Below are 42,303 nucleotides of genomic sequence, written 5' to 3'. Positions count from 1 at the left end.
CCACCCTTGCCGCCCATGCAACGCTGGCCGCGCGGACCAGTGCCACGGCATCGGCTTTTTCGGCCTGTGCAGGGGCTATGGCCGCAACAACGCTACCTTTGCCCTCGGCGGTGGAAATCAGCACCACCACATCGGCTTCGCCCTGCTTGAGAATGGTTTCAGCCAGTCCCTTGAGTTCGCGCGCGGGGGTTTCACCCACATTGCGGGTTGCGAGGCGGAATGCCCCAACCTGCTCCACACCAGCGGCGGCCACGCTGCCCGTGGCAAGCTGGCGTTGCAGATGCGCAATCTGGCGTTCCATCGCGCGGCGCTCTTCCAGCAGGCTGGCAAGGCGTTCGGGCGCTTCGTTCACGCCAACTTTCATCATGGCGGCCATCTGGCTCAGGCGCTGCTCATTGGCAACGGCAAGGCTTTCGGCCGCTTTGCCAGCAACGGCCTCAATACGGCGCACGCCAGCGGACACACCGCTTTCGGTTACGATCTTGAACTGGCCGATATCGCCCGTGCGTTCAACATGCGTGCCGCCGCAGAGTTCCATGGACCAGGCATTACGGTTTTCGTCGCCCGCACCCATGGAAACGACACGGACTTCATCACCGTATTTTTCGCCGAACAGGGCGGTTGCCCCTTCTTCTACGGCTTCATCCGGGGTCATGGAGCGGGTTACAACGCGCGCATTTTCGCGGATACGCTCATTCACCTCGGCTTCCACAAGGGCCAGTTCCTCGGCCGTAATCGGGCGCGGCTGGCTGATGTCGAACCGCAGGCGGTCAGGCGTGTTCAGGCTGCCTTTCTGCGCCACATGCGCGCCAAGGTGGCGGCGCAGGGCTTCGTGCAGAAGATGGGTAGCCGAGTGATGCGCCCGAATGGCCGAGCGCCGCGCATGATTGACATCGGCTGTTACCGCCATGCCGGGGCGGAGTGTGCCCTGTATGATGGTACCGTAATGCACGATCAGGTCACCCGCTTTCTTCTGGGTGTCCGTTACCGCGATTTCCAGCCCGGCGGCGCGCAGGGTGCCGGTATCGCCAGCCTGCCCACCGCTTTCGCCATAGAAGGGGGTCTGGTTGAGCAGAATGGCGACTTCCGCACCTACCGTGGCTTCAGGCAGGAAGGCATTGCCCGCAATGATGGCCTGCACCTCACCATCCGCCAGTTCGGTCGAATAGCCAAGGAATTCAGACGCGCTAAAACGGTCGCGGGCTTCAAACCAGATGGTTTCAACTGCCGCATCGCCCGAGCCAGACCACGCCGCACGGGCGCGCTGGCGCTGGATGGCCATGGCGTCTTCAAAACCGCTTACATCCACATCATGGCCGCTGCCGCGCAGGGCATCCTGTGTCAGATCGAGCGGGAAGCCAAACGTATCGTACAGGCGGAAGGCGACATCACCGGGCAGGGCGGCGCCGGGTGTCAGGCGGGCTTTTTCTTCGTCCAGCAGGTGCAGGCCGCGTTCGAGCATGGCCTTGAAGCGCTCTTCCTCACCGCGCATGGTTTCGCGGATCAGCGCCTCACCATGCACCAGTTCAGGATAGGCATTGCCCATCTGCTGGATAAGGGCGGGCAGCAGTTTGTAGAAAACCGGGTCTTTGGTGCCCATCATGTGCAGGTGGCGCATGGCGCGGCGCATGATGCGGCGCAGCACATAACCACGACCGTCCTTGGAGGGCAGCACGCCATCAGCAATCAGGAACGCGGTTGAACGCAGGTGGTCGGCCACAACGCGGTGGCTGGACTTGAACGCGCCGTCCACTGCCTGATGGCTGACATCGGCCGAAGCCTGCGTGAGTGCCACGAACGTATCGGTGTCGTAGTTGTCGCGCTTGCCCTGCAGGATAGCGGCAAAGCGTTCCAGACCCAGCCCGGTATCGATCGACGGACGGGGCAGGGGCGAGCGCACGCCCGGCGGGTCTTCGAAATACTGCATGAACACGAGGTTCCAGATTTCTACAAACCTGTCGCCGTCTTCATCCGGTGATCCGGGCGGGCCACCGGGAACATCCGGGCCGTGATCGTAAAAGATTTCCGAGCAGGGACCGCACGGCCCCGTATCGCCCATGCGCCAGAAATTGTCAGACGTGGCAATGCGGATGATCCGGCTATCGTCCAGCCCGGCAATGCTGCGCCACAGGCCTGCGGCTTCTTCATCCTCGGCATAAACGGTGACCAGCAGCTTGTCCTTGGGCAGGCCAAAACCCTTGGTTACCAGTGTCCAGGCCAGCTCAATGGCTTCGGCCTTGAAGTAGTCCCCGAAGGAGAAATTCCCCATCATTTCAAAGAACGTGTGGTGCCGGGCAGTGTAGCCGACATTGTCCAGATCGTTATGCTTGCCGCCGGCGCGCACCACTTTCTGCGCTGTTGTGGCGCGAGAATAGGGGCGGGTTTCCTGGCCGGTGAAAACGTTCTTGAACTGCACCATGCCCGCATTGGTGAACAGCAGGGTCGGGTCGTTCCGCGGAACAAGGGAAGACGAGGCGACGATCTGGTGTTCTTTGCTGGCGAAATATTCCAGGAAAGAGGCGCGGATTTCGTTTGTTGTCAGCATGGCGTGGGGCTGGAAGTCCTGAACGGGTTGGTGCAAGGCGGAATGCCAAAAACGGAACGGTAGGCCTCCGTGCCCTGACGGAACCTGTGATGGTGGTCGAATATCTGGCCTAGCTGTAGCGCAGCCGCGCCTTCTCCGAAAGAGGCAGCATTATGACCGGCCGGATGCACCGCTTGTGGGGGGCACTGGTTTGCGGTCGTGAAAAACCAGTTTCTGGCTGAGTTTGAAATTGGACAAAAGCCCCGCCAGCGTGCCAGCCGCCAGTGCGACAACCGGATGGTGTACGCAGAAGGGGAACAGATAGAACAGGGTAAAAACCACACCCCGGTTCAGGCAGAATCCAAGACTGTTGGCCCACAGAAAGCGCAGCCACTGCACGAGCGGGTGGTGGTGTAGGCCCCGGCCCCGGAATGTCCAGAGGCGGTTAAGCAACCAGTTGAAGGTTGCCGCGATGAAATAAGCCGCGAGGGTTGCGGCTGTCAGCCCGATGAGCGGGCGCATCGTATAGACGACCGTGTTGTCGCAGACGAATCCGAGTGAGCCGATAACCCCGAATTTGAACAGCGGTGCGAGGCGGCCCTGACCTGTCAGGCTGGAAAAAAGAGAGCGCATGGTAAAGCCAAGTATGGCGTGAAAGCCGGTGCCAGAAAAGACGGATAAAAAAAGAGGCGCCCGAAGGCGCCTCTTTCCGCGATTTCCGGTCAGACCGGAAAGCGAACCAATCAGTGGAGGATGATTTCCACGCGACGGTTCTGGGGTTCGCGGGTGTTGGGGCCGGTCGGCACCAGCGGGTGGCTTCGCCGTACCCGTGGATGTCGATCGCGGTTGCCGGAACGCCATCGCGCACCAGTTCGGCCTTCACGCTGTTAGCACGACGCAGGGACAGGCCCAGGTTGTACTTTTCGCCGCGGGGGCCGGGGTGAGCAGAGGAGTTATCGGTGTAGCCGTTAACTTCGATACGGGTCGTCTGCACGTGGGTGGAAGCCTGAGCAGCTTCTGCCACGATCTGGCGCGCACGAGCGGTCAGGTCAGCCTTATCCCAATCGAAGAACACCAGGTAGGAGCGTGCGGGCAGCGGAGCCGGAGCGGCAACCACAGCCGGAGCCGGCGGCGGCGGCGGGGGAGCCGTGTCGAAGGCGTAGCGCAGGCCAACCATGAACAGGTGTTGAAGCGGTGATCGAAGTTGACGTTGCCGTTCGTGGCGCTGTCGTTGAATGCACCGTTACGGAACGTGCCGGGCTGGCCGATCATGCGGTACTGAGCCGTGACCTGGAAGCCGGGGATGCCCGTGTCGAATGCCGCACCGACAATGCCCTGATAGGCGAAGCCGCCGGTCGTGCCGCGGATGCTGCCGCTATGGCCAGCATAGGAGTAGTTAACCTGTTCATCCGTCCACAGGTAACCGGCGCCAACACCGACGAACGGCGTGACAGGCGCGTCGATACCGAACTGCTTCAGGTCAATGTCATACAGGACATTGACGAAGCCGCCGTAGGAGGAGTCCTTGCCATTGCCGGCCGTGGGGTTGCCGGTGGAACCACCAACCGTACCGCCACCAACGTTGGAGCGCAGGTAGGTGCCTTCAACTTCAGCGCGCAGGCCGTTGCCGAAGCCCCAGCCGAAGGAGGCATAACCCGTCCAGCCCGTCTTGTGGCTGATGGACTGATGGGTCCCGTCGGGGCCGACATGAGCATGCTGGGTCTGGGTCAGGTCATAACCGCCGCCAGATCGACATACGGACCGGTGATGGTGGTGGCCGAGGCAACAGCCGGAACCGCTGCCATCAGTGTCGTTGCAAGTAACGCCGTGCGGAGACGCATTATTTTCGTCCTCAATGTATCATCTGTTTCGACTTGCCCGCCAACCATTCGGCGGACAGGCCCAGCTAGATGCCTTAAAACGGTATAGAACCATTGGTTCCAAAAGAGGAACCCGGCGGCCCCTACTGTTTGACACTACAAGTCATCAGCGTGGTTTATCTGCAACAGTTCATTTCGTTGGCTGAATATGTCCCTGCTGCATAGCCGTGCGGCATCAATATCGTGGGTATTGGTTAACATATTGCAAACGCAACTGTTCCGCCTCTCTCTCCTGTTCCATTAAGGCAGAATTGCGGCACGGTGACTTTTTTGCCGCGCCGCCTAAAAAGCCCGGCGGATTCAGACTGTTTTTAGGGTGTCGCCCCATCCGCCAGCAGCACCTCGCGCACGGCTTCTGCGGGCACGTCGCGCGTGGTGAAAGCCTTGCCGATTCCGTGCGCGAGCACGAAGGAAAGCCTGCCATCCTGCATTTTTTTGTCACGCTGCATGTGGGCCATCAGATCCGTTATGCGGAAACGATGGGGCAGGTCACTGATATGCGCGGGCATATGCAGGCTTTCCAAATGGTTGGTAACGCGAATCAGGTCTTCTTGCGGGCAGAATCCAAGCTTTACGGACAGAGAAAACGCCAGTGTCAGGCCGATGGATACGGCCTCGCCATGCAGCAGGCGGCCATCATATCCCAGTTCGGCTTCCAGTGCGTGGCCAAAGGTATGCCCCAGATTGAGCAGGGCGCGGCCATCGGTTTTCTGCTCCTCGCGCTCATCGGCGGCGACAACGCCTGCCTTGAAGGCGCAGGCCTGACGCACGGCTTCGGCCAGAGCTTCGGGGTCGCGCGAGAGCACGGCGGCACCGTGTTTTTCGCACCAGGCAAAGAGCGATTCCTGCCCGATCAGCCCTGACTTCACAATTTCGGCATAACCCGCCACCACCTCACGCGGGGGGAGGGTGGCGAGCGAGGAAACATCCGCCAGCACGCATAGAGCTGATGGAAAGCGCCGATCAGATTCTTGCCCCAGCGCGAGTTGATGCCCGTTTTGCCGCCAACGGAGGAATCGACCTGCGAGAGTAGTGTGGTGGGAATCTGAATGAAGGGCAGGCCACGCAGCGTGGTGGCGGCCACAAAGCCAGCCAGATCGCCCACCACGCCACCGCCGAGGGCTATGATGGCGGTGCGGCGTTCCACCCCACCTTCCAGAATGGTGTCCACCACGTTTTGATAGGTGGCCCAGCATTTGGTGTGCTCACCGGGGGCAACGATTATGGATCGTGCTCGATTCCGGTTTCCTGAAAGGAGGCGAGCAGTCTGGCAGGTAGAGCGGGCGCACGGTTTCATCGGTAATGACGATAACATTGCGGCGCGGCAGAACCGGCGCCAGCAGCGCACCAGCGCGGCTGATCAGGTCGGTGCCGATCACCACATCGTAGCGGCTTTTTTCCAGTTCAACGGGCAGGCGCAACGGGCGGCGCGAAAGGGCCAGCGCTTCCATGACGCGCGTTGTTGTATGCTCCACGTTATTGTCTCCACAATCCACCGTCACATCGGCCTCGGCATAGACCGGGTGGCGGATGGCAATCAGTTTTTCCAGTACATCCCGTGGGGATGCGGTGTTCAGCAGGGGGCGGTGCGTGCGCCCCGCAACCCGGCGCAGAAGAACGGGCAACGGGCAGCGCAGCCAAACCGAAATGGCCTGATCGCGCACCAGCCTGCGCGTGTCGGCTGCCATGAAAGCGCCACCGCCCGTGGCCAGCACCATGGGGGGGCCTTCAAGCAGGCGGCGGATAACGCGGCGTTCGCCATCGCGGAAGGCGGCCTCGCCATACAGGCGGAACACATCGGCAATGGAGCAGCCCGCGGCGCGTTCTATTTCTGTATCGGCATCCACGAAGGGCAGGCCGAGCCGCGCTGCCAGCATGCGGCCTATGGTGGTTTTGCCTGCACCCATCAGCCCTACGAGCACGATGCTGCGGCCCGTTTGCAGTAGGCCGGGGCCATGGGCGCGGACAATGCGCTCAAGATTGAGCGGAACGGGAGGCGGGTCCGTTGTTTCAGGTTGGGGAATGGAGATACGTGATGACATGGGGCTTAGCTTAACATAGAGCAGGGGGAACACACCTACGGTATCTGTCGTGACGCTGTCTGTCATGATGTCTGTTTTCTGGGAGCGGGTAATGGGGCGCGGTATCCTTGCTATTGTCGCGGTTGTTTTTCTCGGCGCGCTGGGTGGGCTGGTGGTGCTGGGGCTCAAGGCCCATGCTCCCGAGCCGCAGGCTGTGCACCGGGTACTGCCGCTCCCCCAGCAGGAGGCAGCGGCCCCTGCGGCAGCAGCTCTTGTGCCGGTCGTGCCCACCGGGCCTGTGGTGGCTCCGGGTGTGTCCACACCAGCAGCGCCCCAGCCGGCTGATTCTGCTCCCGAGTAAGCATGTCGGTCCATGCTGGTCCCGCCGCGCCGCTTTTGCCTAAGGAGGCGGCGGGATGAGGGCTGACCTGTCCGGCATGGACATGTTTTTGGAAATGCTGGCCGCCGAGCGTGCGGCCGCCCCCAATACGCTGGCGGCGTATGAAGCGGATTTGTCCTCTTGTGCGCAGAGCCTCGCCGGGCAGGGGCAGACCCTCAGGGATGCTACGCCGGAAGGCCTGCGGGGCTGGATGGCGGATATGGCGGCGGAAGGGCAGGCCCGGCGCAGCGTTGCGCGGCGGCTGTCGTGTATTCGCCAGTTCTATCTGTTTCTCCTGCGTGAAGGACTGCGGACGGATAACCCCGCCGCTAATCTGGATACCCCCCGGCCCGAGCGCTCCTTGCCCGGTTTTTTATCCGAATCGGAAGTGCTGGCCCTGCTGGAGGCCTGCCCGGCTCCCGAGGGGGCGTCTGCTGCGCGGATACGGCGCGGGCAGGTGGCACTGGCGGCGCTGGAACTGCTTTATGCCTCGGGGCTGCGTATTTCTGAACTGCTGTCACTGACACGCGTGGCGCTGGCGGGCGAGGCCCACACACTCATGGTGCGCGGCAAGGGCGGGCGGGAGCGGCTGGTGCCCTTGTCCGACAGCGCGCGCGAGGCGGTTAAGGCCTTGATGGAAACAGATAAGGCGCTGGGCAGCTTGTTCCTGTTTCCCGGACGTAACCCAACCCAGCCCATGACGCGGCAGGCCTTTGACCGGATTCTGCATGATGTGGGCCTTAGGGCAGGGTTGGACCCCGCCCGGCTTTCTCCCCACGTGTTGCGGCATTCGTTTGCAACGCATCTTCTGGCGCATGGTGCAGACCTGCGGGCGTTGCAGATGCTGCTGGGCCATGCCGATATCGCCACCACCCAGATTTACACCCATGTGCAGATCGAGCAGCTCAGGCAGGCGGTAGTGGCATCTCACCCGCTGGCGCAGGTGGGGGGCGAAGATGCGCCCGAGGGCGGAAAACCGCCATCTAATGGATAGCGTGTGCAGTAAAAGGCGTTAAAAACGCGTGCCTGTGCATGATAGAGGCTTGGTTTTCAGCGGCAGTGTGCTATCGGCTGTGGCATGCGTCAGTTCCTGGATTTTGAAAAGCCCGTCGCCGAACTTGAGAACAAGATCGACGAACTGCGGCAGATGGCTGACCCCGAAGGTCAACATTGAAGAAGAAACGGCCCGCCTTTCAGAAAAGGCGGAAAAACACCTGCGCGCCATCTACGCCAAGCTTACGCCATGGCAGAAAGTGCAGGTTGCCCGTCATGCACAGCGTCCGCACACGCAGGACTATATCAACGCGCTGGTGAGCGACTTCACCCCGCTGGCAGGTGACCGGCTCTATGCCGATGACAAGGCCATTATCGGGGGTATGGGTCGTTTTGACGGCACGCCTGTGATGGTGATCGGCACCGAGCGCGGCTCGGACCTTGAGACGCGGCTACAGCATAATTTCGGCATGGCCCGCCCCGAAGGCTACCGCAAGGCCCAGCGGCTGATGCAGCTTGCCGGGCGTTTCGGCCTGCCGATTCTCACCTTTATCGATACGGCGGGCGCATGGCCCGGTATCGATGCGGAGCAGCGCGGTCAGGCTGAGGCCATCGCCAGTTCTATCGCCACCTGTTTTGACGCGCCCGTGCCGCTGATCGCGACTGTTATTGGCGAAGGCGGCTCTGGCGGGGCTGTGGCGCTGGGGGCCGGGGACAAGGTGTTCATGCTCGAGAACGCCATTTACTCGGTTATTTCGCCCGAGGCCTGTGCCTCCATCCTGTGGCGTGATCCCAAGCAGGCCAGCACGGCGGCAGAAACGCTGCGCCTGACCGCACAGGACCTTAAGCGCCTTGGCTGATCGACCAGATCGTGCCCGAACCGATTGGCGGTGCCCAGCGTGACCCCGCAGTGGCCATGGCTTCGGTTGGCAAGGTGCTGGGTGAAGCGCTGAAGGAACTGCAGCCGCTCGCCCCCGAACGTCTGCGTGAACTGCGCCGCGAGAAGTTTCTCGCCATGGGCCGCGAAGCCCTTCACTGACAGCATAATCCCTGCTGGGCGCGTGTTACGCGTTCAGCAGGGATTGTTTTAGGCCCGGACGTTCTTGCCTGCGGCCGTAAGCCCCCCTTAGCGCTGGGGCTCACCTTCGATGGGTGTAGCGCCTTTGGCGCTGATCAGATCGTGGATTTCCTGCGCCGCGCGGCTGACATCTTCTTCATCCTGTCCTTTGGCCACAAGGGCCACGCCCCGGTAGCCGTCTTCGCGGTGGAAGGGGTATGAGCCGATATCCAGATCAGGATGGCGGGCCTGTATGGCTTCCAGCTCCGCGGCCAGCGTGCCTTCATAAAGCGATGTGCAGTGCCATGTGCGCGAGAAAACCGGCGCGCCGCGTTGCAGGGTCGGGGCCAGTTCATCAAACATGGCGCGCATGATGCGCGGCACGCCTGCGAGCACATGCACGTTGCCGATAGTAAAGCCCGGCGCATGCGAAATGGGGTTGGCGATTGGCACCGCCCCGCGCGGCAGGTGCGCCATGCGCTGGCGGGCGGCGTTGAATTCGGTATGGCGGAAATATTCGCTGAGCAGCGCAAAGGTGGGGGCGTGGATTTCCCACGGCACGCCAAAGGCTTCGGCCACGCAGGGGGCAGTTATGTCGTCATGCGTGGGGCCTATGCCGCCGGTCGTGAATACTTCGTCATAGGCACCGCGCAGTTCGCTTACGGTGCGGATGATGGTCTCGCGGATGTCGGGAATAACCCGGATTTCGCGCAGCGGGATGCCCAGCTCGCCCAGCCGCAGAGCCAGAAACTGGATATTGTCGTCGCGCGTGCGGCCGGACAGGATTTCATTGCCGATCAGGATCAGGGCGGATGTACGGCGCATGGGCAGACGGGATCCTTCAGTGGTGGCTGTCCGGGGTGGAGGGAGGATAAACGGCTGGCGCGGGGGGTCAATGGGGAGGAAAAAATGCACCATGCCCCATAGGGGGCGTGTTTTTGCATTGACCGGGCGCGGAGCAGTTCATAGCTTCCGCCCATGTCAGACAGTCGCACAGCCCCCCTCTCCGATATTCCGCGCGCATGGCCCTTTGAGGAAGCGCGTAAACTGGCCGAACATGTGTCCACACGCGGCAATGCCAGTGGTGGGGATGATGCGCGTCCCGCCCTGCTGGAAACCGGCTATGGCCCGTCGGGCCTGCCGCATATCGGTACATTTGGCGAGGTGGCGCGCACATCGTGGGTGCGGCAGGCCTATACGGCGCTGACCGGACGCCCCTCGCGCCTGCTGGCGTTCTCGGATGACATGGACGCCCTGCGCAAAGTGCCCGACAACGTGCCCCAGCGCGAAATGCTGGAAAAATATATTGGCCAGCCGCTTTCGCGCGTGCCGGACCCGTTTGGCACGCACGAGTCGTTTGCCGCGCATAACAATGCCCGGCTGTGCGCGTTTCTGGACAGTTTTGGATTCGAATACGAGTTCGCGTCCTCCACCGCCTATTACACATCGGGCCGGTTCGATGCGGCTCTGAAGCGCGTGCTGGAAGTGCACGAGGAAATTCTCGAGGTTATCCTGCCTACGCTCGGGGCCGAACGCCGGGCCACCTATTCGCCCGTGCTGCCGCTGCACCCGCGTACGGGTGAGGTCATGCAGGTGAAAATGGACGCCATGGACCCCGTTGCGGGCACCGTGCGCTGGACTGACCCTGCCTCCGGCGAGGTGTTTGAAACCCCCGTGACTGGCGGCCATGCCAAAATGCAGTGGAAGGCCGACTGGGCCATGCGCTGGTATGCGCTGGGCGTTGATTACGAAATGTCCGGCAAGGATTTGATCGATAGCGTGCGGCTGTCGGGCCGTATCTGCAAAATTCTTGGCGGCACCCCGCCAGCCGGGCTTACCTATGAGCTGTTTCTGGATGAACAGGGGCAGAAAATTTCCAAGTCCAAGGGCAACGGCCTGTCGGTTGAGGAATGGCTGCGTTATGCCCCGCCGGAAAGTCTGGGCCAGTTCATGTTCAACCAGCCGCAACGCGCCAAGCGGCTGTATTTCGATGTCATTCCCAAAACGGCGGATGAATATCTGGCCCATGTGGACAAGGCCCTGAGCCTGCAGGCCGATAACCCCGCCGGTGCCGAACTGCGGGCCAACCCGGCATGGTTCATCCTGCGTGGGCAGGTGGGGGCCGAGGCCGCAAGCCCGGTGCCGTTTGGTATGCTGCTCAACCTCGCCAGCGTGGCCAATGCAGAAACGCCCGAAGTGCTGTGGGGCTTTATCCGCCGGTATGATGCGGCTGTCTCGCCCGAAACGCACCCCATGCTGGCCGCCATGGTGCGCTATGCAGTGGCCTATTACGCGGACTTTGTCAGACCGGCCAAAACATTCCGCGCACCCAGCGAACAGGAGCGCGGCGCTCTTGTCGATCTGGCGGACGTGCTGCGTGGCTACGAGGCAGAAGCCCCGGACGCCACGACCTTGCAGAATGCGGTGTTCGAGGTTGGCAAGCGCCATGGTTTCGAACCCCTGCGTAGTTGGTTTGGCTGCCTGTACGAAGTGCTGCTGGGGCAGAAGGAAGGGCCACGGTTCGGGGGTTTTGTCGCCCTGTATGGGGTGCGTGAAACCATCGCCCTGATCGAGGCGGCCCTCCTGCGAGACCGGCAGGACTGAACGGGGCCGCCCTCGCATGATCCAGCGCGCGCCATTGCCACCCGAGCAGCAGGATACGGACGGTAATACCCCGCCCGACCTGCACTGCGAGCAGGAGGGCTGCGCCGTTGGCTCAGGCACCTGCCCGCCCTGCTGGGGATGGTGCTGATGGTAGCGGCTATCGGGGTGGTGTGGCATGAACTGCGCCATCTGCACATGGCCGATATCCGGCAGGCCATGACGGGTATTCCGGGCTGGCAAATGGCACTGGCGGCGGCTTGCACGCTGCTTTCCTATTTTGTGCTGTCTTTTTACGACAGGCTGGCCCTTATTCAGGTGGGCTATGGGCATCTGCCCTTCCGCCGTGCGGCTTTTGCGGCCTTCTGCTCTTATGTCCTGTCCCATAACCTTGGCTTTTCGGCTGTATCCGGTGCTGCGGTGCGCTACCGGCTGTATCGCAACTGGGGGGTGGATTCCTTTGCCATAACCCAGATTATTGCGTTCTGTTCGGCCACGTATCTGCTGGGGGCGGCAGCCCTTATCGGTGCGGTGCTGATCTGGGAGCCGGCCATGCTGCCCGGTATTGGCGGGCGCGTGCCGCCGGGGTTTCTGGCGGTTGTCGGGGCGGGGCTATGGTCATGGTGGCGCTCTATATCGGGCTGTCCTTCCGCCTGCCCAGTGTGTGCGTGCGGCAATGGCGGGTTAACCTGCCTTCGCCACGTATGGCGCTGCTGCAAACGCTTGTGGCCACGGCGGAAGTGGCCGCCACGGCCAGTATCGCCTATGCTGCTGCCTGCGGGTGCTGGGGTGGATTTCGGGTCTTTCCTTGCGATTTATATCGCGGCCTACACGGCGGGGCTGGTGGCCAGCGTGCCGGGGGGGCTTGGTGTTTTTGACGGCGTTATGCTGCTGGCACTCGGGCCATATATGCTGCGCCGCGCATTCTGGGCGTCATTCTTATTTTCCGGCTGTTCTATTACATCATCCCGCTGTTTGTGGCGGGGCTCATGTTCGCCGGGCACGAGCTTTTCCTGCGTGGCGATGCCGCCCTTGCGCGCAAGAAAAATACCGACCTGTCCGGCACGGCAGCGGTTGTGCGCAGGCCCAGTCAGGTCGTGCGCGAGAGTGAGGCTACGTTTTCCGTGGCCGTGGCTACCGGCACGGTCTCGCTCTGCGGTGTGCTGCTGATCGGGCTTGTGCTGTTTGATCATACGCCCGGTCAGTCCATGCTGCCCGATAGCTTGGCCGGCGTGCTGCATCTTGGCGGCACATATCTGCTCTCTTTGCTGGGTGTTGCCCTTATCAGCATGGCCATAGGGCTTTCGCAGCGGGTTACGCTGGCGTGGCGGGGCGCGCTGGCCCTGTTGCTGCTGGCCACGGTGCTGACATTCCTGCGCGGCAATATGGTGTTCGTGCCTGTGGTGCTGGGTCTGTCCACCTTGTTTATCGCGCCGTATCGGGCCTGCTACTACAGGCATGCACGCCTGCTGAGCGAGCCGTTATCTACCAGCACGCTGCTTTCGCTCTTGCTGCTTCTGGGCTGTGTGGTGGCGCTGGCCACGCGAGACGACCTTTCGGCAAGCTGGTGCAGGTGGTTTTTGCTTCTTCCATGCGTGGTGCCACCCGGTGGACGGTGGCACTGGCGGTGCTGTTGGCACTGGCGGTGGTGGGGCGGCTGCTCTGGCCCGCCCGTGTCGCCGTTTCACCATGGGTGAAGACGCCCTGCAACGCTATCATGCCCTGCCGCACGCACTGGAGGACATGACTGGTTTCCACCCCGAAGGTTATGTGATGGGCGAAGCCGGAGAGGCTATGATTCCACTGCGGGTGCTGGGTGGTTTTCTGGTTGGGCTGGGCGACCTGCGGGGGATGAGGCGGATAGCATTTCCGCCATATGGCGGATGCGTGATCTGGCGCTGCAACAGGGACTGAAACCCGCCTTCTGGTGTGTGGGAGAGCCGTTCCTGCGGATTTATGACGATATCGGCCTGAGCATCTGGCCTGTGGGGGATGAAAGCGGGTTGAGTTTCTGTTACCCTCCTGCGGATATTGGTCTGGCGTCGCAGCATGCCCGGCTATACAGGGAACAGGCTTCCTGATTTTTGCATAACGGGCAGGCGGCATTCGGCATGGGAGGCCGCAGCGGTCAATGAGCGTTTTGGGCGGTTTCTTTTCTTCCGGGGCGGTTCATACGACCACAGCGGCTTTTCTGCTTGCGTTTCCGGCCCTGTTTTCCATCGTCAATCCGTTTGGGGCCGCGCTGATTTTCGCGCAGGCCACCGAAGGGCGCTCGAAAACGGAAATTCAGGCGCTGGCGCGTCTGGTTTCGTTCTATTCCTTTATGCTCATGATCGTCTCGCTATGGTTTGGCGGTGCGGTTCTGGCGTTTTTTGGCATTACGGTCAGTGCCCTGCGGGTGGCAGGCGGGCTGGTTGTGGCGGTCAGTGCATGGGAACTGCTGCAAAAGCCGGAAAACACCGAGGCCCGCAAGGAGCGTCAGGCCTTGCAGGATGGCCGCACGGTTCAGAACCCCAACTGGTCTGAAAGCGCGTTTTTTCCGCTGGCCATGCCGTTTACGGTCGGGCCGGGCACCATTGCCGTGGCTATTGCTCTGGCTCGACCAGTCCGGCTGAGGCCTCGCCATGGGCCTATGGTGTGGGGATCAGTCTTGGGGCCGTGGGTGTGGTGCTGCTGGTCTGGATTGCCTATTCCAGTGCTGAAAAACTGGTGACCATGCTGGGGGTGACAGGCACGCGCATTGTCAGCCGTCTGGCAGCGTTGGTGCTGCTCTGTATTGGCGTGCAGATCATGGCGGCGGGCATACAGGGCTTTGCCCTTGATATCTGGCAGCATATGAGCCGCACCGTTCCCGCCGCACGGGGCTGATCCCGAGGTTGCGGCAGGGCTTGGGGCAGGCCCGAAAACAGGGCCAGTGCTTATTCGGGAATAAGCGTGGTGACGGTGCTTTCAAATGCACCCAGCGTAGTGCGCAGCCGGTCAAGCAGCACTTGGGCTTCCTGTGCAAAACCATAGGGTGGTTTGATCACCATCAGCCTGCGCCATTCAGCTGGTCGGGGTCGTGGGGGGCGCATCAGCAGTTCCGCGGTCAGTACATCGCGCGTTCCGGCATCCATCAGGGCGTGCTCAAAGGTGCGTACGGGGGTGCGGTGTTTGATGGGGTACCACAGCGCCACTACGGCAGGGGCAAAGCGCTGCTGAATGGTGTGCAGCCCCTGAGCCATGCGGTCGAACTCGTTAGGTTCCTCAAAAGGTGGGTCCATCAGCACAAGTCCCCGGCGGGCCTGTGCGGGGGGCAGCAGGGCACGCAGGCTTTCATAGGCATCGCGCTCATGCACCTGCACGTTGGGGGTGCGGGCGAACAGGCTGTATAGTGTGCGCTTGTCTTCGGGATGTTTTTCGCAGCAGATCAGTTGATCCTGCTCGCGCAGCATGAGCGAGGCTAGCAGGGGAGAGCCGGGGTAAAAACGTGGCCCGCCTGCTTTGCGAACCAGATCAAGCCAGGGTGCCAGCGGGCTGTCAGGGCCTTCGTGTTCAAGGCGGCCTATGCCTTCTTTCCATTCCGCGGTTTTTTCAGCCTCGGGGCTGTGCAGGTCATAACGGCCAATGCCCGCATGGGTATCCAGCACCATGAAAGGGGTTGGCTTGCGCAGGAAAGAGCCAATCAGGCTGACAAGCAGGGCGTGCTTCATGCAGTCGGCAAAATTGCCTGCATGGTAGGCGTGGCGATAATTCATGAAAAAGACCCGGCCTCTGGCTGGTTATCGGTGGGGGTAAAGCGGCTGGCCATTTCTTCCAGCGGCCAGCGTGGGCGGGGGCGCAGGGCTATATCGGTGAAAGGTGTCTGCCCGCGCCGGGCGGCTTCGGCCCATGTTTCCAGCGCGGCCCAGCCGACCATGACAGCATTATCCGTGCACAGGCGTAGCGGCGGGGCAGCAAAGCGGCAGCCCCGGCTCTGGGCGGTTTCCTCCAGCCGGGCGCGCAGCACCGTATTGGCGGCCACGCCACCGGCAGCCACCAGCAGGCGCGCTGAGGGCATCATATCCAGTGCGTGGTTGATCCTGTCGGCCACGACATCGGCCACGGCCTGCTGAAAAGATGCGGCCAGATCCGCCGCAAAAGACCGGGGCAGGGGTGTTTGCCCATAGGGGGCGAGCTTCTGGGCGATGGCGGTTTTCAGACCGGAGAAAGAAAAATCGCAACCAGCGCGGCGGATCAGCGGACGGGGCAGGGCGATGGCATCCGGGTTGCCCTCTCGCGCCAGTTTTTCCAGTGCGGGGCCACCCGGCCAGCCCAGCCCCAGCATTTTGGCCACCTTGTCGAAGGCCTCACCCGCCGCATCGTCTATCGTGCCGCCCAGTTTGCGGTAACGCCCGATTCCCTCAACGGCGATACACTGGCAATGCCCGCCCGAAACCAGCAGCAGCAGGTAAGGGAAAGGGGCGCCGCTTCCACCAGACCGGGCAGGCGGGCGGTTAGCGCGTGGGCCTCGACATGGTTGACCGCCACAAAAGGCCGGTTAAGCGCGAGGGCGAGCCCCTTGGCGAAGCCGCTGCCCACAATCAGCCCGCCAATCAGCCCCGGCCCGGTGCTGGCGGCCACCAGCCCTAGCCCGGAAGGGGGCAGGCCTGCGTCTTTCAGGGTTGCGTGTACCAGTTCGGGCAGCAGGCTCAGATGCGCGCGTGCGGCGATTTCAGGCACCACACCACCGAAATCCGCATGGCCGTCCTGCGAAATGACCCGTTGCGCCAGAATGGTTCCCTCTGGTGCAAGAATGGCACAGGCTGTTTCGTCACAGGAAGACTCGATCGCCAGCACGGGGCCGGGTGCCATGGCGCATGCGGTGGAGACGTTCATGGACGCTCCTCCAAAAAGCCTGTATTGTGCCACCCATGCAACAGGTTGAGAGGGGCGGAATGCTTTTCTGGTCGCGCAGGCGTTACAAACCAGCCGGGCTTCATTGCGTCTTGTCCTTTCGTTCGTCCCGGTAAATAGACACATCTTATGGATTCAGCCACCCCTCTCCCGCCGTCCTTTCTCCCGCCTTGCAGGAGATCGCGGCAGAAGCCGCCGCCCGCCAGAAAAAGGCAGGTGGTCATTCCGGCCGTCACTCGCTGCCCCTTAGGGTCGGTACGCGCGGTTCTCCGCTCGCGCTGGTGCAGACACGCGCCTTCCTGACAACGCTGACAAAGTTCTGCCCTGTCCTGCGCGATATGGGCGCTTTTCAGGAGCACCAGATCAACACCACGGGTGATCAGGTGCAGAACCGCAGGCTGGCGGAAATTGGCGGCAAGGGTCTTTTCGCCAAGGAAATCCACGAAGCGCTGGCCGATGGCCGGATCGATTTTGCGGTGCACAGCCTCAAGGATCTTGAAACCACGCTGCCGCCCGGCCTTGTGCTGGCCTGCACGCTCAAGCGTGAGGATGCGCGTGACGCGCTGATTCTCGGCCCCAGCCTTACGCCCACCGACCCGGATGATCCCTATTCCGCCCTGCCTCAGGGGGCCATGGTTGGCTGTGCCTCTGTGCGCAGGCAGGCACAGATGCTCCATGTCCGGCCTGACCTGAAATTCGGCCTGCTGCGCGGCAATGTGCAGACCCGTCTGGACAAGCTGGCTGGCCGCCAGTGCGATGCAACGCTGCTGGCTCTTGCGGGGCTCAAGCGTCTGGGTATGGCCGAGCGCGCCAGCGTGGTGCTGGCTCCGACCATGATGGTGCCAGCCGCCGGGCAGGGTATTGTGGGTGTGACCGTGCGTGAGGACGATATCGAACTGCGCGAACTGCTGTCTGCTATCGAGGATTACGAGGCCCGCGCCGTCGCCACGGCCGAGCGCGCCCTGCTGGCCGAGCTTGATGGGTCGTGCCGAACACCTATTGGTGGGTATGCCCAGCTTATTCCGGTTGTGGCTGGTGGTGCGCCCGAACTGCACCTGACCGGGCTTGTCGCGCGCGAGGATGGCTCGTTCCTTCTGAAACGCGCCATCAGCGGCGCGCCGGAAGATGCGGCCCGGCTCGGGCATGAACTGGGCCGTAGCCTGCGGCGCGACAGCCCGGATGATATTTTCGAGGAAACGCTCTCGGCATGAGTGGCTGTCCGGTTTTTTCCTGCCGGGTAGGGTGAGCCGGGGCATAGTCATTACCCGGCCGGAGCCCGGTCTGGGGGAAACGCTGGCAGCGGTGGAACAGGCTGGGTGGCGCGCTTACGCATCGCCCGCCCTTGTTGTTCGCCCGCGCAGCATGGTTTCACGCGGCGTAGAAGGGGCGGGGCGGGGCGTAGCGGCCCTGTTGCTTACAAGCGGGCAAGCCGTAGCCGCGGTGGCGCAGGCTCTCCCTATGGGGATCAGCCTTGCGGTACCCGTCTTTGCCGTAGGAGCCCGCACGGCCGAGCGTGCCCGCGCTGTCGGGTTTACACAGGTTTACAGTGCGGATGGTGATGCTGTGGCTCTGGCGATGCTGCTGCGCCAAAGCCTTGCCCCTGAGACGGGGCCGTTATTGCTGGCCTGTGGCGCAGGGCAGGGTGGTGCGCTGGCCACGGCTTTACGGGCAGATGGATTTCGGGTTCTGCGCCGCATTGCCTATGAGACCCACCCTGTGCGTAGCCCGCCCCCTGATGTTGCCGGGGCCTTGCTGGCGGGCAGTATTGAAGTTGTTGCGTTTTTTTCAGCCCAAAGTGCCAGAAGCTGGCTTGCTGGCCTGCGAGGTGGCGCGTTGCGCGCAGCAGCGCTCAGGACTGTGGCGCTTGTGCTCTCTCCCGCGATTGAACAGGGCGTGCGGGCGCTGGGCTGGCAGGGGCCGATTATTGTTGCAGCCCGGCCCGATGCGCACTCCATGCTGGCAGCACTGGAACAGGTCCGGCGTTAACGGTTTGAGAGAAGCGGCGGGTAATAAAAAACCCCTCCCCGGCAAGGGGGAGGGGTTTTTTCGGTTCGTATGACCCGTGCGGGATCAGGCGTTACCGGCAGCCTGCGGGAATTCCGCACGGCGGGCCTGCCAGAGTGCGACAAAGTCGATCGGCTGCAGCACGATGGGCGGGAAGCCGCCATCGCGCGTGACATCGCTGATGATGTTGCGCGCGTAGGGGAAGATCAGGCGCGGCACTTCCACCAGCAGGATCGGCTCGATGAGTTCCTGCGGCGGGTTGGTCAGGGTGACAACGGCGGCATAGACCAGTTCTGCAATGAAAACGGTCCGGCCGGGCGCGCCGCCTTCGGTCTCGGGGCTTTCCTTGGCTTCGGTCTTGATGGTCAGGACAACCTCGTAAATCATCTGGTCGTCCTGCAGGCGGTTGGCCTGCACGTCGATGTTCACGCCAATCTGGGGCTGGTTGCGCAGGGTGGCGAAAATTTCAGCGCCTGCGGGAACCTCGAACGACAGGTCGCGCGTGTACTGCAGGTTGACGGAAAGCGGCAGTGCGGGCGGCGTGGGCTGTGCTGTTTCAGACATGGTCTATCGATTTTCCTGCTGTCGGCTTTAGACCTTTCTGCGGTAGCACGCCTGCGCGCCTTCGCCAACCGGCAGGCCGGGCCATGGCGCGCCTGTTACGTCCTTACGGAGCATGCAGCGGTTTATCATGGCGGATATGAACGGCCGGGCTGCCCTTGGTTGGCCCGTATCACTGGTTGCGTGGTATGGCTTGTCAGGTATGGTGGAACCATGCTGGCGGCACGGCGGCATTGTGTCAGCCCGGTAGTGTGACTATGTGTTAGGGACGGGTTGCGGCCATACCGCCAGGCTATGGCGGTGCGCCGTTCCAGAGATGATGGTGGACACAAGAGAGATGTTTTTTACTTCCGGTCATTTCCCGGTGGATCTGGTGCTTCTGGCGCTGGTGGCGGCTTTTCTGGTGCTGCGCCTGCGGAGTGTGCTGGGCAAGAAGGTAGGCCTGCAGGCTCCCCCTCTGCCAATTGTACCCCGGCCGGATATGCTGGCCCGCGTGTGGATGCCCCGGTTGAAACCCCAGAACCCTCGACGGTGGCCTATGATATTCCCACCCCCGGCACGCGGGTTGGGCAGTTGTTGCAAAGCCTGACCCAGCAGGACGCCACTTTTGCGGCCCAGCCGTTTCTGGCCAATGTACGCACGGTTTTCCCGCAGGTTGTCATGGCCTATGCGGAAGGAAACCGTACCGTGCTGCAGACCTATCTGGTGCCTGCCGTGTACGAGACCTTTGATGCCGCCATCAAGGCACGTGATGAGGCGGGTGAAAAGCAGCGCACGGAAATCAAGGCCCTGCGCTCCCTCGCCATTGAAGATGTGCGGCTGAACACGCGTGACGGGGTCAATACCGCCGCCATTGATGTGCGTATTGTTTCCGACCAGATCAGCCTTGTGCTTGACCGTGAAGGCCAGCCCGCCACCGGCACGGATGCTGTGACCGAATTTTCTGACCTGTGGACCTTTGAGCGTGTAATGGGCGGGAGCGGCAATGGCTGGCGTCTTGCGGCGGCACGCAGTGCGTGAAGGCTGATACCGAGGCCCGTGGTGCTCCGGCGGAGGCTCCCGCGCGTGTCAGGCGTTATCGGGTTGGGCAGCAGCAGATAGTGCTTGGTGACTGTCTGCGCGTGCTCCGCCGTATGGCGGCAGGCTCGGTCGATGTTATCGTTACCTCACCCCCCTATAATATCGGACTGTCCTACCGCAGTTATGAAGACCAGCGGGGCGAGGAAGACTATCTGGACTGGATGGTGGCTGTGGCAGCGCAGCTTCGCCGTGTTCTGAAGCCGGACGGGTCGTTTTTTCTCAATATCTCGGGGTCTTCCACCCAGCCATGGCTGCCGTTCGAGCTGGCTGTGCGCCTGCGTGAACTGTTTGCCCTGCAAAACCATATTTCATGGGTGAAATCCATTTCCGTGGGGCAGGACAGCTTCGGGCATTTCAAGCCTATGAACAGCCAGCGCTACCTGCATCGTGGGCATGAGCATGTCTTTCATTTCACGCGCGATGGAGAGGTCATGCTCGACAGGCTGGCCGCAGGCGTGCCGTACAAGGACAAGTCCAACATCACCCGGCGTGGGCATAGTCAGGACCGCCGCTGCCGGGGTGATGCGTGGTTTATTCCGTATGAAACGGTAAGGGGCCGGGCGGAAAAATTCGACCATCCCGGCACATTCCCCGTCGCCTTGCCCGAGCAGTGCATTTTGCTGCACGGTCAGCCGCATGCCGTTGTGCTCGACCCGTTCATGGGTACAGGCACGACCCTGCTGGCAGCCCAGAAGCTGGGCTGTCAGGGAACGGGGATCGAGCTTGACCCCCAGTATGTGGACGTGGCCCGCGCCCGGCTGCGCGAAAGCCGCAAAGCCGGGTAGAAAGGTCTGCTGCTTACGAAGCCAGCACGCGCTGCTGCGTCATGAGAGTGGGGGCGAGGGTAGATAGTTTATCGCTCCCGGTATGGAACTGGCTGATCAGATCCATAAGGTTTTTGGCTTCTGCCCCCAGACTATTGGCCGAGGCCGTGGCCTGCTCGACCATGGCGGCATTCTGCTGGGTAACCTGATCAAGCTGGCTTACGGCCTCATTGATCTGCCCCAGACCTGTGGCCTGCTCGTTCGCACCACTGGCGATTTCCGAAACAGCGTATCGATCTGGACCATCTGCCCCGCAATGGCATGCAGGGCGTCCCCTGCTGAACCCACCAGTGTCGCACCCCGGTCGATCTGGGTGGCGGAGTTGGAAATCAGGTTGCGGATGTCTTTTGAGGCGGTTTCCGAACGCTGTGCCAGTGTGCGCACTTCCGCTGCCACAACAGCAAAGCCCTTGCCTGCCTCACCCGCACGCGCGGCTTCTACCCCAGCATTGAGGGCGAGCAGGTTGGTCTGAAAAGCGATCTGCTCGATCATGCCGGTGATCTGAGAAATTTTTCTGGATGTTTCCTTGATCTGCTCCATGGCGCGAATGGCGTCATTGACCACGTTTCCGGCCTGTGCGGCATCGGCCCGCACGGTGGACGCGGCCTGGGCTGCATGCCGAGCGCCTTCGGCAGTGTGGCCAACGGTTGTTGTGATCTGGTTCAGGGTGGAGGCGGTTTCTTCCAGATTGGCGGCCTGCCTTTCCGTGCGGCGGGCCAGATCGTTCGAAGCGGCGGCAATTTCATGCGCCCCGTTGCCCACGATATCGACCGAATCGGATAACGTGGTGATTGTCTGTTCCAGATTTTCAATGGCGGAATTGAAATCGGTGCAGAGGGTCTGGTAGGCGGGATCAACCGCGTTATCCAGCCGGTGCGCCAGAGAGCAGTGCGCCAGTTTGTCCAGACCACTGCCAATATCGGCGATGGTGCGCACACGGTTGGTGACATCGTTGGCGAATTTGACAACTTTTATGACCCGGTTCTTGTGGTCAAAAATCGGGTTGTAAGAGGCCTGAAGCCAGACAACCTTGCCGTTCTTGCCAATCCGCTTGAACTCGTCGGATACGAACTCACCCGCCTGAATCTTTTTCCAGAAGAGCGCATAGTCCGCGCTGTCCGCAAAGCCGGGTTCAACAAACATACTGTGGTGTTTGCCTACGATTTCGCTGCGGTCGTAGGACATGGTTTGCAGAAACTTGTCATTGGCGTCGAGAATACGGCCATCTGGCGTGAACTCGATCATGGCCTGCGCGCGGGAAATGGCCGCGAGTTTGCCCTGTGTATCCGCTGCCCTGATGGCGGCATCCGTGGTGACAGCGGCGACCTTGACCACCTTGTACACCTTGCCAGAGATGTCACTCACCGGGTTGTAAGACGCCTGAAGCCAGACTTCCTGCCCATCCTTGCCAATACGGACATATTCCTGCGCATCGAACATGCCGCCTGCCAGCTTGTTCCAGAACGCCGCGTATTCGGGCGTTTTGGCATAATCCGGTTCGACAAACATGCTGTGGTGGTGTCCGCGGATTTCCTCAAGCCGGTAACCGGTAGCGGTGCAGAAATTTTCGTTGGCGGTCAGGATTTTTCCCTGCGGATCAAATTCAATGATCGCAAACGAGCGTTCAATGGCAGACAGGGTCGATTTTGCGTCTGCCCATCCGCCCGGCAATGATTTCAGCATTGAGTGTGGCTCCTTGGTTGAGGCATGTGCGGCGGATACGAGGAATGGTTTCCCGTCAGGATGATGGGGTTGCAGCGGTTCGTAACTGGGTGGAGGGAGCAACGCCTGTGTATTTAGGCAGTCCCTAGATGGTGCTGGGGCTTTTTAATCAAATATCCCTGGCTGTCTAGTGCAGATGCTATGAATTTATTTTTTATATACAGGGGGTCTGTAGAAAAAAAAATTCACATGTTTTTTTACGGACAGTTTTTCTCGCTGCAAAAGGCTTTGATTTGAATGGTTTGTGTGCTGCGCATTGTCAGCAACACGATCGAATACTTTTATGTCAGCCCTGTGTTAATATTATGCGCAATGGGTTGAGATGGTGTCAGGAATAAGGAGGCTGGTTTGTTATCGAATTGTTCAATGATTATGACCAAGATAATCGTTTTGACATTTCATTCCGCGACCAGCAGAGTCCTCCATGCAAGCACATGGCGGCATCAGGCACGCCGGGGGGAGCGCTCTGACAGGGCGCTCAAATAGACGAGGGAGCGCGGGTTTTGAAACGGATAATTGTTGGTCTGGTCGGAGCGGGAGTTGTTGCATATGGCGGGGTTGTCGCCTTTTTGCAGCATTTCGATCATGAGACAGCCCCGCGTCTCACGGCGGTTTCGCCCACGAACAAGAACCCTGTGGCGCTGGCCGCTTTCAATGTGCTGAGCGATGCACGGTGCGATTACTGTCATGCCACAGGGCGTGAACTGCCGTTCTATTTCCATGTGCCGGTTGCCAACCAGTTGATGGAAAAGGATCTGGTGCAGGGCCGCAGGCATTTCCGTATCGAGCCGGTTCTGGAGGCTTTTGAAAAAGGCGTGCCGCCGAGCGAGGAGCAGTTGTCCCGCATTGAGGAAGTCATTGTCCAGAACCGCATGCCGCCCACGCTGTATCTGCTGATGCACTGGCACGCCCATCTGTCCAATGCCGACAGGCAGGCCGTGCTGACCTGGGTGCGCGACACCCGTGAGCGCTACTATGCCGATACAGGGGCAGCCCCTGCCTTTGCTGGTGAGCCTGTCCGGCCCGTGCCGGAGCAGATTGCCGTCAACAACGCGCAGGTCGTGCTGGGTCGCAAGCTGTTTTTCGATACCAAACTGTCTGGTGATAACGGTCTGAGCTGCGCAGGCTGCCATGACCTGAACCGTGGCGGGGTGGATCATCTGAAAACCGCAACCGGCATTGGCGGGCAGAAAGGGCCGATCAACGTTCCCAGCGTTTATGACGCTTATTTCAAGATCGCCCAGTTCTGGAACGGTCGTGCGCCTGATCTGGCAGCACAGGCTGCGGGGCCTGTCATGAACCCGGTGGAAATGGGCTCGCATGACTGGGGCGCGGTTGCTGACAAGCTGAACGGCGACCCCGAATACGCAGGTCTGTTCAAGGCGGCGTTTGGCCCTGCGGTAGCGATCGACCAGCAGAGCATTACGACGGCGATTGCGGAATTTGAAAAAACCCTGATCACCCCTGACAGCCCGTTTGATGACTACCTGAAGGGTAAGAAGGATGCGATCAGCCCGCAGGCGATCCGTGGCTATGAGCGCTTCAAGGCTATTGGCTGCTCCGGTTGCCATAGCGGCATTGGTCTGGGCGGTGGTGCTTATGAAGCCATGGGTCTGGAAGGGGATTACTTCAAGGATCGTGGTGGCCCGGTAACCGATGCGGATGAAGGGCGCTACACCGTAACCCATGCGGATGGTGACCGTTATCGCTTCGTGGTGCCCAACCTGCGCAATATCGACCAGACCGCGCCGTATTTCCACGATGGCAGCGCGAACACGCTGGAAGAAGCCGTGCGCAAGATGGCGCATTACCAGACGCCCGATGCCAACCCGTCGGAGCAGGATGTTACGGATATCGTGGCGTTCCTCAAAACCTGACGGGGCGTTATGATGGGCATTCTCTGGCGGATATGAAGCCCTGATAAGGTGGTGTTGAGGGGCCGGAACACATTGTTCCGGCCCTTTGGCCTTGAAAAACGGTTCGACGGCGGGTGATACACTAGCTGTTCGGGCCGTTTTTTGTTTGTGTCGCGCCCGGATCATTTGGCACACGAACCGGCCCAATGCCGGGGTGGAGACAACGTGGCGGGACGACGCAGAAGCTTGAGAGAGGATGAGCGCGCGCTCTGGGCGCTGGTGGCGCGCGATGTAGCACCCCTGCGCTCTGCCCTGCGTCTGCCGCCCGGCGCGGATACACGGCAGGCGGAAACCGGGCGCGAACGCCAGCCTTTACCGGATATGGCGCCTCCAGCGCGCCGCCGAGGTGTTCTGCCGGAGCAATCTGAGGCCACCATGCCGGGCGGGCAGGCCGTAGGCGCTAGCGTATCCATGGAGGAGCTTCTGGCTACGGGGTTTGCCGGAGTGCCGGGCCCTGCCGTGCGGGTGGCGCTGGTGCCTGCCCCAGCAGACAGGATCGGCAAGCGCCAGCCCGGTGTGGATGACTATAACTGGCGGCGTTTTTCTCAGGGCGGCATGCGTGCGGATCTGCGGCTGGATCTGCACGGTATGGTGGCGCAGGATGCTTTCCGCCGGTTGATGGAGTTTCTGGACGTAGCCACCCGGCGCGATGCGCGCTGTGTTGAAATCATTACCGGGCTTGGCTCGGGGCAGGAGGGTGGTGTCCTGCGGCGCGAATTGCCCATGTGGCTTGAACGACCGGAAATCCGCTCCAGAATTCTGGGGCTGGCTTACCCGCATGTTGGCAATAAAGGGTCTGTCCGGGTTCTGCTCCGGCGCAGGAAAAACGGCCCCAAAGCCTGAAGCGTCAGGGGGCTTCAGGCGTTATCTGTTCAGCCGGTATGCGTGGTGTCGCGCCAGCGGGGCAGGTTGAGTGCCAGCCAGCGCCGAATGGCCATGATCAGGCTGACATCGGGCATGGTGTCGTTATAGAGCGCCATGCAGGTCGCGCCGGTTTTCATGCTTTCGCGGTTTTCTGCCGCAGCGTTGACAAGCACAGGGCGTGTTGCGCTGATTTCTGCCGCATGTCGCCACCGGGCAACGGCGGCGGGCGGGGTCAGCAGGGGCAGTAGCAGTACGGCCTTGATACTGCTGGCGGTTGCCAGTGCCTGCCACGCACTGGCCAGAGGTGCCAGCGCCATTTTCCGGCGTTCACGTTGCAGCACGGTCATGAAGCCGGGGGGCAGCGTGGGTTCGGAAACCGGCAGGGCGTTTGGCGTGTTGATGAACAATGGCACAAAACCCTGCTTGGCCAGTGTGGCAATGCGGGCTTCGTATTCTCTGTCCAGCGGGATCTGTATTGCATCCACCGTGCCGGCATAGAGCGCGTCCATGGCGCTTTCGGGCGTTGCATAGCCGCTTATGGGCTGGGGGCGTAGGCCAAGCAGGTCGAATGCCAGCAGTGTGGGGAGTTCCGGCCCGGTAGGGCGCGAGACCGCCACCCGTGTCTTGCGGTTACCTAAAAGGGCCCCGAAGGAAAGATGCAGCGACACATGGCCGATGGTGACACTGGGCTGGCAGGTCATGAAGACGGGCAGCCAGCGTTCATAATCATAATGGACCCGCGTATCGCCCATCATGGAGGCCAGCATGACCGTACCCGGTGCCATGAGGGCGGTTGGGGCATCGGGGGCCTGTTGCTGGGCATCAAACAGGTTGGCCCCGGTTACACCATCCCACCCCAGAGCGTGGCTGAGGGTGAAGGGGCTCGGGCGCTGGAGGCTTTCCTCCAGCAGCGGGGTAAGCAGGGAGGCCCAGCGGCCACTGGGTGTTTCGGGGGTGCCCGCCACAATCAGTTGTGTCTGTGATCTGGCCTGCGCTGGCAGGGAGTCGTTCAGGCTGTTATCAGCCCGGGCCGCATTACCCGTAAAAGCGGGTGCAAGCAGGCCAGCTCCCGCGCCACTTGCCAGCCCGCCAAGAAAAAACCGGCGCGACATATCTGTGGCCATCTTCGTGGCATGAGAGAAAAAGCAGCGGGTTCCGTCGGGGGCAGGCAAGCGTTTACGATCCTTTTCTGACATTCTGACGCAGTGTAGGCCAGATTGGCGGCAGAATCACGGCAGATTTATCCACCATGATTCTGCGCGGCCTGTCAGGGCAGGGCGATGCAGCCTGCGCGGGGTATCAATGAAGGCCTCAGGCAGACAGGCTCAGGGCCATTTGACCTCGGGGGGCATGCTCATGAGAATGGCTTCGGTATTGCCGCCGGTTTTCAGTCCGAACAGCGTGCCCCGGTCATGCAGGAGGTTGAACTCCACATACCGGCCCCGGCGGATAAGCTGGGCCTCGCGCTGTTCGGGCGTCCAGGGTTCCATCATGCGTGAACGGATGATGCGCGGATAGGAATCCAGAAAGGCCAGCCCCACATCGCGGGTGAAGGCAAAGTCCATATCGGCCTTGCCGGTGTCCAGACGGTCGTAGAAAATCCCGCCCAGTCCGCGCGGTTCATCACGGTGGGGGAGGTAGAAATACTTGTCGCACCAGGCCTTGAAGCGCGGATAATATTCCGGGTCATGCGCCGCACAGGCCTTGGCGAAAGCTGCATGGAACTGGGCTGCATCGTCCTGTGCGGCTTCGCTCGCGGGGAACATGGGCGTAATATCGCCGCCACCGCCAAACCAGCCTGCGTGGTAATGATCATACGGGTGTTGAAATGGGCCGCAGGCACCAGCGGGCTGCACATATGCGCCACAAGGCTGATCCCTGTTGCAAAGAAATGCGGATTGTCTGACGCACCGGGGATGGTGCCGGCAAATTCAGGGGAAAACGTGCCCTGCACGGTGGAAACATTCACCCCCACCTTTTCAAACACCCGGCCGCGCATGACGCTCATGACGCCACCACCGCCCGGCGTGCCGTCTTCAGTCGGGCGCTGCCATGCCTGCCGCTCGAAACGGCCTGCGGCCTCATGGCCCGGCAGGGTAGGGCTGGACTGCGCCATTGCTTCGTCCTCAATCTGTTCAAATGCGGCGCAGATTTGGTCACGCAGGGTTTCAAACCACGCGCGTGCTGAGTCTCTCAGCAGATCATGCGACGGCACGGAGGCGGGTTGGACGGCTGTCATGGCGTGTCATTCTTCCGTTGTGTGTCCTGTGGGCCGGTGCGGACTCGCGCTCCGGCAGAGTGTGTGTAGGGGTGCCCTTCCCGGCGGGTCATTGCAAGACCGCTCAATTCGCCGTTAATACCCAAAGCCCGCCAGCCATGGTGCGGCGGATGCAGGGAGTAGAGCCGCATGGCCGATGAAACGCCATCTCGCCAGCAGGGGAACGCGGGTGCACAGCAGGCCGATGCTGGGCCTCTGGCCTTTGCGCGGGCCTATGCCGACCTGCCTTTGCCCGCTGATCTGAACTGGCTGTGGACATTCGGCGCGGTGCTTGTAGCCATACTGGGGCTCATGCTGGCCAGCGGTCTTTTTCTGGCGCTCACCTACACGCCAGATGCAGGGCTGGCATTCTCCAGTGTCGAGAGTATCGAGCGGCGCATCCCCTATGGCTGGCTGCTGCGGGCCATGCACATGACCGGGGCCTCGTTCTGCATGGCGGCATTGTATGTCCACATCCTGCGCGGCCTGTATTACCGGGCTTACCTGCCTCCGCGCCGCGCGGTGTGGGGGAGTGGCTGCGCTCTTATGGCCATGCTGATGATCACTGCTTTTGCTGGCTACGTGCTGCCATGGGGGCAGATGTCCTACTGGGGGGCGGATGTAGCTGGGCGCGCCGTGGCCACCCTGCCGCTGGTTGGGGGCTGGCTGGGGCGGGTGGTGCTGGGGGGCGATAGCCCCGGCACGGCCACGCTGCACCGTATGTTTGTGCTGCATTTCGCGCTGGCATTTGTGATTGTGGGCGCAATCGCACTGCATGTGGCGGTGCTGCATAAACGTGGGAGTTCCAGCCCGTCTGGCCATCAACCCACGGCGCGGGGCGGTATGCTGCCGTTCCATCCTTATTTTACCGCGCGGGATATGCTGGCCGTAGTGCTGGTGGCGCTGGCTTTTGTACTGGTGATGGGCCTGTGGCCGGAACTGATTGCCGAACCCGCCAATTATCGCCCCGCCAACCCGCTGCACACGCCTACCGATATCGAGCCTGAATGGTATTTCCTGCCTTTTTACGGAATGATGCAGGTTGTGCCCGACCAGCTTGGCGGCGTGCTGCTAGCCGGAGGGGCCGTGGCCATGCTGTTTGCCGTGCCATGGCTGGACAGGGGCGGGCGTGTTGGAGAGCGTGCGCCTGTACGTCTGCTGGCTCTGGCGCTGCTGGTTGGGGCGGCTGTTGTGGCCGCCTGTGCCGGGCGGCACCATGCGCAGGGTGCGTGGCTTCTGGCTGGGCGTGTGGCTATTGGCGTGTATTACGCCTATTTTCTACTGTTTCTACCATGGCTGGGCGGGCAGGGCCTGCCCTTGACGCAGGATGATGGGGAAAAGGAGACCAGCGCATGATCCGCTTTGTGGTGGCGCGGGTGTCTTCCAGCCTGCTGCGTCGGAAGTGGCTGGCCCTTGTAGGCGTGTTGCTGCTGGGGGTGCCCGGTATGGCGGCGGCGGAAGGTGGTAAGCCGGGGGCAGCTCCTGCATGGTCGTTCAGTGGTCCGCTAGGGCATTTCGATCTGGCCTCCGTCCAGCGTGGCTATGCTGTGTATGCTTCTGTCTGCTCTGCCTGCCACGGCATGGAGCAGGTGCATTTTTCCGACCTTGCGGGTATAGGGCTGAAAGCAGAGGATATTCAGGCTTTGGCCGCCACGCGCCAGATAGCAGATGGGCTGGATGCGCAAGGCCGCGTGCAGCGCCGTCCGGCCCGGCCCGATGACAGGATTCTGTCTCCCTATGTCAGCCCGGCAGCAGCACGGGCAGCGCATGGTGGAGTAGTGCCGCCTGATCTTTCCCGTATTGTTATGGTGCGACCCGGCGGGGCCTCGCGCATTTACGGCCTGCTGACAGGCTATGCCCCTGATGCCCAGTGGCAGGAGGGCAAGGGGTTCAGAAACCCTTACGGCATCGCTAATTTTACCGCCATGCCACCTCCTTTGCATGAAGGCGCGGTGAAGTATGCAGATGGCACACCGGCAACCGTTGCCCAGCAAGCGCGTGATGTAACCACCTTTCTGGCGTGGGTTTCAGCCCCCCATCAGGACGAGCGACGCAGGCTGGGAGTGGGCGCGGGGCTGTATCTGTGCTTTCTTGCGGCCCTGTTTATGATCCTTACCCGGAGAATCTGGTCACATGTCAGAAAATGAAACCGTGGAACCCGTCATCGGCCTGATCGGTGGTTCGGGTCTGTATGATATTGACGGCCTGCAGGACAAGGAATGGCGCACGGTTGAAACCCCGTGGGGCAGCCCTTCGGATCAGTTGCTGTTCGGGCGGCTTGATGGCGTGCGCTGCGTGTTTCTGCCCCGCCATGGCCGGGGCCACCCTATTCCGCCCACAAAGCTGAACTACAAAGCCAATATTGCCGCGATGAAGATTTCCGGCGTGACGGATATTGTCTCGCTGTCTGCCGTGGGCTCCCTCAAGGAAGAGTTGCCGCCGGGCACTTTTGTTGTGATCGACCAGTTTATCGACCGTACGATCGCGCGTGAGAAAAGCTTTTTCGATACAGGCTGCGTAGCCCATGTTTCCATGGCTGACCCGCTGTGCAACCGCGTGGGTGACACGCTGGAAGCTCAGGCCCGCGCATTGGGTATCGATGTGGCGCGGGGCGGCACGTATCTGGTTATGGAAGGCCCGCAGTTCTCGACCCGTGCGGAAAGCGAACTCTACCGTACATGGGGTTGCTCCGTTATCGGCATGACCAATATGCCCGAAGCAAGCCTCGCCCGCGAAGCTGAGATCTGCTACGCAACCGTGGCCATGGTGACGGATTACGACTGCTGGCACACCGAGCATGATAATGTGAGCGTGGATAGCGTGGTTAAAATCATGCAGGCGAATTCGGCCAAGGCCAAGGCGCTGGTCAAGGCGGTTATCCCGGCCCTTGGCTGCAGTGCCCGTCCCCATTGCCATGCAGGCTGCGACCGCTCACTGGAATACGCAGTGATTACTGCACCCGAAAAGCGTGACCCGGAACTGATTGCAAAACTCAAAACCATTGCAGGTCGGGTTCTGTAAATCTGATTATATAATGGTTGGAAAACATAAATGGCGGCGGTTTAAACTGCCGCCATTTATGTATTACCCCAGAAGGAATGATGTTCACTGAGGGGGAGGGGAGTTATAAAATTAATACTTTAATAAAATTAAGTATTAATTTTACAATGAGAGGCGGGAAATGAGGTTTATTTCAATTAATTTCAATAAATTTTTTATTTTTATTGTAGCGGTTATTGTAACGTTGCTGTCGTTTTTTTCTATTAATCGTATATTTCTTTTGGATTCTGATGTCGTTAATTGTTATTTTGAGGCATTGGATATGGCTGAAGGTAATATATTTTTACAAGGATGGCATTTACCCCCTGACAGTTTTTGGCTGATAGATGTTGCGGGTATGAGTGCTTTGGTAAGGCTCTTGGGGCCTGACGCTAATATTCCCTTTATTCTATCCGCGTTTTGGTTCGCTGCAACCGTAGGCTTTTCAGTATTACTGTCTATTAAGAGTTCTGAACAGTGGGATTGGCGACGAGCGTTGCCTGTTATTCTTTTTATGGGTTTTATTCCACTGTTTCTGCGCACATCTGTTAGTTATGTTGTTTATGCACCGTATCACATTGGTACTATCGCTATAAGTCTTTTGGGTCTTATATTTGCGCAAAATATATTTTCTGGAAAAAGATATATATTAAGTAGTTTTGTTTTATTTATTGTATCATTATTTATTTTTTCTAGTGATTTTTTTGGATTTGCTGTTTTCTTATGCCCGCTTCTTTTTGTGGGACTGTTGTGCTTTTTTAAAGGTGAGTTGGGGAGGAAATCTTTTTATTTTATATTTGTGTCGGTGTTTTGTGCTTGGTTGTTTGATGGAATATTAAAGTATTGCATTGTCCAGCATGGAGGCTTTACCTCTGCAAAACTATCTACATCGTTTGTTCCGCTCGAAAAAATTCCTGAAAAAGCACTATATACGGTGAAATCACTGCTTGATTTTTATGGTGCTGATTTTTTTGGCTCATGGGGGCAGGTTTTTGTTTTTGGTTTAAGACTTATTCCGCTGTTAATAATTATTGGGTTTTATAAAGTAAAAATTTCGACATATGCAGAAGCGAAGAAGTTTTTCTTTGAGTGTGACCCAGTTTCTCAAGTCGTGATTATTGGTGCTGTTATTGATTTTTGTGCTGGATTTTTCTCGAATTTTGGTGTCGAAAAAAAGTGATATTGTTAGATATTTTTTCCCGTTTTTTGTTTATTCGATTATTTTGTATGCACGTAATGCTCCCAAAATTCATACGTTAGCTTTTTTGGTTCCTTGCATTGTTAGTGGATTTATTGTTTTCGGAATATGGAGAGTATGGGGTAATCAGGAAATACGTTTTGTAGATATTTTCCATCTTGGGCATCAGATTGATACGAGGGAAGTAAATTATGTTCTTTTGCAGCATAATTTACAATATGGTTATGCTGGATATTGGGATGCGTCTGTTACAACGGTTAACAGTGCAGGTCATCAGACCGTCAGGGCTCTGAAAAATCTCAAATTATTTGACGAAAAACATAATGAAAAACCTGCAAATGAGTGCACTTTCGCTCCCTATTTGTGGCTGAGTAAGGAAAGTTGGTATCATCGTTCCGAATTTTCAGGAGGGAAGAGCATTTTTTTCATCACGCATGATGGCGAGGATCCTAACCATGCTTGGATAAGGCACGGTGATCTTGTCGCATCATTGGGTGAACCAAATCAGCATTATGTTCTTCATGATGGTGTTGGTATAGATGTTTACTCAAGAGATAAACTTGATGGATGTAATGGGCTGTTTTTAGAAGATTGACCGATTTGGCCAAGCATTTATCAAAATATAATGCGTTCGGGAGTTTATGTGGTGCTGTTTACGATCTGTTTGAATGGGTGTGCTGTAACGCACTACACCACATGCTGAAAAATAAACCTAAATTTGGTTTAATTTCAGGGGGAGCTGCACTTGTCCTGACAACCGTTTTTGCATTGTGTGTTCAGGTTTATGCGGGCGTCATGTTGCGCGGTTTGTATGCGGATGGAGCATTTTTTGTTACCCATATCGCGGAAAAGCAGGGGCTATGTATTATGCAGCCTGCAAGGCCATTTAGCCAAATATTAACGCAGTGGCCTATTGTTGTCGGTATGTGGCTCGGAAGGCGTTCGTTGTATGATGTGGCGCTCGGTTTTAGTCTTTCTACCAATATCATGCCCGGTCTTTTTATTCTGGCTTCTTGTCTGGTAATGTCAGCGAAAGACCGGGTGCTGGCGGTGTTTCCTGTTTTTATTTATTTTTCGACTATTTTGAGTTCGCAATTCGCTAGTGTAACAGAAGGCTTGGTTGCTACAGCATATTTCTGGTTTTTGCTTACATTAATTGTTTATGGAAACTTTGGACTAATACATAAAATTATTGTTTCTTTTCTTGCGTTGGGTTGCCTGCGCTTGCAAGAAGGAATGATATTCCTAGGGCCACTTCTTGTGTTTGTCTGTGTGCTGCGCTTTAGGCGTGAAACACGCCTTTGGAATAAGGTGATATTGGCGTTTGTTGCGGTTTGCGGGCTGGTGAGTGCTGCTATTGCAGTGGGATATGCTCTTTATCCAGTCGATGCCGGAGAGCGAAGCTCCTTCTTGGGTAGCTTTTTGGCGTTTAAATGGGTGTATAATCGAGGGTGGCTCTCTGGTTATTGGGGGGTAAATTTATGCGCTATTCTGGGTGTTGTTGCTGCAATTAGTATTTTATTGGTAATTGTCAGGCCTTTATATGGGTGGCTGGTTTTTTATATATTTTTACTTTTTTTTGTGCGTAGCTTCGGTTTCAGCATTTTATTTCCCATTTCTTGTTATGCCGCTGACCCAGTTTGATGCCCGGCATAATCCAACTCTATTAACTGTGCCGTTGGGTATTTTTTATGCGGTGACGAAGGATAGTTTTCGCCTCAGAAAAGCAATTACAGCAAGGCCGGTTGCTGGTTTGGTATGTGCTCTTGGTGTGAGTGTCAGTATCTGGCATCTCGCCGCAACGCGTGAATGGGTGGAATTCAGGCATTATATTGTGCATGTATTGGAAACCCGGCAGGGACTGGTATCGTGGGAAAGTGTTTTGCAGACAGCAGATAACCGACAGCGGCGACTGCTATGGAGTATGAGTTTTCCATGGACTAATCCTGATTTTAGTCTGGAAATTTTGCCGCGTCAGAATATAGGTTCGATTATTGTAGCCCCCCAAAACTATTATGGCTGGCAACCTTATGATGTGATGAATATAAAAACTATGCCTAATATTCCGGGTATTATATATAAATACAATGATCCATAAGTATTTTATAATATAAACATAAGGGAGTAAATTTATAGGTTTTATTATCTAAATTTTTGAGGGTTTATGGTCTTCTGTGGTGTTTTTATTTTCGGAATCATAGATTCGACGAATAATATAAGTAGGTCTGCATTTTGTTTCCATATAAATGCGACCGATATATTCTCCAAGAAGGCCAATAGAGATCAACTGCACTGATCCGAAAAAAGTTACAGCGACGAATAGGGATGTGTAGCCCGGCACCGGGTTGCCGATGATCAGGGTTCGGGTCAGGATCAGGCCGCCATAGAGCAGGGCCAGAACAGCTCCGATCCCGCCGATATAGGTCCAGATACGCAACGGAACCGTGGAAAAGCTCGTCACGCCTTCCATGGCTAGATTCCACAGCGATAGTGCCGAAAATTTTGAATCACCCGCGCAACGGACAGGGCGAACGTAATCGATTGTGACTGTACGGAAGCCTACCCATGAAAACAGACCTTTCATGAAACGTTGGCGTTCCGGAAACTGCTTCAGGGCTTCGACAACGCTTCGGTCGATAAGACGGAAATCGCCCACGTTTTCAGGAATTTTTATTTTCGAGATTGCGTTGTGGAATTTGTAGAAAGCGTTGGCTGACAGACGTTTAAGGAATGAATCTGCAGTGCGGTCAATGCGTCGGGCTACGACGACCTCCGCTCCCTTTCGCCATGCCTCTACCATTTCGGCAAGCAGTTCTGGAGGGTCTTGCAAATCTACGTCGATAGGAATGACGGCATCCCCTCGAGAAGCGTCCAGTCCTGCTGTCAGCGCAGCTTCCTTGCCAAAATTTCTTGAAAGTTCAATGGCTCTGAATATGGGAGATTGTTTTGTCAGTGCAGTGATTTTTTGTAACGTATCATCCTGACTGCCATCATCGATACAGATAATTTCCCATCGTGTGTCAGGGATAGATTCAAGAAAAGGCATTATAGTTGCGGTAAAAACATCGATTGACCTGCTTTCATTGTAGCAAGGCACGATAAGAGAAATAAGCTGGGTCATCGATGTGTCTTTTTACATAGCAGAGAAAAATACAGCTCTGGCGGCTAAGGCCATGCGCATTTTACATATAAGAACCAAACGCGTAGAGCGATTTGAATATAGCCCTATACCGCGTTACTCTACCATTGTGCAGGTACAGCAGCGTGAAATGCAGTTACTTTATAATATGTTTTTTGGAGAAACATGGTGGAGGGGGTTGGATTCGAACCAACGTAGGCGTACGCCAGCGGATTTACAGTCCGCCCCCTTTAGCCACTCGGGCACCCCTCCATCGTGTGGAGACTGACCTAAAGCCTGAGCGTGGCCTTGTCAATGCCGTATGACGGATTGTTTTTATTTCCTGCGATTTAAGGGGCTTGGCTGGGGCCGTATGGCCCGTTCACACGGTTTTTTGGTCATACCGGGGTGGACAGGGGGAGTGCTTCGGGCAAAAGCTGCGGCTGGTTGTTGATGGATGATATAACAAGGGATGATGGAGCGATGAGCAAACAGCAGATAGTCAGGCGGCACACACCGCGCTCCATCGCAGCGCTGGACGCGCCCATTGTGATGCTGACAGCCTATACCGCCCCCATGGCCCGCCTGCTTGACCCCCATTGTGACATGCTTCTGGTGGGCGATTCACTGGGGATGGTGGTGTATGGCATGGATTCCACGCTGGCCGTGTCGCTGGACATGATGGTGGCGCATGGTCAGGCTGTCGTGCGCGGGAGCCAGAAAGCCTGTGTGGTGGTGGACCTGCCCTTTGGCAGCTATCAGGAAAGCCCGCAGCAGGCCTTCCGTTCGGCAGCCGAGATCATGGCGCGCACGGGGGCAGGGGGCGTCAAGCTCGAAGGCGGGCAGGAAATGGCCGAAACCATCCAGTTTCTGGTGGAAAGGGGCATTCCGGTCATGGGCCATATCGGCCTTAAGCCGCAGGCCGTGCATGCACATGGTGGCTTTCGCACCGTTGGCCGGGGCGATGAGGCCGAGCAGGTTCTGCGCGATGCGCTGGCCGTGGAGCAGGCCGGGGCGTTCTCGGTCGTGATCGAAAGCACTCTGGAGCCGCTGTCACGCGCCATTACGGAAAAACTGTCCATCCCCACCATCGGGATCGGCGCATCGCCAGCTTGTGACGGGCAGGTGCTAGTGGTGGATGACATGCTGGGCATTACCGCCACGCCGCCACGCTTTGTCAAAACCTTTGCTTCGCTGGGCGCTGATATAGAGCAGGCGGCGGCAGAGTATGCGCAGGCCGTACGCACACGGGCTTTCCCGACGGCTAAGGAATGTGTGGGCATGCCGACAGAGCAGGCGGCAGACAAGCCGTAAGGCAGGTAGTGCGGATACAGAAACGGCGCGGCAGGGAGCCGCGCCGTTATGGTTTTTTAGGGGGCTTTAAAGCCGCGCGTTACTGGTAGCGGCTCAGCCAGTAAGCGTAGGAAGGCGGCAGAACATCCCCGGCATTCTTGGCGTGCAGAATGCGTGCTGCCTCATTTGGCCAGTGTGGGTTGGCCAGGAAAGGGCGACCCATCGTGGCGATATCCAGAATATCGTTGCGGATCAGGGCATCTGCCTGACGGCCTTCGCTGATATACCATGATGTGCTGACAGGCAGCCCGGTTTCCTGCCGGGTGCGGTGGGCATATGGCGCCATGAAGGCAGGCCCCCACGGAATGTTGGCATCCGGGGTGGAAAACCCGATGCTGACTTCGATGAAATCCAGCCCTTCGGCTTTCATCTGCCGCATAAGGTCGATCGAGTTGCTCAGGGTTTCCTCATCCTGCCCATCAAACTCGATAATGCCAAAACGCGCGCAGAGCGGGCGATCTTCCGGCCATACGGCACGGACGGCGCGCAGGGTTTCGAGCAGGAAGCGCCCACGGTTGGCAACGCTGCCGCCATAGGCATCTGTCCGCTGGTTGGAATGGGCGGACCAGAAGCTCTGCGCCAGATAGCCATGGGCGAAATGGAGCATCAGCCAGCCAAAGCCGAGGTCACGGGCCCGTTCGGCTGCACGGACAAAATCAGCCTGCACACGAGCAATGTCTTCCAGCGTCATGGCCTGCGGCACGCGGTCCAGATGGGCGCCAAAAGCGATGGCTGAAGGGCCAATGGGCTGCCAGCCACGCGGGTCATCAGCCGCGATATGGTTATCGCCTTCCCACGGTATGTTGGCGCTGGCCTTGCGCCCGGCATGCGCGATCTGGATACCCGGCACGGTCCCGGCCTTGTGCATGGCGGCAACAATGGGGGCAAAGGCTTCTGCCTGCGTGTCGTTCCAAAGGCCAAGGCAGTTGGGGGTGATGCGCCCTTCGGGAGAAACCGCCGTGGCCTCAATGGTCACCAGTCCAGCCCCGCCCCGTGCGAGGGAGGTGTAATGCGTGCTGTGCCAGTCGTTGGGTACGCCGTCCTGCGCCATGTACTGGCACATGGGGCCGACTGCAATCCGGTTACGGAGTGTGCTACCCTTGAGTGAGTAGGAGTCGAACAAGTTAGGCATGAGGGATTCCTCCAGGATCAGGCCGTGCGGGGCCAATAGTTCGATATTAATGGAACTATTGGTTTAGGCAAGTGGATAAACGATAGGCCCATAGATGAAACAGTATGATCACCCCTGCGCTGCGGATTTTACCGTAACCCAGATTCTGCACGCCCTGTCAGATCCGTTCCGCCTGTCCATTGTCCGGCGTCTGGCTGCCTTGCAGCCCCAGCCTGCGCGCCGTTGCAGGGGGGGCGGCCAAAATCCTCGGTTTCGCATCATTTCGCGGTACTGCGTGCGGCGGGATTGGTGCGGACAGAGGTTGTGGGGGTCACCCACATGAACAGCCTGCGTGAGCAGGAACTCGATACCCGCTTTCCCGGTTTGCTCAGCGCTATTCTGGCTGCCTGTGACGTAGAAAACAGCCCGTTTGAGCCCGATTCAAACCCCTTCGCCACGGCACAGCCTGCGTGGCATTGTAGGCCGCGGTTCAGGGCACCAGCACGGCCGCGCCATCAAAACGGCCGTGGCGCAGGTCATCCAGCGCGGTGTTAGCGTCTTTTAGAGCATAGGGTGTCGTTGTGGCGCGGATACCGATCCGTGGTGCCAGTGAGAGAAATTCCAGCCCATCCTCACGCGTCAGATTGGCGACGGACACAATTTCACGCTCTTCCCACAGGATATCGTAGGAAAAAGCGGGAATGGTGCTCATGTGAATACCCGCACACACAACACGACCACCCTTGCGAACGGCCTTGAGTGCGGCTGGTACCAACCCGCCATCAGGGGCGAAGATAATGGTGGCATCCAGTGGCGTGGGGGGTAGTTCATCCGAACCACCTGCCCATTGCGCGCCCAGCGAGCGGGCAAAGTCCTGTGTTTTCGTATCACCCGTGCGGGTAAAGGCGTAAAACGGGCGTTTCTGCCATGTCAGCACCTGAGCAAGAATATGCGCGGCGGCCCCAAAGCCATAAAGCCCGATTGTTTTAGCATCGCCCGCCTTACCCAAAGCACGCCAGCCGATCAGCCCCGCGCAGAGCAGGGGAGCAAGCTCCACATCGGAACCACTATCCCCCAGAGGAAAGGCGAAGCGAGCATCGGCTACGGCCAGCGTGGCGTAGCCACCATTGCGGGTGAAACCAGTAAATTCAGGGGCGTCGCACAGGTTTTCGTGGTGACTGGCGCAGTAGGGGCAATGCCCACAGGTATGCCCCAGCCACGGAATACCCACACGCTGCCCAATGGAAAGCCCCTCCACACCCGGGCCAAGCTGGTCGATCCGGCCCACGATTTCATGCCCCGGAATAATGGGCAGCGTGGGGTGAGGCAGTTCGCCATCAACCACATGCAGGTCCGTGCGGCACACGCCACAGGCGAGAACCTTAACCCGGATTTCACCCGCGCCCGGTATGGGGTCGGGCAATTCCTCCCATTGCAGGGGCGTATGATGGGCGTGCAGGCGCATGGCGAACATAGCGGGGTCTCCTGTATGCCAGGTTACTGACTGGTATAGCCGTCCGGGTTGGCCTGGCGCCACAGGAAGGCGGTTTCCACAATCTGATCGATCCGCGTGAACTCTGGCGCCCAGCCTGTTGCGGCCATCAGCCGTGCGGGACTGGCAACAAGGCTTGCCGGGTCTCCCTCCCGGCGTGGTGCGGCGTGCCATGGAACCGGATGTCCGCTAACCCGCTCTACGGCGTCGATAATTTCGCGGTTTGAGTGTCCACGACCGGTGCCGATATTAAACACCACGCTTCGCTCATTCAGAAGGGGCAGTACCGCCAGATGCGCGCGGGCCAGATCTGTTACATGCACATAGTCACGCACACAGGTGCCGTCGGGCGTGGGGTAGTCCGTGCCAAACAGGCTGAGTGCGGCGCGGCGGCCTAGAGCGGCATCAATAGTTAGCGGAATGAGGTGAGTTTCAGGCTTGTGGTCCTCTCCCGCGCGGCCTGCGGGGTCGGCCCCAGCGGCGTTGAAGTAGCGCAGGCAGGCACTTTTCAGCCCGTGAATTCTGTCAGCCCAGTGCAGGGCGCGTTCAACCATGTATTTGCTCTCACCATAGGGGGAGCCGGGGTCGATGGGGGTGTCTTCGTCAATAAGCGCTTTCCCTGCCGAGCCAAACAGATTGGCGGTGGAGGAAAACACAAAGCGCTTTACGCCATGGCGGACACAGGCATCAATCAGGGCGAAGCCGCAGCCCGCATTGGCCTGCATGTACAGCAGGGGGTTCTGCATACTTTCGCCCACCAGCGACAGAGCGGCAAAATGTAGCACGGCATCCCATGGGCCGGAGGAGAGCACCCGCTCAAGGCAGGCGGCATCGGCCAGATCCTCCTGAACGAAGGTTGCTGCCGGGGGTACGGCCTGCCGGTGTCCTGTGCGCAGGCTGTCCAGCACGGTTACGTCATGACCATCATCCAGCAGGGCCAGCACCACATGGCTGCCGACATAGCCAGCCCCCCCTGTAACCAGAAAACGCGCCATGGGTGTCCTTTTACATTGCGTGTGTGCCCTGGCCATCGGGCCTGCATCAGAACGATTTTATCAGAACGGTTTGAGCAACCGGTCCAGATATTCCAGTTCCTGAGGAGGGCGTGTTCTATCGGAATCGCGGCGGCGCAGTTCCTGCTCGATTTCGCGCGCGCGCTGGCGTGTTACCGTGTCGGGCACATGGGTGCTGCCGTCATCGGGGGCTTGATCCTGACCTTCGCCCAGCTTGCGGCCCAGCGGGTCACGCTGGTCGTTTGTGCTGTCCTGATCATCCGCGCCGTCATCGGTATCCGTAGGGGTGCCTTCGCCGTTTTCACCCTGCGCGCTCTGGCCCTGCTGGCCGGGGCTGCCCCCTTCGGACTGACCGCCAAAGGAGGGCAGGAAGCTTGGCGCATTGTTGTTATGGCTGCCTTCATAGCTTCCTGCATCTGCTGGCGGCCTTGGCGGAGGGCATCGAGGGCTTTCTGTTCGGCGCTGGCGGCATCGGCGTCGTTGCCGTCAGCCAGCGCCTTGCGTGCGGCGCGCATTTGTGTGCGGGCTTCCCCCAGCGCCTCGGGGCTTTTACTGGTCAGGTCGTGAATTTCGTTCTGCAGTTCTTCCACCGCGCGTTCCAGAGCGTGCTGCGTGCCGCGTTCTGTCCGGCGGGCAGCGGCCTGCGCTTCGGCCAGTGCCGGGTCTGGCGGTGTGCTGGACGGTTCATGACCGGAAGGAGTGTCAGGGAAGGGGTGGTTATCATCCGCGCCGGGTGGGGTTGGCAGGCCCAGCCGGCGGAGCAGTTCGGATGTGGGCATATGCGCGAGGTCAAGCGGCGCGCCATCTTCCTGCGCATCGCCATCGGTTCCGTCATCCTGCGGGGGGGCGGGTGCGCGTTTTGGTCCTTCAAGTCGCGCCTGCGCATGATCCAGCAGCGAAAGCTGGCGGTTTGTTACGTCCTTGAGGGCTGCCATCTGCTCATGCGCCTGCTGGCGCGCCACCATCTGTTGGGCCATGGCGGCCAGATCCTGCGGGGTGGCGTTGCGCATGCGTTCGGTAGCGTCTGCCATATCCTGCAGGCGCTTCATGGCATCTTCGGCATGGCCGTTGGCGGCATCGGACTGCAACTGCTGCATCAGGTGCGAGAATGCCTTGTTACCCGCGGCGGTCAGGCCGGGCAGGTCGGGTATGGCGGTGTGGTTGCGCAGGGCATTGTCGGCCAAAGCCTGCATTTTGCGGCTAATGGCATCGGAAAGGGTTTTTAGCCGCTCTTCCAGTTCAGCCTGCCCATCGCCGTTTTGTGCGCCGTCCTGTTTGTCTGCCGGGTGGGGAGCGTGCAGGCGGGCGAGTTGCTGGGCCACTGCGGCCTGTGCGGCTCGCACGTCAAGCGAGGCCTGTGCGCTGGCTGTATCGCCCGAACGGCGGTCTTCTATATCGAGTGCCAGATCCCATAGCAGATTGGTGGCACCATCCTGCGCCGTGCGCGGGTCTTCATGCGGGTTGTCCAGCAGGGCTACAATGGCTGCGAGGTTCAGCGAAAGGGCCGTGATATTCTGGATGGGGCCGGGGGCATCGGCCAGCGCGTCAAGGTCGCCTGCGGCATCAGCAGCGGTTTCCTGCCCAAGGGCGAGACGCCTGCGCACATCAAGCACGGCCCGCGCCAGAGGGGAGTGGAAGGTGCGTGCCCCGAGCTTGAAGGTAACGGTGCGGCTTTCACCAGTCTGATTACTGATGGAGCGAGCGACAAGCTGGCCCGCGACTTCACTGCCTGCCCAGGGGTCTTCCGACAGGTCGGGTGTCAGTGCGCCGCGCACGCTGCGTGGGTGTCCGGTCAGGGGTACGGGCAGTGTGAGCGTGCGCGCGGTATCAGCGCCCCGTGCTGGGTGGGCAGCGTGCAGGATAACGCTCAGTTCAGACAGACCATAGGCGTGGCTGGCCTGATAGGGCAGGCGTGTGCGCCATCCGCCCGCCAGAGGGCCGGGGGATTCGCCCCATTCCACCTTGGGGGTTGCATCGGGCAGGACGGTCAGTGGCCACAGGGCTAGGGTGCGTCCACGCCCGCGCAGGCGGATGACACCACCCTGTTCGATTGTAGCACTCAGTTTCCAGCTATGGGCGTCAAGCGTCTGCACGCTCTGGCTGCCCAGCACTGCGCCATGCAGGCCGCTCAGGGTGGGGGCGGAGGCCATGCCGGATACAACCACGCTCAGCCGTGCAGCCTGTGCAATGCGCGGCGGGTTGGCGGGGTTCTGGTTTACGCCAAGAAAAACCGGGGCGTCCGGTGCGTAGGAGGGGGGGTAATCCACGCTTCGATATGTGGCAGCGGCACATCCGGGTCATCCCGGCCGGGAATGAAGGCGGCAAGTATGCGCCCCGGAGCAGCGGAACCAGCCAGCAGGGCGGCAATGAACAGGCAGCCGAGCAGCCCGCCCATGGCAGCGCGCGCGGTGGTGCTGGCGG

Annotated in this window: 31 protein-coding genes, 1 tRNA gene and 9 pseudogenes; 21 read left to right on the top strand and 20 right to left on the bottom strand. The window is 59.5% G+C overall.

The genetic code is table 11. From position 1 onward, the window contains the following. The 4 genes and pseudogenes from alaS to aroB form a co-directional block, all read right to left on the bottom strand. Window positions 1-2,545, bottom strand: a 2,545-nt coding sequence (alaS, locus tag JCM25143_RS06595) for an alanine--tRNA ligase (RefSeq protein ID WP_025860442.1), incomplete at its 3' end; no start/stop codon positions are given. A 150-nt stretch (window positions 2,546-2,695) separates the two neighbouring features. Continuing rightward, a complete protein-coding gene (locus JCM25143_RS06590) occupies window positions 2,696-3,157 on the bottom strand; it encodes a GtrA family protein (RefSeq protein ID WP_025860441.1) in 462 nt (153 codons plus the stop codon). A gap of 110 nt (window positions 3,158-3,267) precedes the next feature. Beyond that, window positions 3,268-4,365: pseudogene (locus tag JCM25143_RS21380) on the bottom strand (OmpA family protein). Between the two features lie 350 nt (window positions 4,366-4,715). Beyond that, window positions 4,716-6,446 (bottom strand): annotated as a pseudogene (aroB, locus tag JCM25143_RS17555) (3-dehydroquinate synthase). 64 nt (window positions 6,447-6,510) lie between these two features. Between aroB and JCM25143_RS06565 the strand changes: the two are divergent. The 3 genes and pseudogenes from JCM25143_RS06565 to JCM25143_RS17545 all read left to right on the top strand — a co-directional run bounded on the left by JCM25143_RS06565 (window position 6,511) and on the right by JCM25143_RS17545 (window position 8,836). After that, the gene (locus JCM25143_RS06565) at window positions 6,511-6,786 is read left to right on the top strand and encodes a hypothetical protein (RefSeq protein WP_148300033.1); all 276 of its coding nucleotides are present in this window, start codon (window positions 6,511-6,513) and stop codon (window positions 6,784-6,786) included. A 55-nt stretch (window positions 6,787-6,841) separates the two neighbouring features. Then, window positions 6,842-7,798, top strand: coding sequence for a tyrosine recombinase (locus JCM25143_RS06560; protein ID WP_035370607.1), 957 nt, complete (start codon window positions 6,842-6,844; stop codon window positions 7,796-7,798). A gap of 84 nt (window positions 7,799-7,882) precedes the next feature. After that, window positions 7,883-8,836 (top strand): annotated as a pseudogene (locus tag JCM25143_RS17545) (acetyl-CoA carboxylase carboxyltransferase subunit alpha). 87 nt (window positions 8,837-8,923) lie between these two features. Here JCM25143_RS17545 and JCM25143_RS06550 read toward each other — a convergent pair. After that, window positions 8,924-9,679, bottom strand: coding sequence for a competence/damage-inducible protein A (locus JCM25143_RS06550; RefSeq protein WP_025860436.1), 756 nt, complete (start codon window positions 9,677-9,679; stop codon window positions 8,924-8,926). Between the two features lie 153 nt (window positions 9,680-9,832). Here JCM25143_RS06550 and JCM25143_RS06545 point away from each other — a divergent pair, with 153 nt between their 5' ends. The 4 genes and pseudogenes from JCM25143_RS06545 (at window position 9,833) to JCM25143_RS17535 (ending at window position 14,323) form a co-directional block, all read left to right on the top strand. Next, window positions 9,833-11,458 (top strand): lysine--tRNA ligase, encoded by a 1,626-nt coding sequence (locus tag JCM25143_RS06545; protein ID WP_025860435.1) that lies wholly within the window; start codon window positions 9,833-9,835, stop codon window positions 11,456-11,458. A 16-nt stretch (window positions 11,459-11,474) separates the two neighbouring features. Next, window positions 11,475-11,606, top strand: coding sequence for a hypothetical protein (locus JCM25143_RS24690; protein ID WP_267879920.1), 132 nt, complete (start codon window positions 11,475-11,477; stop codon window positions 11,604-11,606). Continuing rightward, window positions 11,558-13,536, top strand: a pseudogene (locus JCM25143_RS25390) (lysylphosphatidylglycerol synthase domain-containing protein). Before JCM25143_RS24690 ends, JCM25143_RS25390 begins: the two are co-directional and overlap by 49 nt. 50 nt (window positions 13,537-13,586) lie before the next feature. After that, a pseudogene (locus JCM25143_RS17535) lies at window positions 13,587-14,323 on the top strand (MarC family protein). A 50-nt stretch (window positions 14,324-14,373) separates the two neighbouring features. Here JCM25143_RS17535 and JCM25143_RS06515 read toward each other — a convergent pair. Then, entirely contained in the window at window positions 14,374-15,192 is an 819-nt protein-coding gene (locus tag JCM25143_RS06515) for a 23S rRNA (adenine(2030)-N(6))-methyltransferase RlmJ (RefSeq protein WP_025860431.1), read from the bottom strand. Further along, window positions 15,189-16,312: pseudogene (tsaD, locus tag JCM25143_RS17530) on the bottom strand (tRNA (adenosine(37)-N6)-threonylcarbamoyltransferase complex transferase subunit TsaD). The gene JCM25143_RS06515 and the pseudogene tsaD overlap by 4 nt, the downstream one beginning before the upstream one ends. 134 nt (window positions 16,313-16,446) lie before the next feature. Between tsaD and hemC the strand changes: the two are divergent. Then, entirely contained in the window at window positions 16,447-17,541 is a 1,095-nt protein-coding gene (hemC, locus tag JCM25143_RS06505; protein WP_025860430.1) for a hydroxymethylbilane synthase, read from the top strand. Window positions 17,542-17,572: 31 nt separating this feature from the next. Further along, on the top strand, window positions 17,573-18,316 hold the full coding sequence (locus JCM25143_RS06500; RefSeq protein ID WP_025860429.1) for a uroporphyrinogen-III synthase: 744 nt from the start codon (window positions 17,573-17,575) through the stop codon (window positions 18,314-18,316). Window positions 18,317-18,400: 84 nt separating this feature from the next. Here the strand turns inward: JCM25143_RS06500 and secB are convergent, their stop codons facing one another. Continuing rightward, window positions 18,401-18,898 carry a protein-export chaperone SecB gene (gene secB, locus JCM25143_RS06495; RefSeq protein WP_025860428.1) on the bottom strand — a complete coding sequence of 166 codons (498 nt, stop codon included), beginning with the start codon at window positions 18,896-18,898 and terminating at the stop codon, window positions 18,401-18,403. Window positions 18,899-19,390: 492 nt separating this feature from the next. Between secB and JCM25143_RS17525 the strand changes: the two genes are divergently transcribed. After that, on the top strand, window positions 19,391-19,915 hold the full coding sequence (locus tag JCM25143_RS17525) for a Tim44/TimA family putative adaptor protein (protein WP_369347361.1): 525 nt from the start codon (window positions 19,391-19,393) through the stop codon (window positions 19,913-19,915). Further along, window positions 19,912-20,760 (top strand): DNA-methyltransferase, encoded by an 849-nt coding sequence (locus tag JCM25143_RS06480; protein WP_025860427.1) that lies wholly within the window; start codon window positions 19,912-19,914, stop codon window positions 20,758-20,760. Before JCM25143_RS17525 ends, JCM25143_RS06480 begins: the two co-directional genes overlap by 4 nt. 13 nt (window positions 20,761-20,773) lie before the next feature. Here JCM25143_RS06480 and JCM25143_RS22275 read toward each other — a convergent pair whose 3' ends face one another. Next, window positions 20,774-20,923 (bottom strand): hypothetical protein, encoded by a 150-nt coding sequence (locus JCM25143_RS22275; RefSeq protein WP_159101598.1) that lies wholly within the window; start codon window positions 20,921-20,923, stop codon window positions 20,774-20,776. A 35-nt stretch (window positions 20,924-20,958) separates the two neighbouring features. Continuing rightward, window positions 20,959-22,482 (bottom strand): methyl-accepting chemotaxis protein, encoded by a 1,524-nt coding sequence (locus tag JCM25143_RS17520; RefSeq protein ID WP_159101597.1) that lies wholly within the window; start codon window positions 22,480-22,482, stop codon window positions 20,959-20,961. Window positions 22,483-23,024: 542 nt separating this feature from the next. Between JCM25143_RS17520 and JCM25143_RS17515 the strand changes: the two are divergent. Together JCM25143_RS17515 and JCM25143_RS06465 are read left to right on the top strand one after the other, a co-directional pair. Next, window positions 23,025-24,442 (top strand): annotated as a pseudogene (locus tag JCM25143_RS17515) (cytochrome-c peroxidase). A 160-nt stretch (window positions 24,443-24,602) separates the two neighbouring features. Continuing rightward, complete coding sequence (locus JCM25143_RS06465) at window positions 24,603-25,280, top strand: Smr/MutS family protein (RefSeq protein WP_035370605.1); 678 nt, start codon at window positions 24,603-24,605, stop codon at window positions 25,278-25,280. Window positions 25,281-25,309: 29 nt separating this feature from the next. Here JCM25143_RS06465 and JCM25143_RS06460 read toward each other — a convergent pair whose 3' ends face one another. Together JCM25143_RS06460 and hemF are read right to left on the bottom strand one after the other, a co-directional pair. Beyond that, window positions 25,310-26,425: a hypothetical protein gene (locus tag JCM25143_RS06460; protein ID WP_148300032.1), complete on the bottom strand. Its 1,116-nt coding sequence runs from the start codon at window positions 26,423-26,425 to the stop codon at window positions 25,310-25,312. Between the two features lie 201 nt (window positions 26,426-26,626). Next, a pseudogene (gene hemF / locus JCM25143_RS17510) lies at window positions 26,627-27,540 on the bottom strand (oxygen-dependent coproporphyrinogen oxidase). A 168-nt stretch (window positions 27,541-27,708) separates the two neighbouring features. On the opposite strand from hemF, the gene JCM25143_RS06450 reads away from it, so the two are divergent. The 7 genes from JCM25143_RS06450 to JCM25143_RS06425 all read left to right on the top strand — a co-directional run bounded on the left by JCM25143_RS06450 (window position 27,709) and on the right by JCM25143_RS06425 (window position 33,893). Next, window positions 27,709-28,914, top strand: a complete 1,206-nt coding sequence (locus tag JCM25143_RS06450; protein ID WP_025860424.1) for a cytochrome b — start codon at window positions 27,709-27,711, stop codon at window positions 28,912-28,914. Continuing rightward, complete coding sequence (locus JCM25143_RS06445) at window positions 28,911-29,705, top strand: cytochrome c1 (protein WP_035370602.1); 795 nt, start codon at window positions 28,911-28,913, stop codon at window positions 29,703-29,705. Before JCM25143_RS06450 ends, JCM25143_RS06445 begins: the two co-directional genes overlap by 4 nt. After that, the gene (locus tag JCM25143_RS06440) at window positions 29,692-30,579 is read left to right on the top strand and encodes an S-methyl-5'-thioadenosine phosphorylase (RefSeq protein ID WP_025860422.1); all 888 of its coding nucleotides are present in this window, start codon (window positions 29,692-29,694) and stop codon (window positions 30,577-30,579) included. Before JCM25143_RS06445 ends, JCM25143_RS06440 begins: the two co-directional genes overlap by 14 nt. A gap of 301 nt (window positions 30,580-30,880) precedes the next feature. Continuing rightward, window positions 30,881-31,777 carry a hypothetical protein gene (locus tag JCM25143_RS06435; RefSeq protein ID WP_148300031.1) on the top strand — a complete coding sequence of 299 codons (897 nt, stop codon included), beginning with the start codon at window positions 30,881-30,883 and terminating at the stop codon, window positions 31,775-31,777. Beyond that, window positions 31,737-32,390 carry a hypothetical protein gene (locus JCM25143_RS06430; protein WP_148300030.1) on the top strand — a complete coding sequence of 218 codons (654 nt, stop codon included), beginning with the start codon at window positions 31,737-31,739 and terminating at the stop codon, window positions 32,388-32,390. Before JCM25143_RS06435 ends, JCM25143_RS06430 begins: the two co-directional genes overlap by 41 nt. After that, window positions 32,387-33,439: a hypothetical protein gene (locus JCM25143_RS21925; RefSeq protein ID WP_148300029.1), complete on the top strand. Its 1,053-nt coding sequence runs from the start codon at window positions 32,387-32,389 to the stop codon at window positions 33,437-33,439. The genes JCM25143_RS06430 and JCM25143_RS21925 overlap by 4 nt, the downstream gene beginning before the upstream one ends. After that, window positions 33,420-33,893, top strand: coding sequence for a hypothetical protein (locus JCM25143_RS06425; protein ID WP_159101596.1), 474 nt, complete (start codon window positions 33,420-33,422; stop codon window positions 33,891-33,893). Before JCM25143_RS21925 ends, JCM25143_RS06425 begins: the two co-directional genes overlap by 20 nt. A gap of 48 nt (window positions 33,894-33,941) precedes the next feature. Here the strand turns inward: JCM25143_RS06425 and JCM25143_RS06420 are convergent, their stop codons facing one another. Continuing rightward, window positions 33,942-34,916, bottom strand: a complete 975-nt coding sequence (locus tag JCM25143_RS06420) for a glycosyltransferase family 2 protein (protein WP_025860418.1) — start codon at window positions 34,914-34,916, stop codon at window positions 33,942-33,944. A 184-nt stretch (window positions 34,917-35,100) separates the two neighbouring features. After that, window positions 35,101-35,186, bottom strand: a tRNA-Tyr gene (locus tag JCM25143_RS06415). Between the two features lie 210 nt (window positions 35,187-35,396). Between JCM25143_RS06415 and panB the strand changes: the two genes are divergently transcribed. After that, the gene (panB, locus tag JCM25143_RS06410) at window positions 35,397-36,227 is read left to right on the top strand and encodes a 3-methyl-2-oxobutanoate hydroxymethyltransferase (protein WP_025860417.1); all 831 of its coding nucleotides are present in this window, start codon (window positions 35,397-35,399) and stop codon (window positions 36,225-36,227) included. A gap of 79 nt (window positions 36,228-36,306) precedes the next feature. Here panB and JCM25143_RS06405 read toward each other — a convergent pair whose 3' ends face one another. The 6 genes and pseudogenes from JCM25143_RS06405 to JCM25143_RS25385 all read right to left on the bottom strand — a co-directional run. Continuing rightward, window positions 36,307-37,398, bottom strand: a complete 1,092-nt coding sequence (locus JCM25143_RS06405) for an NADH:flavin oxidoreductase/NADH oxidase (protein WP_025860416.1) — start codon at window positions 37,396-37,398, stop codon at window positions 36,307-36,309. A 469-nt stretch (window positions 37,399-37,867) separates the two neighbouring features. Next, window positions 37,868-38,851 carry a zinc-dependent alcohol dehydrogenase family protein gene (locus JCM25143_RS06400; protein WP_025860415.1) on the bottom strand — a complete coding sequence of 328 codons (984 nt, stop codon included), beginning with the start codon at window positions 38,849-38,851 and terminating at the stop codon, window positions 37,868-37,870. 23 nt (window positions 38,852-38,874) lie between these two features. Then, window positions 38,875-39,864 carry a UDP-glucose 4-epimerase GalE gene (gene galE, locus JCM25143_RS06395; protein ID WP_025860414.1) on the bottom strand — a complete coding sequence of 330 codons (990 nt, stop codon included), beginning with the start codon at window positions 39,862-39,864 and terminating at the stop codon, window positions 38,875-38,877. Between the two features lie 60 nt (window positions 39,865-39,924). After that, the gene (locus JCM25143_RS24685) at window positions 39,925-40,251 is read right to left on the bottom strand and encodes a DUF4175 family protein (protein WP_267879921.1); all 327 of its coding nucleotides are present in this window, start codon (window positions 40,249-40,251) and stop codon (window positions 39,925-39,927) included. A gap of 86 nt (window positions 40,252-40,337) precedes the next feature. Next, window positions 40,338-42,149, bottom strand: a pseudogene (locus tag JCM25143_RS17505) (DUF4175 family protein); the annotation flags it as partial. Further along, window positions 42,098-42,303 (bottom strand): hypothetical protein (locus JCM25143_RS25385; RefSeq protein ID WP_408735028.1); only part of this gene is annotated, 206 nt, incomplete at its 5' end. The pseudogene JCM25143_RS17505 and the gene JCM25143_RS25385, both read right to left, overlap by 52 nt.

Origin of the sequence: Acetobacter papayae JCM 25143 (assembly GCF_000613285.1) — a bacterium.
GTDB classification, from domain to species: Bacteria; Pseudomonadota; Alphaproteobacteria; order Acetobacterales; family Acetobacteraceae; genus Acetobacter; species Acetobacter papayae.
The sequence above is the reverse complement of the archived record's forward strand: the minus strand, read 5'-3'. Positions and strand labels throughout refer to the sequence as shown.

Bases quoted from the DNA above. Each gene is read 5' to 3' on its own strand.
- JCM25143_RS06590 (WP_025860441.1), bottom strand. From the start codon at position 3,157: ATGCGCTCTCTTTTTTCCAGCCTGACAGGTCAGGGCCGCCTCGCACCG.
- JCM25143_RS06565 (WP_148300033.1), top strand. From the start codon at position 6,511: ATGATGTCTGTTTTCTGGGAGCGGGTAATGGGGCGCGGTATCCTTGCT.
- JCM25143_RS06560 (WP_035370607.1), top strand. From the start codon at position 6,842: ATGAGGGCTGACCTGTCCGGCATGGACATGTTTTTGGAAATGCTGGCC.
- JCM25143_RS06550 (WP_025860436.1), bottom strand. From the start codon at position 9,679: ATGCGCCGTACATCCGCCCTGATCCTGATCGGCAATGAAATCCTGTCC.
- JCM25143_RS06545 (WP_025860435.1), top strand. From the start codon at position 9,833: ATGTCAGACAGTCGCACAGCCCCCCTCTCCGATATTCCGCGCGCATGG.
- JCM25143_RS24690 (WP_267879920.1), top strand. From the start codon at position 11,475: ATGATCCAGCGCGCGCCATTGCCACCCGAGCAGCAGGATACGGACGGT.
- JCM25143_RS06515 (WP_025860431.1), bottom strand. From the start codon at position 15,192: ATGAATTATCGCCACGCCTACCATGCAGGCAATTTTGCCGACTGCATG.
- secB (WP_025860428.1), bottom strand. From the start codon at position 18,898: ATGTCTGAAACAGCACAGCCCACGCCGCCCGCACTGCCGCTTTCCGTC.
- JCM25143_RS22275 (WP_159101598.1), bottom strand. From the start codon at position 20,923: ATGGTCGAGCAGGCCACGGCCTCGGCCAATAGTCTGGGGGCAGAAGCC.
- JCM25143_RS17520 (WP_159101597.1), bottom strand. From the start codon at position 22,482: ATGCTGAAATCATTGCCGGGCGGATGGGCAGACGCAAAATCGACCCTG.
- JCM25143_RS06460 (WP_148300032.1), bottom strand. From the start codon at position 26,425: ATGGCCACAGATATGTCGCGCCGGTTTTTTCTTGGCGGGCTGGCAAGT.
- JCM25143_RS06450 (WP_025860424.1), top strand. From the start codon at position 27,709: ATGGCCGATGAAACGCCATCTCGCCAGCAGGGGAACGCGGGTGCACAG.
- JCM25143_RS06445 (WP_035370602.1), top strand. From the start codon at position 28,911: ATGATCCGCTTTGTGGTGGCGCGGGTGTCTTCCAGCCTGCTGCGTCGG.
- JCM25143_RS06440 (WP_025860422.1), top strand. From the start codon at position 29,692: ATGTCAGAAAATGAAACCGTGGAACCCGTCATCGGCCTGATCGGTGGT.
- JCM25143_RS06435 (WP_148300031.1), top strand. From the start codon at position 30,881: ATGGCTGAAGGTAATATATTTTTACAAGGATGGCATTTACCCCCTGAC.
- JCM25143_RS06425 (WP_159101596.1), top strand. From the start codon at position 33,420: ATGCCGCTGACCCAGTTTGATGCCCGGCATAATCCAACTCTATTAACT.
- JCM25143_RS06420 (WP_025860418.1), bottom strand. From the start codon at position 34,916: ATGACCCAGCTTATTTCTCTTATCGTGCCTTGCTACAATGAAAGCAGG.
- panB (WP_025860417.1), top strand. From the start codon at position 35,397: ATGAGCAAACAGCAGATAGTCAGGCGGCACACACCGCGCTCCATCGCA.
- JCM25143_RS06405 (WP_025860416.1), bottom strand. From the start codon at position 37,398: ATGCCTAACTTGTTCGACTCCTACTCACTCAAGGGTAGCACACTCCGT.
- JCM25143_RS06400 (WP_025860415.1), bottom strand. From the start codon at position 38,851: ATGTTCGCCATGCGCCTGCACGCCCATCATACGCCCCTGCAATGGGAG.
- galE (WP_025860414.1), bottom strand. From the start codon at position 39,864: ATGGCGCGTTTTCTGGTTACAGGGGGGGCTGGCTATGTCGGCAGCCAT.